This window comes from Nonlabens sp. Asnod3-H03 (genome assembly GCF_045063665.1).
Classification (GTDB): Bacteria; Bacteroidota; Bacteroidia; order Flavobacteriales; family Flavobacteriaceae; genus Nonlabens; species Nonlabens ulvanivorans.
Genome location: NZ_JBEFOD010000006.1, coordinates 60172 through 117842, shown reverse-complemented (window position 1 = coordinate 117842; position 57671 = coordinate 60172). Strand labels below are relative to the sequence as shown.

Annotated in this window: 50 protein-coding genes and 1 tRNA gene (2 of these 51 only partly in view); 9 read left to right on the top strand and 42 right to left on the bottom strand. The window is 35.0% G+C overall.

Translation table 11 applies throughout. The annotated features are described in order from the left end of the window. From ACJJVI_RS00610 to mraZ, 18 genes are all read right to left on the bottom strand, one after another. On the bottom strand, positions 1 to 502 hold the start of the coding sequence (locus ACJJVI_RS00610) for an efflux RND transporter periplasmic adaptor subunit (protein WP_042270713.1). It extends 662 nt beyond the left edge of the window; only the first 502 of its 1164 coding nucleotides appear in the window; its start codon is at positions 500 to 502; its stop codon lies beyond the left edge, outside the window. Between the two features lie 10 nt (positions 503 to 512). Then, positions 513 to 4844 carry a CusA/CzcA family heavy metal efflux RND transporter gene (locus ACJJVI_RS00605; RefSeq protein WP_405349713.1) on the bottom strand — a complete coding sequence of 1444 codons (4332 nt, stop codon included), beginning with the start codon at positions 4842 to 4844 and terminating at the stop codon, positions 513 to 515. A 76-nt stretch (positions 4845 to 4920) separates the two neighbouring features. Next, positions 4921 to 5319 (bottom strand): hypothetical protein, encoded by a 399-nt coding sequence (locus ACJJVI_RS00600; protein ID WP_036580495.1) that lies wholly within the window; start codon positions 5317 to 5319, stop codon positions 4921 to 4923. A 385-nt stretch (positions 5320 to 5704) separates the two neighbouring features. Then, positions 5705 to 5778, bottom strand: a tRNA-Arg gene (locus tag ACJJVI_RS00595). Between the two features lie 9 nt (positions 5779 to 5787). Beyond that, positions 5788 to 6234 (bottom strand): GatB/YqeY domain-containing protein, encoded by a 447-nt coding sequence (locus ACJJVI_RS00590; protein ID WP_405349710.1) that lies wholly within the window; start codon positions 6232 to 6234, stop codon positions 5788 to 5790. Positions 6235 to 6369: 135 nt separating this feature from the next. After that, complete coding sequence (ftsZ, locus tag ACJJVI_RS00585) at positions 6370 to 8373, bottom strand: cell division protein FtsZ (protein WP_405349707.1); 2004 nt, start codon at positions 8371 to 8373, stop codon at positions 6370 to 6372. A 66-nt stretch (positions 8374 to 8439) separates the two neighbouring features. Next, positions 8440 to 9771, bottom strand: a complete 1332-nt coding sequence (ftsA, locus tag ACJJVI_RS00580) for a cell division protein FtsA (RefSeq protein ID WP_042270699.1) — start codon at positions 9769 to 9771, stop codon at positions 8440 to 8442. A 4-nt stretch (positions 9772 to 9775) separates the two neighbouring features. Further along, the gene (locus ACJJVI_RS00575) at positions 9776 to 10489 is read right to left on the bottom strand and encodes a cell division protein FtsQ/DivIB (protein ID WP_036580083.1); all 714 of its coding nucleotides are present in this window, start codon (positions 10487 to 10489) and stop codon (positions 9776 to 9778) included. Then, positions 10479 to 11846: a UDP-N-acetylmuramate--L-alanine ligase gene (gene murC, locus ACJJVI_RS00570; RefSeq protein WP_042270697.1), complete on the bottom strand. Its 1368-nt coding sequence runs from the start codon at positions 11844 to 11846 to the stop codon at positions 10479 to 10481. Before murC ends, ACJJVI_RS00575 begins: the two co-directional genes overlap by 11 nt. Further along, entirely contained in the window at positions 11839 to 12927 is a 1089-nt protein-coding gene (murG, locus tag ACJJVI_RS00565) for an undecaprenyldiphospho-muramoylpentapeptide beta-N-acetylglucosaminyltransferase (RefSeq protein WP_405349703.1), read from the bottom strand. Before murG ends, murC begins: the two co-directional genes overlap by 8 nt. Further along, on the bottom strand, positions 12914 to 14119 hold the full coding sequence (locus ACJJVI_RS00560) for an FtsW/RodA/SpoVE family cell cycle protein (protein WP_036580076.1): 1206 nt from the start codon (positions 14117 to 14119) through the stop codon (positions 12914 to 12916). Before ACJJVI_RS00560 ends, murG begins: the two co-directional genes overlap by 14 nt. Beyond that, complete coding sequence (murD, locus tag ACJJVI_RS00555; RefSeq protein ID WP_405349700.1) at positions 14120 to 15478, bottom strand: UDP-N-acetylmuramoyl-L-alanine--D-glutamate ligase; 1359 nt, start codon at positions 15476 to 15478, stop codon at positions 14120 to 14122. It abuts the gene before it with no gap. Further along, positions 15478 to 16713: a phospho-N-acetylmuramoyl-pentapeptide-transferase gene (gene mraY, locus ACJJVI_RS00550; protein ID WP_036580071.1), complete on the bottom strand. Its 1236-nt coding sequence runs from the start codon at positions 16711 to 16713 to the stop codon at positions 15478 to 15480. The genes murD and mraY overlap by 1 nt, the downstream gene beginning before the upstream one ends. A 10-nt stretch (positions 16714 to 16723) precedes the next feature. After that, positions 16724 to 18190: a UDP-N-acetylmuramoyl-L-alanyl-D-glutamate--2,6-diaminopimelate ligase gene (locus tag ACJJVI_RS00545; RefSeq protein WP_042270688.1), complete on the bottom strand. Its 1467-nt coding sequence runs from the start codon at positions 18188 to 18190 to the stop codon at positions 16724 to 16726. Next, positions 18187 to 20178: a penicillin-binding protein gene (locus ACJJVI_RS00540; RefSeq protein ID WP_405349698.1), complete on the bottom strand. Its 1992-nt coding sequence runs from the start codon at positions 20176 to 20178 to the stop codon at positions 18187 to 18189. The genes ACJJVI_RS00545 and ACJJVI_RS00540 overlap by 4 nt, the downstream gene beginning before the upstream one ends. Then, complete coding sequence (locus ACJJVI_RS00535; RefSeq protein WP_317290104.1) at positions 20165 to 20497, bottom strand: FtsL-like putative cell division protein; 333 nt, start codon at positions 20495 to 20497, stop codon at positions 20165 to 20167. The genes ACJJVI_RS00540 and ACJJVI_RS00535 overlap by 14 nt, the downstream gene beginning before the upstream one ends. Before the next feature lie 2 nt (positions 20498 to 20499). Further along, the gene (rsmH, locus tag ACJJVI_RS00530) at positions 20500 to 21414 is read right to left on the bottom strand and encodes a 16S rRNA (cytosine(1402)-N(4))-methyltransferase RsmH (protein ID WP_042270687.1); all 915 of its coding nucleotides are present in this window, start codon (positions 21412 to 21414) and stop codon (positions 20500 to 20502) included. Continuing rightward, positions 21389 to 21856, bottom strand: coding sequence for a division/cell wall cluster transcriptional repressor MraZ (gene mraZ / locus ACJJVI_RS00525; protein WP_042270685.1), 468 nt, complete (start codon positions 21854 to 21856; stop codon positions 21389 to 21391). The genes rsmH and mraZ overlap by 26 nt, the downstream gene beginning before the upstream one ends. A 297-nt stretch (positions 21857 to 22153) precedes the next feature. On the opposite strand from mraZ, the gene ACJJVI_RS00520 reads away from it, so the two are divergent. Together ACJJVI_RS00520 and yihA are read left to right on the top strand one after the other, a co-directional pair. Beyond that, complete coding sequence (locus ACJJVI_RS00520) at positions 22154 to 22918, top strand: alpha/beta fold hydrolase (RefSeq protein ID WP_036580056.1); 765 nt, start codon at positions 22154 to 22156, stop codon at positions 22916 to 22918. A 112-nt stretch (positions 22919 to 23030) separates the two neighbouring features. After that, positions 23031 to 23636: a ribosome biogenesis GTP-binding protein YihA/YsxC gene (yihA, locus tag ACJJVI_RS00515; RefSeq protein ID WP_042248498.1), complete on the top strand. Its 606-nt coding sequence runs from the start codon at positions 23031 to 23033 to the stop codon at positions 23634 to 23636. Here yihA and ACJJVI_RS00510 read toward each other — a convergent pair. The 3 genes from ACJJVI_RS00510 to gldB all read right to left on the bottom strand — a co-directional run bounded on the left by ACJJVI_RS00510 (position 23633) and on the right by gldB (position 25331). Continuing rightward, positions 23633 to 23881: a DUF3820 family protein gene (locus ACJJVI_RS00510; protein ID WP_036580050.1), complete on the bottom strand. Its 249-nt coding sequence runs from the start codon at positions 23879 to 23881 to the stop codon at positions 23633 to 23635. The genes yihA and ACJJVI_RS00510 overlap by 4 nt on opposite strands. A 125-nt stretch (positions 23882 to 24006) precedes the next feature. Beyond that, positions 24007 to 24345, bottom strand: coding sequence for a gliding motility protein GldC (gene gldC, locus ACJJVI_RS00505; RefSeq protein ID WP_036580048.1), 339 nt, complete (start codon positions 24343 to 24345; stop codon positions 24007 to 24009). Next, a complete protein-coding gene (gene gldB, locus ACJJVI_RS00500; RefSeq protein ID WP_405349692.1) occupies positions 24345 to 25331 on the bottom strand; it encodes a gliding motility lipoprotein GldB in 987 nt (328 codons plus the stop codon). Before gldB ends, gldC begins: the two co-directional genes overlap by 1 nt. 74 nt (positions 25332 to 25405) lie before the next feature. Here gldB and nadE point away from each other — a divergent pair, with 74 nt between their 5' ends. Together nadE and ACJJVI_RS00490 are read left to right on the top strand one after the other, a co-directional pair. Beyond that, the gene (gene nadE / locus ACJJVI_RS00495) at positions 25406 to 26197 is read left to right on the top strand and encodes an NAD(+) synthase (protein ID WP_405349689.1); all 792 of its coding nucleotides are present in this window, start codon (positions 25406 to 25408) and stop codon (positions 26195 to 26197) included. A gap of 97 nt (positions 26198 to 26294) precedes the next feature. Beyond that, complete coding sequence (locus ACJJVI_RS00490) at positions 26295 to 26927, top strand: response regulator (RefSeq protein WP_405349686.1); 633 nt, start codon at positions 26295 to 26297, stop codon at positions 26925 to 26927. On the opposite strand, the gene dnaG is transcribed toward ACJJVI_RS00490, so the two are convergent. From dnaG to ACJJVI_RS00460, 6 genes are all read right to left on the bottom strand, one after another. Beyond that, positions 26924 to 28885, bottom strand: coding sequence for a DNA primase (gene dnaG / locus ACJJVI_RS00485; protein ID WP_405349684.1), 1962 nt, complete (start codon positions 28883 to 28885; stop codon positions 26924 to 26926). The genes ACJJVI_RS00490 and dnaG overlap by 4 nt on opposite strands. Positions 28886 to 29113: 228 nt before the next feature. Further along, positions 29114 to 29884 (bottom strand): hypothetical protein, encoded by a 771-nt coding sequence (locus tag ACJJVI_RS00480; protein ID WP_042295616.1) that lies wholly within the window; start codon positions 29882 to 29884, stop codon positions 29114 to 29116. 126 nt (positions 29885 to 30010) lie between these two features. After that, positions 30011 to 31195, bottom strand: a complete 1185-nt coding sequence (locus ACJJVI_RS00475) for a hypothetical protein (RefSeq protein ID WP_348021399.1) — start codon at positions 31193 to 31195, stop codon at positions 30011 to 30013. Positions 31196 to 31274: 79 nt separating this feature from the next. After that, entirely contained in the window at positions 31275 to 32042 is a 768-nt protein-coding gene (locus ACJJVI_RS00470) for a hypothetical protein (RefSeq protein WP_405349681.1), read from the bottom strand. Then, positions 32032 to 32592 (bottom strand): RNA polymerase sigma factor, encoded by a 561-nt coding sequence (locus ACJJVI_RS00465; RefSeq protein WP_348021397.1) that lies wholly within the window; start codon positions 32590 to 32592, stop codon positions 32032 to 32034. Before ACJJVI_RS00465 ends, ACJJVI_RS00470 begins: the two co-directional genes overlap by 11 nt. 166 nt (positions 32593 to 32758) lie before the next feature. Continuing rightward, positions 32759 to 33346: a fasciclin domain-containing protein gene (locus tag ACJJVI_RS00460; protein WP_042270675.1), complete on the bottom strand. Its 588-nt coding sequence runs from the start codon at positions 33344 to 33346 to the stop codon at positions 32759 to 32761. A 110-nt stretch (positions 33347 to 33456) separates the two neighbouring features. Here ACJJVI_RS00460 and ACJJVI_RS00455 point away from each other — a divergent pair, with 110 nt between their 5' ends. Continuing rightward, on the top strand, positions 33457 to 34020 hold the full coding sequence (locus tag ACJJVI_RS00455) for an RNA polymerase sigma factor (protein WP_042288390.1): 564 nt from the start codon (positions 33457 to 33459) through the stop codon (positions 34018 to 34020). After that, positions 33999 to 34814: an anti-sigma factor gene (locus ACJJVI_RS00450; RefSeq protein WP_042295625.1), complete on the top strand. Its 816-nt coding sequence runs from the start codon at positions 33999 to 34001 to the stop codon at positions 34812 to 34814. The genes ACJJVI_RS00455 and ACJJVI_RS00450 overlap by 22 nt, the downstream gene beginning before the upstream one ends. A gap of 91 nt (positions 34815 to 34905) precedes the next feature. On the opposite strand, the gene era is transcribed toward ACJJVI_RS00450, so the two are convergent. Beyond that, positions 34906 to 35808 carry a GTPase Era gene (gene era / locus ACJJVI_RS00445; RefSeq protein ID WP_317290119.1) on the bottom strand — a complete coding sequence of 301 codons (903 nt, stop codon included), beginning with the start codon at positions 35806 to 35808 and terminating at the stop codon, positions 34906 to 34908. Between the two features lie 18 nt (positions 35809 to 35826). Next, positions 35827 to 36471 (bottom strand): hypothetical protein, encoded by a 645-nt coding sequence (locus ACJJVI_RS00440; protein ID WP_405349677.1) that lies wholly within the window; start codon positions 36469 to 36471, stop codon positions 35827 to 35829. Positions 36472 to 36839: 368 nt separating this feature from the next. Between ACJJVI_RS00440 and ACJJVI_RS00435 the strand changes: the two genes are divergently transcribed. Beyond that, positions 36840 to 37784 carry a mechanosensitive ion channel family protein gene (locus ACJJVI_RS00435; protein ID WP_238566618.1) on the top strand — a complete coding sequence of 315 codons (945 nt, stop codon included), beginning with the start codon at positions 36840 to 36842 and terminating at the stop codon, positions 37782 to 37784. A 37-nt stretch (positions 37785 to 37821) separates the two neighbouring features. Here the strand turns inward: ACJJVI_RS00435 and ACJJVI_RS00430 are convergent, their stop codons facing one another. After that, a complete protein-coding gene (locus ACJJVI_RS00430; protein ID WP_348021392.1) occupies positions 37822 to 38631 on the bottom strand; it encodes a helix-turn-helix domain-containing protein in 810 nt (269 codons plus the stop codon). A gap of 126 nt (positions 38632 to 38757) precedes the next feature. Next, positions 38758 to 39237, bottom strand: coding sequence for a hypothetical protein (locus tag ACJJVI_RS00425; protein ID WP_052403549.1), 480 nt, complete (start codon positions 39235 to 39237; stop codon positions 38758 to 38760). Positions 39238 to 39382: 145 nt separating this feature from the next. Here ACJJVI_RS00425 and ACJJVI_RS00420 point away from each other — a divergent pair, with 145 nt between their 5' ends. Beyond that, positions 39383 to 40357, top strand: coding sequence for a VPGUxxT family thioredoxin-like (seleno)protein, type 2 (locus ACJJVI_RS00420; protein WP_052408390.1), 975 nt, complete (start codon positions 39383 to 39385; stop codon positions 40355 to 40357). Positions 40358 to 40453: 96 nt separating this feature from the next. Here the strand turns inward: ACJJVI_RS00420 and ACJJVI_RS00415 are convergent, their stop codons facing one another. The 9 genes from ACJJVI_RS00415 to ACJJVI_RS00375 form a co-directional block, all read right to left on the bottom strand. Further along, positions 40454 to 40903, bottom strand: a complete 450-nt coding sequence (locus ACJJVI_RS00415) for a hypothetical protein (protein WP_042270666.1) — start codon at positions 40901 to 40903, stop codon at positions 40454 to 40456. A gap of 187 nt (positions 40904 to 41090) precedes the next feature. After that, positions 41091 to 43001: an acetate--CoA ligase gene (gene acs / locus ACJJVI_RS00410; protein ID WP_042248483.1), complete on the bottom strand. Its 1911-nt coding sequence runs from the start codon at positions 42999 to 43001 to the stop codon at positions 41091 to 41093. 25 nt (positions 43002 to 43026) lie between these two features. Beyond that, on the bottom strand, positions 43027 to 44922 hold the full coding sequence (locus ACJJVI_RS00405) for an acetate--CoA ligase (RefSeq protein WP_405349670.1): 1896 nt from the start codon (positions 44920 to 44922) through the stop codon (positions 43027 to 43029). Positions 44923 to 44924: 2 nt separating this feature from the next. Next, positions 44925 to 45290, bottom strand: coding sequence for a response regulator transcription factor (locus tag ACJJVI_RS00400; protein ID WP_036580003.1), 366 nt, complete (start codon positions 45288 to 45290; stop codon positions 44925 to 44927). Positions 45291 to 45294: 4 nt separating this feature from the next. Beyond that, positions 45295 to 47973: an ATP-binding protein gene (locus ACJJVI_RS00395; protein ID WP_405349667.1), complete on the bottom strand. Its 2679-nt coding sequence runs from the start codon at positions 47971 to 47973 to the stop codon at positions 45295 to 45297. A gap of 310 nt (positions 47974 to 48283) precedes the next feature. After that, on the bottom strand, positions 48284 to 50074 hold the full coding sequence (locus tag ACJJVI_RS00390; protein WP_036579996.1) for a sodium:solute symporter family protein: 1791 nt from the start codon (positions 50072 to 50074) through the stop codon (positions 48284 to 48286). A 140-nt stretch (positions 50075 to 50214) separates the two neighbouring features. Beyond that, positions 50215 to 50478, bottom strand: coding sequence for a DUF4212 domain-containing protein (locus ACJJVI_RS00385; protein ID WP_036579994.1), 264 nt, complete (start codon positions 50476 to 50478; stop codon positions 50215 to 50217). A gap of 18 nt (positions 50479 to 50496) precedes the next feature. Then, positions 50497 to 51741 carry a hypothetical protein gene (locus ACJJVI_RS00380; RefSeq protein ID WP_405349664.1) on the bottom strand — a complete coding sequence of 415 codons (1245 nt, stop codon included), beginning with the start codon at positions 51739 to 51741 and terminating at the stop codon, positions 50497 to 50499. Positions 51742 to 51860: 119 nt separating this feature from the next. Further along, complete coding sequence (locus tag ACJJVI_RS00375; protein ID WP_006795955.1) at positions 51861 to 52274, bottom strand: terminase gpP N-terminus-related DNA-binding protein; 414 nt, start codon at positions 52272 to 52274, stop codon at positions 51861 to 51863. Between the two features lie 132 nt (positions 52275 to 52406). Here ACJJVI_RS00375 and ACJJVI_RS00370 point away from each other — a divergent pair, with 132 nt between their 5' ends. After that, positions 52407 to 53228, top strand: coding sequence for a hypothetical protein (locus ACJJVI_RS00370; RefSeq protein WP_397301341.1), 822 nt, complete (start codon positions 52407 to 52409; stop codon positions 53226 to 53228). Here the strand turns inward: ACJJVI_RS00370 and ACJJVI_RS00365 are convergent. Next, the gene (locus ACJJVI_RS00365; protein ID WP_405349661.1) at positions 53225 to 56251 is read right to left on the bottom strand and encodes a CHAT domain-containing protein; all 3027 of its coding nucleotides are present in this window, start codon (positions 56249 to 56251) and stop codon (positions 53225 to 53227) included. The two genes, ACJJVI_RS00370 and ACJJVI_RS00365, sit on opposite strands and share 4 nt — an antisense overlap. 10 nt (positions 56252 to 56261) lie before the next feature. Continuing rightward, positions 56262 to 57671 carry the 3' portion of a T9SS type A sorting domain-containing protein gene (locus ACJJVI_RS00360; protein WP_405349660.1) on the bottom strand. It continues 195 nt past the right edge of the window, so only the last 1410 of its 1605 coding nucleotides appear in the window; its start codon lies off the right edge, out of view; it ends in the stop codon at positions 56262 to 56264.

Below are 57671 nucleotides of genomic sequence, written 5' to 3'. Positions count from 1 at the left end.
TAGCGTTTATAGTTTTATAAGAACTTTCTGCTTTTAAGAAACTTTTTTGAGAGGTAATGTTTTCATCCATCATAGTTTGGTGTCTCTCATACTCCACTCTCAAATAAGTCATTTGCTCCTTAACTTCCAGATACTCTTGCTGGATCTTAACAAAATCTGGATTCTCAATTGACACTAAAACCTGTCCTTTACGCACCTTATCACCTATTAATAACGGAGTTGATTTAATATAACCGCCCATTGTTGCGTTTACGACCGCTCTATTTTCTGGTGGCACATCTATCATTCCGGTTGTTTTTACAGTTATAGGAAAAGGTTGCTGGATCAGTTTTCCCAGTGTCATATTACTATTTTCAAACTGTACTGTAGATACAAATATCCTATCATCATTGCGATGAGTGTCTGACGTTTGACTATCTAAACTTGTAGATTCTTTTTCACCACAACTGGCTAGAACCAGTAATAGAATTAAAAAAGTGTATTTATTTATAATGCGTTGCATGTCTTTAATTTTATAAGGTTAAGTAATTGATTTCTATTACTACATTATTGTATTGATTTAACTGCTCTAGACAATCTAGTTTAATCTCATAGGCTCCTTCTAGGCTTTGTATAAATTGATAAAAATCAATCTCACCATTCTTAAAGCTTCCTTGCGCGGTTTTGAGGATTTCATCAGACAGCGCGGTGCCTTCTTGCTCATAATATAATAGCGCATTATTTAATTGATTTCTTCTTACCATAAGAGCTTCATATCGAGCCTTTAATTGAATATCATATTCATTATACTCTTGAGATGCAATTTGCTGCGCTATACCTGATGCTTTAATTCGTGAGGACTGTCCTCCAAATAGAAGAGGAATTTTTAAACCTACCTGATAACCATATAAACTACTATTCAGTTCAGAATTAGTTCCTTGAAAATAATGAAGACTGATACCTGGTAATAATTGTTTTTTCTCTAATTGCCTTTGTGCATCTAATAAAGAAATTCGGTTGCGATAATAATCCAATTCTACACTAGACTCAACATCGATCCTTTCTAGAGGGATTTTTAGATCTTTTTCTGCAACCAATATAAGAGTATCAGATGACTGCACTAGCTTCTTTAACTCGTTATAACTTAACACAACATCTAGCCTTGACTCTAGATATTTAGTATTGATCTGTTTCTGTTTTGAGGCAGCTGTTATTTTTTCTAAATAATTAGTCTCACCTAGTTCAAAGCGTCTGGTCGCCATACTTGAAAAGTTAGTATATAAACTATCGAGAGTTTTAAGTGCCACCTCTTTTTTTCTAGCGATTTGATACTGATAATAAGCAATGGTTACTTTTCTTTCAATATTCTTTTTATTGATATCTCTTGCACTGGTTACCAATGCTACATTTGCTTCATTCACTTTCTTTTGAGTAAAATAAACCGTCGGAAACTTAAAGTCCTGTTGAATACCCAAAACTCTCAACGGCTTATTATTAATCGCGAGGTTGTTTTGATCAAACTCATAATACAACTGGGTTTTATCAAAACTAAATGCACTATTAACTAGCTCATTAGAATGATCCACTTGTAATTCTTGTGCTTTGATACTGGCATTATTCTCTAACGCCATAGGAATCAAGGTTTCTAAATCTATAGGCTGTTGTTGTGCCTGACCTATTGCCGCGATTGAAAAAATCATTAAGCTAGTCGTTACTATTCCATTACGGCTTGTAGCTGACTTAACTTTAGGCTTATTAAAATAAGCATATAACACTGGTAGTACTATTAGGGTAAGTAAAGTTGCAGTTATCAAACCACCTATAACAACGGTTGCAAGTGGTCGTTGTACCTCAGCACCAGCATTGGTCGATATTGCCATAGGTAAAAAACCTAATGCAGCAGCCATAGCGGTTAACAATACTGCACGTAACCTATCTTTAGTTCCCTGTTTTATAAGATCATTAATATTGTTAAACCGACCTTCTTTTTTCAACTCTTTAAAATGTTCTATTAATACGATACCATTTAACACTGCAATACCAAACAATGCTATAAAACCTACTCCTGCAGATATACTAAAAGGCAAATCTCTTATCCACAATAGTAAAACACCACCTACCGCAGCCAGTGGTATAGCCGAGTAAATAATCAACGCCTCTTTAACCGATTTAAATGCAAAATAAAGAAGTATAAATATTAAAATTAAGGCAATAGGTACTGCTACCAGTAGTCTGGACTTTGCGCTCTGTAAATTTTCAAACTGACCACCATATGTGATGTTATAACCTACTGGTAATTCTACATTATCATCAATTAATTTTTGAATATCACCTACCACAGACTGTAAATCGCGGTTACGTACATTGACACCTACTACAATTCTACGTCTAGTATCATCTCTAGAAATTTTTGCAGCTCCTTTTTGATAGGTTATCTCTGCAAGTTCACTTAAAGGAATCTTACCACCATTAGGCACATCAATGTAAAGATTTTTTAAATCTTCAATATCCTGTCTATTTTTTTTATCTAGCCTGAGGACTAAATCAAATCGTTTCTCACCTTCAAAAACGCTACCAGCCTGGCGACCGGCAAATCCCATAGCAATAATGTCATTTACTTCTTGAATGTTAAGACCATATCGAGCTATTTTTAATCTGTTGAATTTTACATTCATTTCAGGCAATCCAGCTATCTTCTCTACAGACACGTCTGCAGCCCCAGGAACGTTTTCTATTAAGGTTCCTATTTCATTACCTTTTTTAGTTAACACATCCAGGTCGTCGCCAAATATTTTAATGGCAATATCTGCTCTTACACCTGTAATTAACTCATTAAAACGCATCTCAATAGGTTGTGTAAATTCAACTTCCATTCCCGGAATAATGGCTAGCGCTTCTTTGAATTTGTCTGCTAATTCATCTTTTGTAGATGCAGATTTCCATTCACTTTTTGGTTTTAAAACTATAATAACATCGCTTTCTTCCATAGACATAGGGTCTGTAGGAACCTCTGCAGCACCTATACGAGTTACCACTTGTTTCACCTCAGGAAATTCATCCAGTAATATAGATTCTATTTGTGTTGTAATCGCCACCGTATTACTTAATGAAGTACCAGTTTTAAGTACTGGTTGTATAACAAAATCACCTTCATCTAGTGTAGGTACAAATTCACCGCCCATCGTGGCATATAAATAAATAGATAAGGATAATAAAAGAACTGCGATAGATAGGACGATGCGTTTACTTACTAATGCCCATTCAATAACAGGTTCATAAATTTCATGCAACCACTTCATTAATCGCACAGATATATTTTTATCTGATATTGTGGATGGCTTAAGAAAGATGGACGCTACTACTGGCACATATGTAAAACACAAAATCATCGCGCCTATCAATGCAAAACTAAATGTGAGTGCCATCGGTTTAAACATCTTGCCTTCTACACCAGATAAGGAAAGGATAGGTATGAAAACAATCAATATAATGAGCTGCCCAAACACTGCAGAGTTCATCATTTTTGACGCACCATTAATGGTAATTTTATCTTTAATGTGTTGTTGATCCGCTTTCGCGAAAGCGAGAATCTCATCTTTCTTTCTGGTGATCTCAAAAGCAATAAATTCTACAATAATCACTGCTCCATCGATGATAATACCAAAGTCTATCGCTCCTAAACTCATAAGGTTTGCGTCTACCCCAAAAACGTACATAAGAGATAATGCAAATAATAAACACAACGGTATCACCGATGCTACTACAAGGCCTGATCGCCCGCTACCTAGTAATAAAACAACAATAAAAATGACGATTAAACATCCTAATATTAAATTCTCTGAAACGGTAAATGTAGTCTTAGCGATTAATTCACTGCGATCGAGGAAAGCGTTTATATAAACACCTTCAGGCAATGACTTAGATATTAACTCTACTCGTTCTTTAACAGCATCGATGACTTTTTTAGAGTTTGCATCCTTAAGCATCATGACCTGTCCTAGCACTTTCTCGCCTTCACCATTACCTGTAATGGCTCCAAAACGTGGTGCGCTTCCATAATCTACAGTCGCTACATCTTTTATGTAAATGGGGAAATTATCACTGTTCTTAACGACTATATTATTAATATCATCGATAGAGGATATTAATCCTTCTCCTCTTATGAAATAAGCCTGATTTACTTTTTCTATGTAACTACCACCAGAAATACTATTGTTCATTTCTAGGGCTATAAATACTTCTTGCGATGTGATATCCATCGCGTTTAATTTTTCTGTATTAATAGCAACTTCATATTGCTTTAAAAATCCACCCCATGTATTGACCTCTACCACGCCAGGTATACCAGATAATTGCCTTTTTACTATCCAATCCTGTATGGTACGCAGGTCTTGTGCAGTATACTGATCTTTATAACCTGGCTCTACATCAAGTATATATTGATATATCTCACCTAGTCCTGTGGTTATAGGTCCCATTTCAGGTGTTCCAAAACCTTCTGGAATTTTCTCTGTTGCAGATTTTATCTTCTCGGCAATAAGCTGTCTGGGAAGATAGGTTCCCATATCATCATCAAAGACAATAGTAACCACGGATAATCCAAATTTTGAAACCGAGCGAATTTCCTGCACACCAGGTAAATTTGCCATTTCTAATTCTACAGGATATGTAATGAATTGTTCCATATCTCGTGTAGATAGATTACGAGATGTGGTAATTACCTGTACTTGATTATTAGTAACATCTGGTACGGCACCTATGGGAATTTGAGTAAGAGAATATAAACCGAACCCAATGATGAATACAGTAAATAGAAGAATAATGAGTTTATTCTTGATGCTGAAATTGATAATATTTGATAGCATTTTTCATAAATAATAAATGTTATTATCCTCTATAACACAGTTGTGCAAGAGAATGAAATGGAATTAACACGGATATTTATGAAAACTTAGGCGGCTGGAATAGTCCATCACAATGCAATGATGAAGATGGTGCCTGATAAAAGAAATTATGCTTTTTATACTCTAATGGTTCTAATAATTTTAACTCTGACCTTTGAGTATTAAATACAATAGCTGTAATTGAAGTTAATTGAGACTGCTGTTGAAAAGGTAATTCTTCATGTTCCTCTTTTTCTTCTTGATGGTCTTGAGCATGTTCTGCCTTTAATTCTCCATAATGCTTTGCTATAAAGACGATAATATTATCTCCATATTCCTCATTATGAAATTGAGCGTGTTCTATAAATTCATCAATTTGCGAGATATCATTAATTTGTATCCCGAAGCTTTGCATCAGGATAATTATAGAGATAGATATGCTAATTAATTTACTCACAATGGTAAATGTATAAAATTTAATTATATGGTTGTGTAACATTTATAACCATAGGTATAAATTTAATTTATGAACATGTATTTAAATTTAATAATTATGACTTACTATACCTGATTTTACTGGCTAAGATCATTACTTAATTACAGCTTATTATTAATCACAGCATTGTGATCCTGCCCATCATCTCAATCGAACTAATTATATATAATAACATATCGACCCATCACTTAATATAACAATTGCAATGAAAAATGGTATCCCACTTACATTCCAAATTATGTAAAAATTATTTATTTCAATTTTAAAATTACTGAGCTTTATATAAAAAAGGTCAAAAGAAATTTTGAGCTAACTCAATTCCCTTTGACCTTTTTCAATGTATTCGTGACCACGACAGGATTCAAACCTGTGACCGCTGGAGCCGAAATCCAGTGCTCTATTCAGCTGAGCTACGTGGCCCTTTGATGTCTATGTTAACTGGTTCTTTACTATGGTACTAATAGTTCTACCATCTGCCTTACCAGCTAGTTGCTGATTTGCCATACCCATAACCTTACCCATATCTTTCATTCCTGCTGCGCCAGTTTGGGCTATAATATCTTCTACCACTTTTGCGATTTCTTCTTCACTTAATTGTTCTGGTAAAAACTGTTCTAGAACAGCTGCCTGTGCTAGTTCTGGTTCTGAAAGATCTTCTCTATTTTGTTCAGAAAAAATACGTGCACTATCCTTACGTTGCTTAACTAGTTTTTGAACAAGTTTTATCTCATCTTCTTCAGATAAATCGGCAGTATCACCTGATGTTTTGGCAAGTAATAATTCACTTTTTACAGCACGTAATGCGGCAAGAGCTGTTTGATCTTTTGCTTTCATGGCCTCTTTCATAGCGGTCATGATATCTTTTTCTAAACTCATAGTATGTATTCTTTAAGGCCATAAAAATAAGGCTTATAATGACCTTATACAACAAACTCGATTTCAAAACACTTCATAAAAAAGCCCAAATTCTACTTAAGAATTCGGGCCTACTGCTTTTAGGGAAAGCAATTCTTAATCTACATTATCGTGTAAAAATGAGTTGTTGTTTGTCCTCAACTGTATATCATCATTTTCATCTGTAGAAAGTGTAGTTCTAGAGCGATCAGCCTCACTAGGCAATTCATCTAGCTGTACACCATGTCGTTCAAAAGCAGGCTTTTTTTCAATTTCTTCAAGTCTATGTGAATTCTTAAACTTGAAATTGTAAGCATGCATTTTACGCTTACGTTCTTCGGCTCTAAGCACTAACATTTCATTGATAGGTAAGTCTGTAAGATCTACATCGTCAACAGCTATTTCTTTTACCACAGTACTATTTAATGGCTCTGTAGGCGCACTTTTAGTCACAATCTGAATTTCCTCTTCTGCAACTTGTTCAGGCTGCTTATTGACAGGCTTAGCTTGATTCATGGTTTCTTCAATTTCCATGTAATCATCTAGTGAGTATTTAGTTATTCCATCTGTTGTTACTTCAGTTACAGGAATCACGTTAATAGGGTCGTTAACTTCTATGTCTTCTAGATTATGTACAATAGGTTTTTCTGGCTCTATAGTTTCCTTATTAGACATAGGCATATCAAAATCTAAAAAGAATTGATCCTTTTCTTCTTCAATCTCTTCTTCAAGATGAGTCGCTTCAGGTTGTGCTTCTGTTATTACAAATTCTGTTGGTTTTACCTTATCCAGCACTTCTTCATATACCACATTTAGGTTTGAAATAAACTCTGTAGTTGGTATTAAAGTATTCTCTTCTTTAACCGCTGGCATTATTGGCTCAGGTTCTTCTTCACCTAGTGTGTGTATAATTTTCACAGGCTCTGTAGGCTGCGGTGCAACTACAGGTTGTGGTGATTCCGCTTTCGCGAAAGCGTTATCTATATCTCCTGTATCATCAACACTATCATCTAGGTCCATAATAACTTTTCCTGGGGATGCATCGGTCGTTTTCTCTTGTAAAACGGCACTAGCGCGCTGCTCATCTTCTAAGGTGTGAATGATGCGTTTTGCCTCAGTATTTGAGATATCATTTTGCTGTTCTTTATTAAATCCCGTAGCGATTACGGTTACAGAAATAGCGTCTCCCAAAGATTCATCTTCTCCTACACCCATAATGATATTTGCACCACCACCAGCTTCTGTCTGGATTAAATCGTTAATCTCTCCTATTTCATCAATGGTAATTTCTTCTGATCCAGAAACAATAAGTAGCAATACATTCTTTGCACCAGTGATTTTATTATCATTTAACAAAGGAGAATCTAAAGCCTTAATAATCCCTTCTTGGGCACGGTTTGCTCCTGTAGACTGAGCACTTCCCATAATGGCTGTTCCAGAATTTGAAAGAACGGTTTTTGCGTCACGCAAGTCAATGTTTTGCGTGTAGTGATGCGTTATAACCTCTGCAATACCACGTGAGGCAGTAGCAAGTACCTCATCTGCTTTTGAGAAACCTGCTTTAAAACCTAAGTTTCCATAAACTTCTCTAAGCTTATTATTATTAATAATTATTAAGGAGTCCACCTGAGAACGGAATTTTTCTATTCCCAGCTGTGCTTGCTCGTTACGTACTTTACCTTCAAAATTAAATGGTGTGGTTACAATTCCCACAGTAAGAATGCCCATCTCTCGTGATACCTGAGCAATCACTGGCGCAGCACCAGTTCCTGTTCCACCACCCATACCAGCGGTAATAAATACCATTTTAGTATTAGTATCTAACATACCACGCAATTCTTCAATGCTTTCTTGCGCAGCACGCTCACCTACCTCTGGGTTTGCTCCAGCTCCTAGACCTTCTGTTAAGGTTACACCTAATTGTATTTTGTTAGGCACTGGACTATTATCTAGCGCTTGTGAATCTGTATTACAGATGACAAAATCTACTCCTTTTATTCCTTGCTGGAACATGTGTTTAATGGCATTACTACCGCCACCACCGACACCTATTACTTTAATCACATTAGACTTATTTAAAGGTAAGTCAAATGCTATACTGTTAAAATCTTCATTACTCATATCGCTGCTACTTTATGGTTTAAGCTCTCTTTATTCTTTTATTTAATCTTGTTTTCTAATTGATAACTACTCTGCATTATCTAGAAAATCCTTCAATTTTGTGGTCCAATTTTCAAAGAATCCACGTTTTTTACTTTCTTGAACCTCTGGTTCTGGTTGCTCTATTTCATCAACCTCTACTACTGGTTCTTCTTCTACTTCTTCTACCGGTTGCTCTTCTAATTTTGAATTAAGGTAACCATCTTCTAATCCTTTCATCACTAGTCCTACTGCTGTTGCAAAAACAGGACTTGTACTTTCTGCATCGCTATCACCAGCTAGGTGTTCATTAGGGTAGCCTATACGACTAGGCATTCCAGTAACATACTCTGCTAATTGTTTTATATGCTTTAACTGACTACCACCACCAGTTAAAACGACACCTGCAATAAGTTGCTTTTTAGGATCATCATGTCCATAGTTTTTAATTTCTACAAAGACATTTTCCAAAATCTCAATCACTCTAGCATGGATTATCTTACTCAAGTTCTTAAGTGTAATTTCCTTAGGCTCACGACCACGCAATCCTGGAATTGATACAATTTCATTTTCTTTATTCTCTCCAGGCCATGCACTACCGAATTTTGTCTTCAACAATTCTGCCTGCTTTTCTATTATAGAACAACCTGCTTTAATGTCTTCAGTAATGATATTTCCTCCTTGAGGAATAACTGCTGTATGACGTATAATCCCATCCTTAAAAATTGCGAGATCAGTCGTTCCACCACCTATATCGATAAGCGCTACACCTGCCTCTTTTTCTTCTTGACTCAATACAGCGTCTGCACTAGCTAGTGGTTCAAGTGTAATTTTCTTAAGGTCTAGATCTGCGCTTTTCACACATCGATAAATATTCTTAATAGAGGCTACCTGACCGACGACCACGTGAAAATTTGCTTCTAAACGACCACCATACATTCCTACAGGCTCTTTGATCTCTGACTGACCATCGATTTTATATTCCTGTGGCAAAACATGAATAATTTCTTCACCTGGTAACATGACCAGTTTATGCACTTGTCCACATAAGGTATCGATATCTGATTGATCAATAACCTCTTCAGAATTACCTCTAGTGATATAATCACTGTGCTGCAAACTGCGTATATGTTGACCTGCAATACCTACTGTTACTTCTTTAATTTTTATACCGCTTACAGCCTCTGCCTGATCAACAGCTTGTTGAATAGACTGTATGGTCTGTGTGATGTTATTAACAACACCTCTATGTACACCAAGGCTTTTTGATCTTCCTACACCTAGAATTTCAAGTTTGCCGTACTCATTCTTACGACCTATCATGGCCACAATCTTTGTGGTCCCAATGTCCAGTCCTACTGCATATTCTTGTAAATCCATTTCCTTACTTTTTAATACTAACGACCTGATTTTTATACCTCAAGTCGATCGTTTTAACTTGATTTAAGCGATTATCTTTCTTCATTTTTGCAATAAACGCTTTATAGTTCATCGCCTTGTGTTGTAAATCTTCTATTTTACCCAATAAGATGTCATGATCATGAGCTCTTATTTGCATAGTAACTTTTCCTTTTTTATCAAAAGAAATTTGTGTGATGGAAGGCTTTAAAAACGAATCATCATTTATAAAATTGATCAATTCAAAAAGCTTTTCATTAAATGACTCTTTATAACCATAGACCAGCGGAACAAATGCTGTGTGCTCTGTTGATAAAGGCATTATTTTGTTATCGGCATCGAGATACACCTGAGAAGATAACATTAACCTTGCAATAGGAGTGCGCTGTTCTACTAGCACATTAACTTCACCTTCTAAAGAAACGGAAACCTCTGCACCTCTGATCATTGCGTTATCAATCAAACGCAATTCACCTTCATTCAAATCTAATTTTTCTAACGCTATAGATTCCACACTGTCTATATTTTGTATCAACAATTTATTAACGTTTTTTTCAGATATGAATAATGCTTTACTATCTGTAAAAGAAACAGTTACATCTTTAACCGTTCTTTTCTCAAATCGATGACCTGCAAAAGCGTATGCACTGAATATCAACACTATACACAGACCATATTTTAGTATGCTTTTAATGCTCATTATTCAACGGTTTATTTATCAACTTGTTTATCTCTACACCTATATCTCCAGCACCTATCATAACCACCACTCGAGTGTTCATTTCTTCTATAAACTCTGCGATATCTTCTTTTTCAAGAACCGTTATGACCGCAGGCTTTTCCTCTAATTTTTGAATTTTACTACACAACACCTGAGAGGTTATACCTTCTATAGGTAATTCTCTTGCAGGATAGATGTCCAGCAATGCTATTTTATCAAATTGAGCTAGACTAGTAACAAAGTCATTCATGAAATCTTTTGTACGAGAAAATAAATGAGGCTGAAAAATAGCTAGCACTTTCTCGTCAGGATACATTTCCCTTACCGCTTGATGAACAGCATTTATTTCTGTGGGATGATGCGCATAGTCATCAATAAGTACCCTTTCTTCTGTATTTACTCTATAAGTAAACCTGCGCTCCACACCTTGAAAAGTCACTAGAGCATGTTTCAATTTTTCTATGGAAACACCATACTCAACAGCCATTGCAATCGCTAGAAGTGCATTAGATAAATTGTGCTTGCCCGGTAATTGTAAACAAAATCCTTTATGAATATCTTCTTCAATTTGTAAATCAAAATGATAAGCACCACCAGCAATTACGATATTGATTGCTTTAAACTTACCATGAACTAACCCTACCTTTATACCATCTATAGCAACCTGTTCATTTACTAAAAGCGTCTTACCTTCTAACAATGATGCAAAGTCATGAAAGGTTTTTTCAAAGGTGGCAACATCTCCATAGATATCTAAATGGTCTGCATCTATTGCTGTTATACCAGCAATATCTGGAGATAATTGCATGAATGATCGATCAAACTCGTCTGCCTCAACGACCATTACATCTGTTCCTGAACATAGGTAGTTCGTGTTATATTCTTCTAAAATACCACCACAGAAAGCTGTTACTTCAACATCACTTTTATAAAGTAGATGTGCTAGAATCGCACTAGTTGTTGTTTTACCATGTGTTCCAGCAACAGCTAGACAGGTCATCGTTTGTGAAATCTGCCCTAATAATTGAGCACGTTTGAGAATTGGTATTCCGCTTTCGCGAAAGCGTAATAATTCATCCATCGTGGCTGGAATTGCAGGTGTAAATATAACTTGAGCCGTATCAGGATTTTTAAATTCTGCAGGGATGCTATTGAAATCATCATTGTAATGAATATCAATCCCTTCTTCTTCTAATTGTTTTGTGAGCGAAGTAATGACCTTATCATAACCTGCAACTATTTTACCTTGCTCGTTTAAATAACGAGCAAGCGCACTCATCCCGATACCACCTATACCGATGAAATAAACATGTGTGATATGTTGCAAACTAGTCATTAATAATAGATTCTAACTGGTTAACAATATCTATGGTTGCATGAGGTAATGCAAGTTGTTTAATTTGAGATGATAGATTGTTTTGCAACTCAACATCTGAAATCAAACCTTTCCAAATGGTATTAAAATTTTGATCAATTTCTACTTCTCTAACTAATAAACCAGCTCCTTTCTCTACTACAGCAAGAGCATTTTTAGTTTGGTGATCCTCAGCAACGTTAGGTGATGGAATAAAAATCACTGGTTTACCAACAATACATAGTTCTGAAATAGTCCCGGCACCTGCCCTAGAAATGATAAAATCTGCCGCACTGTAAGCTAAATCCATTCTACTTATAAAAGCATGGACTTGCACTGATTCCTTTTCTTTATTCTTATATTGATCATAATAGAACTTACCACACTGCCAAATGATTTGAACATCTTGTGCAATATTTTCTAATTGAGTATCGATGAGTTGATTAATCCTGCGCGCTCCCAAACTACCACCAAGTATTAATAATGTTTTCTTGGAAGTATCAAGCTCAAAATGATTGAGAGCCTCTTCTCTTTTTGAATCGATATCTAGTAAATCTTGACGTACAGGATTACCAGTAAGAACAATCTTTTCTTTAGGGAAGAATCGATCTAGTCCTGTACTGGCAACACAAATTTTCTGTACTTTTTTAGAAAGTAATTTATTTGTAATTCCCGGATAGGAATTCTGCTCTTGGATTAAACTAGGTATTTTTTTCATACTAGCCATTTGTAATAATGGTCCACTAGCATACCCACCAGTACCTATTGCAGCTGTAGGTTTAAATTTATTAATTATACGTCTTGCGTCCCATAGGCTTTTTGTAACTTTTAAAGGGAACGCAAAATTGTCTAAGGTGAACTTACGTTGCAAACCACTAATCCATAAGCCCTTAATTTCATAACCAGCTGCTGGGACTTTTTCCATTTCCATACGATTACTGGCGCCCACAAATAGGATCTCGCAATCTGGCCAGCGACGCTTGCATTCATTTGCAATAGCTATTGCTGGATATATATGACCGCCTGTGCCGCCACCTGATATGATAAATTTATAAGGCTTCACTTAATACATCTAAAGGGTTCAACTCTTCTTCATTTAATTCGTTTTCTTGTTGACGTAGTTTCTGTCTTTTTGAGCTTACACTCAAAACGATACCAACTGCCATACAGGTCATCCATATCGAGGTACCACCGCTACTTATTAGCGGTAAAGTCTGTCCAGTAACTGGAAATAAATTAACAGCAACACCCATATTCATTAATGCCTGAATTACAATAGGCAAGCCTACTCCTATTACAAGTAAACTGCCGAAAATGGTTTCGGCTTTATTTGCGATAACGACGACTCGGAATAGGAAAAATAGATATACTGCAAGTACAACTAGACCACCAAAAAGTCCAAACTCTTCGATAATTATTGCATATATAAAATCACTCGATGATTGCGGTAAAAAATGTTTAGTAGAACTTTTTCCAGGACCAACTCCAAAGGGATAACCATTTGCAATAGCGGTCTTTGCTTTTTCAACTTGATATACAGAATCACTATCTCCATCACCAGCAAAACTAGCAATACGAGATGCCCATGTATCTACACGGTTAGGTAGTAAACCAGGAAAGGCTTTGGCAGTTAACACAAACAACCCTAAACCTACAATTCCTGCTCCGATGATAGCAAGTAAATACTTCCATGGATAACCACCTATAAAGCACAGAATCAGCACCATTAAAAAGATAAGAGCTGTTGTAGAAAAGTTAGATGGTAAGATCCATATCAATGTAAACGCTACTGGAAACCATAGCGGCCAGAGAGATTGCTTAAAGGTCACAACTTTATCCTTAATACCACTCAAGTATTTAGCGACATATGTCATCAAAACTACTGATGCAAGTGTACTGGTCTGAAAACCGACACCTATAACTGGTATACGTATCCATCGACTGGCATTTGCTCCGTCCATAGTTGTCCCTTGTAACGCTGTATAGATAAGCATTAAAATGACAAACGGCAGTAACATCACACTCAAACCTTTAAACCAATTGTATGGTATTTTATGGACAGCATATGCTATACTCAATCCTAGTACTAAATGAACAAAGTGTTTAACGATATACTTTGCCGTATCACCTTCTCCACCGTTTAAGTAAGCAAGATTACTACTAGCACTGTACACAGGTAAAAAAGAGAAAATAGCAAGTGCTAGGACTAATGCCCATAGAAATAAATCACCTGATATGTAATCTTTAATTTTCATTTATAGTGCTCTCACTGCATTTTTAAATTGTCTTCCACGATCTTCATAATTTTCAAATAGATCAAAACTGGCGCAAGCAGGTGATAATAAAACGTTATCTCCAGGACCTGCAAGTTTATATGCGACACGTACTGCATCTTCCATAGAAGATGTTTCAACCATATTATCTACACAACTACCAAATGCCTCAACAATTTTTGAATTATCAGTTCCTAGACAAACTATAGCTTTCACATTTTTATTTACTAATGCATACAACTCACTGTAATCGTTACCTTTATCAACACCACCTACAATCCATACCGTAGGCTTTTCCATACTATCTAATGCATAATAAGTTGCATTCACGTTAGTAGCCTTTGAATCATTGATATATTGCACCTTATTAATTTTCAAAACTTGCTCTAGACGATGCTCAACTCCTTGAAAAGAAGCTAAACTTTGTCTTATGGTTTCTTTACGGATTTGAAGCAATTTTGCGGTAGTGGCTGCTGCCATCGCGTTTGCTGTATTGTGCTGTCCTTTAATGGATAAATTTTGAATAGGCATAGTAAAAAGGTTTGTGTCTAGGTTAATGTTGATATTATGGTTTTGTATGTATGCTCCAAAATCTAGCTGCTTCTGCATGCTGAATGGAACTAATTTCGATTTGGGCTTATGAATTTTGAGAGCTTCTATTATAGCAGGATCGTCAGCATTGTAGATAAGAAAATCATTCTCATCTTGATTCATGGCAATGCGCAATTTACTGGCTACATAATTTTCAAATTTGTAATCGTATCTATCGAGATGATCTGGCGTAATATTTAATAAAACAGCTATTTTAGGTTTAAAGGTTTTTATACCATCTAGCTGAAAGCTACTCACCTCTAGAACTCTATATTCAGCTGGTGCTTCCGCAACTTGAGCAGCATAGCTTTGTCCTATATTCCCACCTACGGAGACGTCAAAATCTGCTATTTGAAGTATATGACCTACTAAACTAGTAACTGTAGTTTTACCATTACTACCGGTTATAGCTATTTCTACCTCATCTGTAAATCTTGAAGCAAATTCAATTTCAGAAATCACAGGAATATTAGCCTCTAGAATTTTTTGAACAATTGTAGCGTTGTCAGGTATACCAGGACTTTTAACTACAACATCTGCATTTAAGATTTGCTCCATATCGTGTCCACCAGTCTCATGTGGGATATGTTGATCTTGTAACGCTTTCGCGAAAGCATCTTTCAAAACACCACCGTCGCTTAAAAAAACATCATGTCCTCGTTGCGTTGCCAGCATAGCAGCACCTACGCCACTCATGCCGCCACCCAATATGACAATACGTTTTTTATTATTTGTTTTCAACCAGCCCATTACCTTACTTTAAGTGTTACAATACTGATTATAGCAAGTAAAATCCCTACAATCCAGAATCTGACAACGATTTTGCTTTCATGAATTCCCTTTTTCTGGTAGTGATGATGTAGAGGTGACATTAGGAATATACGTCTTCCTTCACCGTATTTTTTCTTAGTGTATTTAAACCAACTCACCTGCATCATTACAGATAAATTCTCCATTAAAAAGACTCCACAAAGTATTGGTATTAGTAGCTCCTTTCTCGTTGCAATAGCTAGCACAGCAATAATCCCTCCTATAGTTAAACTACCCGTGTCTCCCATAAACACTTGTGCAGGATAGGTGTTGTACCATAGAAAACCGACTAGAGCACCAGTAAACGCCGTTATAAAGACTACCATCTCACCAGAATTAGGAATATACATGACGTTCAAATAGTCTGAAAAAATAATATTACCCGATATCCAAGCAAAAAGAGCCAATGTTATAACCGCAATAGCACTTGTTCCTGCCGCCAGACCATCGATACCATCTGTCAGATTTGCGCCATTTGAAACAGCAGTTACTATTATTATTACTATAGGAATAAATATTAACCATGCCCATGATGCCAGACTAGGATCAATCCAATCAATTAATGATGTGTATTCAAATTCATTATTTTTAAGAAATGGTATAGTCGTTTTTGTAGACTGTATGGCCTCACCAAAGGCCACTGGTAATTCAGTACGTGCCATTATCTCTTGGGCTACAACAGGATCCGTTACTTCTTCTTTAATTGTAATACCAGGATGAAAGAACATAGTTGCCCCTACAATAGCCCCTAAGCCTACCTGACCTAAGACTTTAAACTTCCCTTTTAATCCGTCTTTATCTTTTTTAAAGACTTTAATATAATCATCAGTGAAACCTATTAACCCCATCCAAATCGTAGTAACAATTAAGAGAACTACATATATATTATCTAATTGTGATAATAAGAAAACAGGTATTAGCGTCGCCATAATTATTATGACGCCACCCATAGTAGGTGTTCCAGCTTTTTCTGACTGACCTTCTAAACCTAAATCTCTAACTGTTTCACCAACCTGTTGACGTTGTAAAAATTTTATGATACGTTTTCCATAAACAGTAGATATCCCTAGTGACAATAAAAAAGCGATGGCTGCTCTGAATGTAATGAAACCAAACAACGACGCACCAGGAAACTGGAACTGCTCTTCTAGGTATTTGAATAAGTAGTATAACATTTATGAATGGTTATTTATTAAGTTGGTTAAGTAGGTCTGCCACAATCATGCGGTCATTAAAATCAGATCGCACACCATTAATTTCTTGATATGTTTCGTGTCCTTTTCCCGCGATAAGAATAATGTCATTAGCTTGTGCCAATTGTACAGCGGTTTTAATAGCATTTCTACGATCGGTTACGGTAAGTGTTTTTTTAAAGTCTATAGGTTCTACACCAGCTTCCATATCTTCTAGGATATTATCTGGATTCTCTGTTCGCGGATTATCACTAGTAAATATGACCTGATCACTTAACGACGCAGCTATATTTGCCATGACAGGTCTTTTAGTTTTATCTCGATCACCGCCACACCCAACAACAGTTATTAATTTTTCATTACGTGTACGGATAGCATTAATCGTCTCTAATACATTCTTTAAAGCATCTGGCGTGTGGGCATAGTCTACAATAGCAGTGATACGTTGTGCGGCAGTTGTAAAATATTGAAATCTTCCAGAAACACCATCTAACTTTGAAATCGCTTCTAAAACCTCAGTAGCCTCTAACCCTAACTCTATAGCACAACCATAAATGGCAAGCACATTATAGGCATTAAATTCACCGATCATTTTAGTCCATAATTCTTGATTATTTACTTTTAATTGTAGGCCACCAAATTGATTCTCTATAATTTGAGCACGATAATCTGTATATGTTTTCAGAGCATAACCTAGCTTACGAGCTTTAGTATTCTGCAACATAAATTCACCGTTCTTGTCATCGCGATTTGTTAATGCAAATGCCTTAGAAGGTAACATATCAAAGAATCGTTTCTTCACATCTCGATACTCTGCAAAGGTGCTGTGATAATCTAGATGATCATGGGTTAAATTTGTAAACATGCCACCTACAAAATATAGACCGGTTACACGTTCTTGATCGATACCATGACTACTCACCTCCATAAAACAATAATCTACACCAGCATCTCGCATTTCGGCAAGATGACTATTTATAGTTATTGGATCTGGAGTAGTATGTTTAGTAGGAATAACTTTACCATTAATTAAAATCTCTACGGTAGAAATTAAACCTGTTTTAAAACCTAGGTTTTTAAATAATTGATATAATAAACTAGTTGTGGTAGTCTTACCGTTAGTTCCAGTAACACCAACTAATTTTAAATCCTTAGAAGGATTACCATAATAATTTGCTCCTATCAGTGCTAGCGCTTTGTGAGCATGATTGACCTGTACATATGTAACATTATCAGATTGGTAATCTGGTAAATCTTCTAATATGACAGCCCTAGCACCACTAGCTACAGCTTTTTCAATAAATTGATGACCGTCTACAGCACTACCTTTAAGAGCTACAAAAACATCTCCTTCTTTAATCTCTCTAGAATCAAAGTGTACTCGTTCTACAGAAATATCTGTAGGACCAATAACCAACTCTAGGCTCACTTTATATAATAAATCTTTTAAATTTCTCATGATAGAGTTAGTGTAATTTGATCATTAGTCTTTACTCGAGTTCCAGGTGCAGCACTTTGTTCTTTAACCTTACCTTTTCCTTTGAGTACTACTTTTGCTCCTAGATTTTCAAGTAATGTCAAAGCATCCATGGCGTCCATACCTTTTAAATTGGGTATTTTATTTGACGTGGATTGAGCTTGTGTATAAAATGCTTCTTGAGACTTTATGATATCATCTGGCGCTATTTCAGGCATAGGCACTTCATCCAGCATAGGATTATTTGCATAAATCTTTTGAGCGATTTTTTTAAACACTGGACCAGCAACGATATTTCCATAGTAACCTTTCGCTGTATTCGGTTTATGTATCACTACTATACAACTATACTTAGGTTCATCTGCAGGAAAATAACCAGCAAAAGAAGCGATATATTCCAGTTTTTTTGTTTTATCTCCGTAACCAGTCTGACAGGTACCTGTTTTACCAGCCATAGAAAAACTTGGGGAATAAAGATTATCTGCTGTACCACGTTTTACAACATTTTCCATCATTACTTTCACCTTGTTTACCGTTTGTTGAGAACAGATAGAAGGGTTTAAAATACTGCGGTCAAACCTTTCAATTAACTGATCTTTAGAGCGTACTTCTCTTATTAAGCGAGGCTTAACCATCACACCATTGTTAGCAATCGCATTATAAAAAGTCAAGGTTTGCAAAGGTGTTAGATGCACTCCATAACCGAAAGCCATCCATGGTAAAGATGTACCGCTCCATTGATTATCCTCGGGATGTGGAATTCTAGGAATACCTTCGCCAGTAATAGATAGATCTAATCTTTTATTTAATCCCATACTATAAAGACGATCAACATATCTAGCGCTTTCATCTTTACCCTTATAATTATCTGTAACCATCTGTACTAAAGCAGTATTAGAAGAAACTTCAAAAGCTCTCGCAACACTTATCTTTCCATAACCGCCGTATTTAGAATCTTTTACATCACGCCCATAATATGAAATTTTCCCTCCTCTTGTATCAAAGACAGTACTTGTATCTACCACCCTATCTTCAAGAGCTGCAACTACACTCATAAGTTTAAATGTAGATCCAGGCTCGTGCGATTCCCATACCGCATAATTGCGCTTTTCAAAATATTTACCACTTTCTCCACGACCTAGATTAGAAAGAGCTTTTATTTCTCCAGTTGCAACTTCCATCACAACTGCAGTACCGTGTTCTGCTTGAAAATACTCTAACTGCTCTAGCAAGGCATGATGAGCAACATCTTGCATGTTCACATCTATAGTAGTGTAAATATCATATCCATCTTGTGGCTCAATCTCATTTGCGCCACTAATAGGTTTCCATTGATTTTGAGAAATTTTTTGTTTTTGGCGCACTCCATTACTACCTCTCAAGTATTGAGAGAAGGCACCTTCTAATCCTACAGGCGCACTACCAGGTTTATCATAACCTACTATACGTTCTGCCATTTTACCTAGAGGATGTTCTCTTACTACACGCTGCTCTACAATGATACCACCTCGATACGGACCTTTTTTAAATAGAGGAAATGATTTAATCTGTATGTAATCACTATAGTTTAAGTTTTTAGTGATTAGCAAATAACGATTACGGTTACTGCGAGCGGTACGTAGTTTTTTAGAAAAATAAGATTTTGGACGGTTTAGCTTTCGCGAAAGCGAGTCACTCAAAGCCCCAATAAACTCATTAAAATCTGCCTCGCTAGGTGCCACTGCATCAAATCTAATATCATATTTTGATATAGAGGTTGCTAGTAATTGCCCATTAGCATCATAGAGATTCCCACGGTTTGCAGGTATAGTATCATTTTTAAAAATTCGCTGTTCTGCCTTCGCACGATATTTATCTCCGTCAATAAATTGAATATTGATAATCTTCACAACAATTCCTAGGGCAATGATTAAAAGCACTGCACCTACAATGTAGATTCTATTCAGTATGCTTTTTTCAGTTGTTGCCATCTGGTGCTGTTGATTTAATAATTATTTTTTGTGGTGGATTTTTTGCCGGTGCAATTCCACGCTTCTTTAATTTATTTGCTATTGTTGATTCCATTTGCAGAAACATCAACTCACGTTGACCATCTACATACTGACTGCGCAATTCATTTTCTTGCTCTGCAAGCTGGCCTATGTAATGCACTTTTTTCTCAAAACTATGCCCAGTGTAGATCATGACTATAGATAGAAATACCGCAAAAATGATAAAGCGCCAATTTTTGAACGCATCATCATTTGTAAGGAAACTACCTTTTAATATGTCATAAACCTTAGACGCCATAACTAATCTTCAATCCGTTGTGCGATGCGTAATTTTGCACTACGTGCACGATTATTTTCTTTAATCTGAGCTGCTGTCGGGACTATTAGCTTACCTACTTTTTTAAAGGGCACACTTGCTCTACCAAAAACATCCTTTTCAGGTTCACCATGAAAAAGACCATTACGCATAAATCGCTTTACAGGACGATCTTCTAAAGAATGATAGGATATCACACTAAGCCTTCCACCTGTTTTTAATATTTCTTTGGACTGCACTAGAAATTCCTCTAACACGTCCATCTCCTGATTCACCTCAATACGTATTGCTTGAAAAACTTGAGCTAGCATTTTATGCTGTATACGCTCTGGAACAAATGGAGCACATATTTCTTTCAATTGAGCTACTGTCTCAATAAGACCTTCATCACGCTTTGCAATGATTGCTCTAGTTAATCTAGGCGCAATACGCAACTCACCATATTCTTTAAAAATTCGATTTAGATCATCTTCATCATAATCATTAACTACTCTAACAGCATCTAGTTCACTTTCTTGATTCATACGCATATCAAGTCTAGCATCAAAACGTGTAGAAAAACCACGATCTGCCTCATCAAACTGATGAGAACTCACTCCCAAATCTGCCAAAATCCCGTCAACCTCTTTCACACCATACATGCGTAAAAAACGCTTCATGAATCGGAAATTTTGATTTATTAAAACAAACCTAGGGTCATCAATCACGTTTTCTAAAGCATCAAGATCTTGATCAAAGGCAAACAACTTACCATCCTCACCTAACCTAGACAAAATTTCACGTGAATGACCACCACCTCCATAAGTCACATCTACGTAAACTCCTGAAGGATGAATAGCAAGTCCGTCAATGGACTCTTCCAGCAATACTGGACTATGATAAGAGTTCTGTTGTGTCATCTCCCATTACTTCTTCTGCGAGATCAGCAAAATCTACAGCAGCCTCATCAATAGCCTGCTCATAACTTTCCTTATCCCATATTTCTATTATATTAATCGCACTCGATACGGTGAGATTTTTAGTAATACAAGCGATGTGTATTAAATCCTTAGGAATTAACAACCTACCATTTGCATCTATTTCTACCGTTTTTACACCAGCAGTAAAACGACGTATGAAGTCGTTATTTTTTTTCTTAAATCGATTGAGCTTATTCATACGCACCATCATTTCATTCCACTCTTTCATGGGATACAACTCTAAGCATGGTTGAAATACGGAACGCTTAAGCACAAAGCCTTCTTGCAAGACTGGCGCTAGCTGTTTTTTCAATGAAACCGGCATCATAAAACGCCCTTTTGCATCGATTTTACACTCGTATGTTCCTATGAAATTGATCAAGCTTAATGAGTTATTATTTCAAATATAAAATTATTACTCCACAATTTACCACTTTTTACCACATTGTTAATAAAACGACGTTATTCTGAATAACTACGGGACTTATGAACAATTCAAATGACAACCTCTTTTTAAGATTTGAGATACTTTAAATATTGCTTTCACATAAATGAACGCTAAAAAACATAAATCGTGTCATGAAGTGGAAAGCCTAAAAATTACCATTATACTCATTTACAATGCATGCATTATATAATGCAAATAAGCTATATTTGCTTACTGTACTAAATACAGTATATGACGCAAGAGCTGATTACCGAAGGAAAATTTGAATACTATGCCACTGGCGAAGGAACACCCATAATCATTTTACATGGTTTAATGGGCGGATTGAGTAATTTTCAAGGCGTGATCGACTATTTCCCTTCTCGTGGATATCAAGTTGTAGTGCCTTCTCTACCGCTATACAGCATGCCTTTACTAAAAACTAGTGTAGGAACATTTGCAAAATACATCAATGAATTTATTGACCACATGGGCTGGAAAGAAGTGATTCTTTTAGGTAATTCTTTAGGTGGCCATATAGGTTTAGTAACTACAAAGTTATTTCCAGATAAGATAAAAGCCTTAGTGATAACAGGTAGCTCTGGCCTTTATGAAAGTGCCATGGGAGAAAGTTACCCTAAACGTGGTAACTATGAGTACATCAAGAAAAAAGCCGAAGGTGTGTTTTATGACCCAGCTGTCGCTACAAAAGAAATTGTCGATGAAGTTTTTGGCGTTGTAAATGATCGTAATAAATTGATCAAAACACTAGCTATTGCAAAAAGCGCTATACGCCACAACATGGCCAAAGACCTTCCTAAAATGCCAACACCTGTTTGTATTATATGGGGAAAACAAGACAGCGTAACGCCTCCAGAGGTCGCTACTGAGTTCCATGAAAAATTACCAGATAGCGAACTTTTCTGGATTGATAAATGTGGTCATGCTGCCATGATGGAGCATCCTGATCAATTTAATGAAATACTAGCTGCTTGGCTAGAAAAAAGAGAGCTGTAAACGATTTATCATCACTATCGTTTTCTGATTTAATTACCCTAAACTTTTACCACTATCTCATTTACCCATTCTTGGTAGTCTAAAAAATTAAGGACTAACTTATCTTTGCCAAATGAAAATAACTAGTTCAGAATTTGTAATTTCAAATCAAGACGTAAAGAGATGTCCCGACAGTAAATTAGCAGAGTATGCTTTTATAGGACGATCTAACGTAGGCAAATCTTCTTTAATCAACATGTTGACCAATAAGAAGAGTCTCGCTAAAACATCAGGACGACCAGGAAAAACACAGTTAATCAATCACTTTTTGATTAACAAAAGTTGGCATCTTGTTGATTTACCAGGCTATGGTTATGCTCGTGTTTCTAAGACTAGTAAGGCAAAATTTCAAAAGTTTATCACTAATTATTTTAAACAAAGGCGTCAGTTAGTATGCGCATTTGTACTAGTTGATGTGCGTCATGAACCGCAGCCTATTGATACAGAATTTATGGAATGGCTAGGTGAGAATGGTATCCCTTTTGGAATTGTTTTTACTAAGGCAGATAAGCTTAAACCTAATGCACTAGAACGCAATGTTGAATTATATAAAAAGCAATTGCTAGATGGCGTCTGGGAAGAGGTCCCACCATACTTTGTGACCAGCTCTAGTAATGGAAATGGTAAAGAAGAATTACTGAACTATATAGGTGAGATTAACGATAACCTAGATAATTAAAAGACTGGTCGATCATTTACCGTCTTGCGACGTATTTCTCTCAAAATATCTTCAATACCGTTAACTTTCATATCATAAACGGTTGTCATGTAACGACCTAACTTACCTTCTGGAAAACCTTTCCGACGGAACCAAACATAATATGACTCTGGCAACTCACTTAAGAATCGCCCTTTATGCTGGCCAAATGGCATTTTATACCATGCCAGCTCTATCAATTGTTTATGATCAAAAAATGGTTCCAAAGTGAGGTGACAAACATTATGTCAGAGACGGATTTTTTTTCACCGCTCTGACTTTACATGATTAATAATTATCCCAGCTACTAAGATCTACTTATACAGCTAACATAATGCAGTAAATAATGGAATTACTTTTTCTTTAACTCTAGCTTTTCTGCAAAGTAGTCACAAAAATCAATCATTGTATCTCTCATCTTATCATCATTAGTCGCTCGATGATAAGAGTCTGCCATTGATACTAAGGTCTGATGAAAAAATACTCTCATCTCGTCAACTGGCATATCTTTAGTCCATAAATCTATACGGAAACTCTCTTTCTCTATAGAATCCCACATAGATACCATCATTGCTTTAGCTTCTGCTCCTGTAACGCCACCATCTGGCGCACTCCATCTAATATGTTCTGGAACACGATTTTCATCTAGTTCAATTCCTATTTTAATCTCTGATCTATGATTTTGAGCCATTATTGTTTTGGTTTATATCCTGATTTATTAAAAATAACATCTGCTGGCAAAGTGAGCATTGCATCTAATGAAGTGTCATTATTCTCCATGTAAGACTTAACAATACGATAGCCTATATACTGACCTACTCCACCTGGAGTATTTTGATCTACTTCTAAGTAAAATTTTGAAAACGGTGCCGGTAATATAAAACGTGATTGTAATTTTGGATTAGTATTATACAACAAGTTTTCATCTACAAAGAAACTCCACATTTGAGATTCGTTATTTACTACAAAGTCAAATTTTTCGGGCGCATAATTAAATATCTGGGCTCCTGTTGATTGCGGCGCAAACAACTCTTGTACATAATGAAGCTTACCGTGATACACCATAGATCCCAGTAATGATCTATCCATGGATGGCTTTACAAATAAATAAGCATAAGCTAGACCTACGTCTGCTGGCAAATGTTCTATTTGCAAACCTTGTTTTTGATAATTACTAATCCCAGCATAAAGCTCGTGGTCATTACCTAGATAGGTATCTATCGCAATCAATAGCTGAGCCTCAGTAGGCGTTACCTTGCGTCTATAATCTACTTGAGATATAACAGTAACTATATCTGGGGTTTCAAATTCTGGAAAATAATATTCTACATGCCTGAAAACATTATCTACTTCATCATGTATTTTTTGATAATCAAATTTGCGATCCATCACCGCATTCTCTAGCACCATTTGAATCGTGTCTGCACCTGTTAACTTTGCAATCCACACACTATCTGCAAAACGTTGAGGAAACAACATTGAATATTCCTGCTTTAAACTACTTAAATCGTCTGGAGTGGCTTGAGCAAACTCTTCATGAAACAATTTGATTTCAGATTGTATGGGTATTGCAGCAATTTCCTGCTCTAACCTCGATGAATCGTTACACGACGAGAGTATGAATAACGCTTTCGCGAAAGCGAGATATTTAAAACCTCTGTAAATCTTATACTTCATAGTCCTATAACGACGCTTTTTTTAATTAATTTTAAGGCTGCAAAAATACAGCTAATCTATATCAATTAAAGACTATGAAAGTAGATAAAGTAACAGATCATATTGTAACATGGCTTAAAGACTATGCCACCAAAGCAGGAGTAAAAGGATATGTTGTAGGTGTAAGCGGCGGAATTGATAGTGCCGTTACCTCAACCCTATGTGCCATGACAGGTCTAGATGTCTTATGTGTTGAGATGCCTATACACCAACATCAAGATCATGTAACCCGAGCTCAAGAACATATTAAACAATTAAAATCGAGGTTTGATAATGTAAACGATGTGCGTAGTGATCTTACACCGGTTTTTGATAGCTTTATAGACAACATGCCAGACATAGAAGATAGCGCACTAGTAGAATTAACTCGTGGAAACACACGTGCGAGATTGAGAATGACGACATTATACTATCATGGTGGCGTTCATGGACTGCTGGTTGCTGGAACTGGAAATAAAGTTGAGGATTTTGGCGTTGGATTTTACACTAAATATGGAGATGGTGGTGTAGACGTAAGTCCTATTGCAGATTTAATGAAAAGCGAAGTGTATAAAATAGGGAAACATGTATTAGTCCCAGACAGCATTATGAAAGCAGCACCTAGTGATGGATTATATGGAGCAGAACGTACTGACGAAGATCAAATAGGCGCTAGTTATGATGAGCTAGAACATATCATGAACGAGATTAGTGACGGAAAAACGGTGAGTGATTTCACCGGCAGAAAGCTAGAAGTGTTTAACCTTTATAGCGTTTTAAACAAAAAGAATCAACACAAAATGAACCCTATACCTGTTTGCATAATCCCTAAAAACCTTATAAAATAGGACATAACAGCCTAATAAGCAAGGAAATACTTACATTATTATCGATTGTAAAGCCTAATTAATCGTTGTATATTTGTACTTACAAATACCCCTAAAAATGAACGTTTTATTAGCAGACCATCACCCTGTATTCCGAAGAGGAATTAAAAGTCTGATGAAGGACAGTAAGCGTTTACGCTTCACTGGCAAGGTAGAAGATGGAGAGATGCTCTTATCAGGCATCAAGGAGCATAAACCAGACTTATTAATCCTAGAAATTGACTTACCTAATTCTAACGGTGCTGGCGCATTGAGAGATATACGCTCTCACTTCCCAGACCTGAAAGTACTTATCGTAAGTTGTCACCCAGAAGAGATATATGCCATAAGTGCCATTAAAGCTGGCGCAAATGGATATATCGCAAAAACTAAATCTTCTAAAGAGATTAAGAAAGCGATCGAAACTGTGATCAGTGGAGAAACATTCTTATCTGATTCTATCAAAGAAGTAATGAACTCAAAAAGTAAAACTGGTAAATCTGTAACTCTACGTTACAAAAAATTATCTGCCAGAGAAATTGAAGTTCTTAATTTACTTTCTAGAGGAAAAAGAAATAAGGAAATATCGCAAATCTTGAGTATCAACGAGAAAACTGTAAGTACTTACAAAACTCGCTTACTTAAAAAACTTAATGTAGATAATATCGCAGACTTGATACATCAGTCTCGAATTCTACAAATCACCTCTTAGACTACACGGTTTAGGCGTCTCCCCAGATATCTACTCAATTTATTATAGTCCCTTACAGTAGATAGTACATCAGTATTATCTACTGCGGGATCTTTAGATATAGTTTCAAATAAAGCTTTTATCTTCTCTTCTATCATTAACCTTCGGAAATTTAAAATGGCATCCATTGTATAAGTGGAAACCGTTTCATCCTTAGACTTTACAAAGATCATTTTACCATCCCATTTATGCAGTTGATATTTATCCTCTTGCATCACTAGATCTGCAACTAGTCTAGCCTCATGCTCATTAAGTGTAGACATAACCTGATTAAGATCTACTTTACCTTGCATAAGCAATAAATCTACTATCTTAGGGTACAAAGTTTTAAAAATGGAGTTGGAAAACTCTATTTCATCGTTTTGAAGGTCGAGATAAACCTTTTCATAAACTGGCATCGTAACTTTAACAGGTTCAACGACTAGCTCACCATCATCGGACTCTTGTAAAAACTCTTCTTTAAAATCTTCTACTTTATCACCGTATAATAATAAGATTTTAATGATAGCGTGCTCAAGTACAGATCGTCTATCCACTTTTACGGCAGCCTCTGCGTTTTCAACTTTCTTTAATGGTTGGGATTGTTGATCACGACGATCTTTCTTGCGTTGCTCCTTTAAACCTGCATTACGATTTTGGGCTAGTGAAGAAAATAATACATCCTCGCCTATGTCTAGTATAGCAGCGCTTTCTCTTACATAAATCTCTCTAGAAATATCATCAGGCACCTTTGCAATACTCTGGACAATATCTCTAATCATCTCTGCTTTTTTGATAGGATCTCCAGCAGCTTCATTTTTAAGTAAATTAGATTTAAAACTTATAAAATCTACCGAGTTTGCTTTTAAGAAGTCTGCAATTTCTGTCTGTGTATGTGCTTTTGCAAAGCTATCTGGATCTTCACCTTCTGGAAAAGTACAAATACGGACATTCATTCCTGCTTCTAGAATTAAATCAATTCCACGTATAGCGGCACGCATTCCTGCGGCATCACCATCATAAAGAACAGTAATATTTTTAGTAAGCCTTTGTATTAATCTGATTTGCTCTTTAGTTAAGGCGGTACCAGAACTAGACACTACGTTTTTAACGCCAGCTTGATGAAGCTGTATCACATCTGTATAACCTTCTACTAGGTAACATAAGTCTTCTTTAGCAATGGATTGCTTTGCCTCATAGATACCATATAGCACCTTAGACTTATCATAGATATCACTTTGTGGCGAGTTAAGATATTTTGCGGCCTTCTTATCATTAGTAAGAATCCTACCACCAAAACCTAATACTCTACCTGACAAACTACGTATAGGAAACATCACTCGACCTTTAAACCGGTCAAATTGTTTTTCTTCCTTAACGATGGTTAAACCAGTTTTATCAAGAAACTCTAATTGATATCCCGCTTTTATAGCAGCATCAGTAAAGGCACTCCACTGATCTGGAGAATATCCTAATTGAAAGTACTTAATCGTTTCATCAGTAAAGCCACGCTCTTTAAAATAGCTGTAGCCTATAGCTTTACCCATTTCGGTTTTGAGCTGTGACTCCATCCATTCTGCAGCAAATTTAGAAACCAAAAACATAGATTCTTTTTGATCTTGTGTTTGCTTTTCTTCATCGGTTTGTTGAGTTTCTATAATCTCAATACCGTATTTATTTGCTAACCATTTAATGGCCTCAGGAAATGTAAAATGCTCATGTTCCATTAAAAATGTCACTGCATTTCCTCCTTTACCAGAACTAAAATCTTTCCAAATTTGCTTTACAGGTGATACCATAAAACTAGGTGAGCGCTCATCAGAGAACGGACTTAAACCTTTAAAGTTTGAACCTGATTTTTTGAGTTGTACAAAGTCACCTATTACCTCTTCAACTCGAGCGGTTTCAAAAACATTATCTACAGTAGTACGTGATATCAATTTATGGAAATTCTAATTTATGGTAACTTTTAACTCTACAGTAAAAATAGCTGACTGCTATTTACTTTGCTTCCGAATCAGAATGTAAAAATAAGAATTAAGCAGCATAAGTAAATGAATCAAACTGACAGTAATTTCTACGAACTCGATATTAGTCTCGCTTTCGCGAAAGCGTATAAAAAAAGCCCTTATCATTATAAGGGCTTACTTCATTGCAATTATTGATTTCTATCTGAATCGAACACCCAAGGTAACGTACTGTTGTTGCACTGGTGAGTCTTTAAAAATATCGTTTAATCCATAAGTCGCAAAAATTTGCGAGTCATTCCATCCCGCATAAACACTTAAGCCGTATTGAAAATTATTTACTTCAAAGTCATTAGTAAGCGTGTTAGTGACGTCACGACCTTCACGCTCATATTTAATTTCTTGAGAAGAAGTTGAAACCAGCCCTATATATCCACCTACACCTACTACAAATGGTTTTGCACCACCATAGCGCTTGATACCGTCTTCATAATCTTTTAAATCACGTCTCCCAAATTCAAGATGTACTGGTGCTAATATACTTACTTGAGTGAATCGTGAGCCATCTAAATCAAATCCGGCATCCTCTAATCTCGTGACATTATTAAATGTACTAAAAATCTTATCATCATTAATCCTTAAACTTTGAATGCGCATAGTAAGTCCATAGTTGAACCTCATAAAATCATCTTCCTTTTTAAGTCTTGTCGAGAATTCCAGTCCAACATCAAATACACCTGATCCCCAAAAACGATAATCATCACCTATACCATTGCCATCTCCTAAGGCCTGATTAAATCCAAAACCGACATACAGCTTTGTATTAGTCATGACCGTTTCTTGATCTCTTCTAGATTCATCAAACAAGTCTAGAAAATCGTAAGGCGCATCTTCCAGCTCATTTTCTTCTTGAGCATAACCTAGATTAAACAAACCGATAACTGTAATAATTAAAAGTAGATTAGTTTTCATAAAACATTTTTATTTAAAGTTAATGTAGTGATAGTAATGCGATTATACATTAACTAATTTTTAACCATAGAAACAGCTCATGTTATTAAACAAGAGCTGTTTCACTGGCTAATTCAAATCTTTATTTTATTGAATCCTAATACCGAATGTCACATATTGAGCGTCTACAGAATCGCTTTTAAATACATTATTGAAATTCATACGACCAAAGAAGGTAAAACTATCTTTACCTACGTAGGCATCAATACCATATAACAATACTTCGTTATCGAAATTATTAATTCGAGTTTCCTTAATCTCACGTCCATCTAAATCATATTTTAATTTTAAACGTGAACTCATATTAAAACCGGCAAATCCACCGATACCAAATTTCCATTTATCATATTCTTGAAAACGTACACGACCATCTTCATATTCTTTACGGTCACTACCACCGAACTCTAAGTGTAGAGGAAATACCAACTGATCCTGACGGAATTTTGCTTTTTTAGTATCAAAACCTATAGCCGCTACTTGAGCTTGATCGCCTTGAGTTATAAACCTATTACCATTAAGCTCTGTACCTTGTGTTTGATACTCTACACCATACATTAACCTTACATGGTTGTTTTTATCAAGTGTCGTTTTCCATTGATATCCTAGAGAGAAATAGTTATTATTAGGGTAACTAAAATCATTGATTCCTAGATTCTCACCATTCATATAATTGTATCCAAAACCTAGGGTAAATCCAGAAGTCGTCTTGATATACTTTTGATTTTGCCTATTATTCTCAATATTAATACTGATTCCCTTTTTAGTAGAAATCTCAAGTGTTGATGAGGCATGGTCCTCTAATCTATAATCATAAAATGCAGAGGTACGGTTAACCTTAATTAAATTAATTTCGGCATCTGTTTTCACTCTATGTTGAGTAATGATCTCTGCAAGATCTTCGGCAAACTTTGCTTTGGATTCATCTGCTTGTTCTTCACTAATTTTATTATCCTCTAAAGATTTATTAACTCGCTCAATCATCGTTTTGAATTGAGTCTTTTTATCTGACACGTAAAGGCTATGACTTTCTTCTAACGCCGCTATTGCAGATTCACTACTCATTATTTTTCTCTCATGAGCGCCAGGAGTTCCATTAACATATTTTATAACTTTACCATCTACTGTATCTATTTGAACAGGATATTTTTCTCGCATTTTTGCAGCTCTAATAGAATCTCTTCTAGTAGGTTTTTTTTCAGTTTCTTGAGCTTGAGTAAATAGTCCTAAAAAAAGAGATAAAATCAAGCTTGCAATAAGTACATGTGTTTTCATAATTTTTAATTTTTAGATATAAGTATGGCTGTCCGTTGTACATAAACAGCTGTTTTAAAGGTTATTAAATTGGTTTTGTTTATTTATTACGATCTACGATTGCAACAGCTTCTGCTCTTAAGAAATTAAGTCCACCTTGTATGCTGTTTTGCAATTTACTTCTATTATCAGATTCGATATCCCATTCTGTTTCTCTCAATAATTTATCGGGATTGATTGTCTTTACAGCCACTTCTGTGACCTCAACTTTACCCATCGCTTTATTAAGTAAAAGTTCCATTTCTTCTTCGGCAGTAAGTTGTTTTTCTATAATATGCTGATTAGACACACTAGCCATTGCTGTATCCTCATTACCCTTTGATAATGCCTTATCTATATTTAAAGATGATGCGGGATTTTGAACATTGATTGCTTGATCTTTTACTTTAGAATTTACAGTCTTAGGTTGCTTGTTATTTTGAGCAATCGATTGATTTTTTATAGCATTATTATTAGAGTCATCATTATTTTGAACCTCAGTATTAACCGTGCTAGCTACATCAATATTTTTATCACGTTCTAATTTAGGCTCAACAATTAGTAAGTCGTCTTTAGCATTATCTGTATTCAAGGGTAAAGTGTTAACTATCTTATCATCGCTATTGATAATCGCCTCATTAGATAGTGATGGATACAATAATAACGCAGCAATAAAAATAGCGGCGATAGCGCTTAACCAATAAATAACCACTGGCTTTTTACTCTTCTTATCATCTTCATCTAATCGAGCAGACAGCACGTCCCAAGAGCCTGCACTAGGCTTTATCTCTCTCTTTTCAAAAGTGTTTTTTATATTATTAAGCTTCATAATGCTTCTTTTTCATCATTTTTAATTCTTCCTGCAGCATCAATCGCGCTTTACGGAACTGTGTTTTTGAGGTACTCTCACTTATTTGAAGTACTTGAGCAATCTCGCCATGTTTAAAACCATCTATTGCATACATTACAAAAACAGTTTTATACCCTACCGGCAATCCATCAATGGCCTGTTGCAGAACATTCATATCAATATCGTCATCTGTATCTTCATCCATACAGGCAGGCTCTTTTTCTTCATCAATACTAGAAGAATATTTAAAAGGGTCTTTCTTGCGTAAATAGTCAATACACTCTCTAACCATTATACGTCTTACCCATCCTTCAAAGCTTCCCTGATGTGAAAAACTATCTAGTTTTGTAAATACTTTAAAAAAACCGTTAAGCATCAATTCTTCTGCCAGTTCCACAGGTGATACATATTGTCTACAAACACTCAGCATTCTAGATGCATGCTTATCATAAAGATGCTTCTGGGCTTTCCTATCGCCAGCAGCAGCTTTTTCAATAAGCTTTTTTTCGTTAGTATAGAGTTGTATCACTTTCACAATTTACAGACTTTCTATTAACATAGACGAGATGTTTTTAAAAAGGTTGTCTAGATTATAAAAAATATTTGATTTTTATTTCGCTTTCGCGGAAGCGCATAAAAAAACCTCTCTTAATCCACATGATTAAAAGAGGTCTTAGAGCAATTTTTAGGGAAAATTACTCTTTTGGAAGCACTACGGTATCAATAGCGTGAATCACACCATTAGTAGCTTCAATATCTGTTACGGTTATTGTAGAACTTCCGCCATTTGCATCTTGCAAAACTACTTTTCCATCTACTAGGCTTGCATAAATAGGCTGACCTTGTACTGTAGTAGCCATAAACCCACCACCATTACTTTCTATATTTGCAATAATTTTTGCCGCTGTCCATTCGCCAGGGATGACATGATATGCAAGGATACTTGCAATCTTATTTTTATTTTCTTCTTTTAATAATGTAGCAATTGTTCCCTTTGGTAGTTTATCAAAAGCACTATTTGTAGGAGCAAAAACGGTAAAAGGCCCATCACCTTGTAAGGTCTCTACTAAATCTGCAGCTTTTACAGCAGCTACTAATGTAGCAAAACGTTTATCTGATGCTGCAACACCTATAATATCGTCAGACATGACTGGTGATGTTGATGGTTGAAGAACAGCTGTATGTGCAAGGCTAGCTGAGGCTAGTTGCTGGTCTGATTGTGCATTTACACTTAATGCTAATCCTAAGAAAAATAGTGCGGTAAAGAGGTTTGTTAATTTCATTTTCAAGTTTTATTTTGTTAATTATTTGAAAGTTTGATGCATCTAAGGGTAATACGCCCGTAACTTTGAAATGGATTTTTAACAAGTACTAAAAAAAAGTTAAAACAACATTGACTCCTATTTTAGAACAACATATCGTTGAATTAATAAAGCAAGGCGACCAGCGTGGCATGAGTTTACTCTATGACAATTATGGACCTGCTTTATATGGATGCGCTTTAAAACTAACTAAGGATAAAGATGCTTCAAGCGACATTTTACAGGATGCTCTTATCAAAATATGGAACAATAGCAGCAGCTATAATCCAGACAAAGCAAAGTTTTTTACTTGGTGTTATGGTATCACTCGCAATACGACTATTGATTATTTAAGAAAAGTTCAAAAAAAACAGAGTAAAGAAATCCAATTAAAGAATCGAGACGTATATCCTATAGAGGACACTATTAATCAAGATGATAAAGAAAGTCTTAAAAGGCAAATTAGTACCTTAGACACAAAATACATCTCGGTATTAGATGCGGTTTTTTATAAAGGAATGACACATATGGAGGCTGCAGACTATTTAGACATTCCTCTAGGAACTTTTAAAACTAGGATGCGTGCCGCTTTAATTGAGTTGCGCTCGATTAATAAAGGAATCACCATCCTATTATGGATTTTATTACTATCATGAAATTAGAGAATCAACATATCGAAGAGTTTTTACAATCTGGATTACTAGATCGCTATGTCATTGGTGACACATCTGATACTGAGAATACTATGGTTGAGGATATGATCAACCAGTATAGTGAGGTTCAACTAGCTTATGATAAGTTACAAGAAGAGCTTTTCTTATATGCAAATACAAATGCGATTACACCACCAAATTACTTAAAAGAACAGATTTTAAATAAAGTAACAACTAGAAAAGAATTAGAACCAGAATATAGTAAACATGAAAACTGGTTAAGTATTGCAGCTGTTATCGTTGCTCTGCTAGCATTATCTGGGCTAGGTTATCTATATCAACAAAACACTGGTCTTAAACAAGAAATTGTAGAAACAACTACTCAATTTGAAAACCTAGAGCGTGATTATGAACTTAATGACACTCAAAAAAGAATATTAGAAATGCGCCTTGCGTTTATAGAAGCTGGTGATACTGAGAAATATTTAATGCGAGGTTATATAGAAGAAGAACCGTTACGTGTTATTGCATATTATAATCAACCAGCTGGTAAAGCTCAAATTGAAATTGCTGCATTACCTGAACTAGAAAACGGACTGGACTATCAATTATGGGCAGATGTAGACGGCGAGATGGTTTCCCTTGCTGTGTTAAACGATTTGAAACCTAAAACGATAAGTGCTGAAATTTTAAAAAAAGCATCAGATTTAAATATCACCATTGAAAAAGCTGGAGGAAGCAAGCACGCAAGTGTTGAAAACCTTGTATCATCGATACCACTAAATACAATACCATAATCTACTATAGATTTTAAAATACTCTTTTCAAAAGTAAAGCCGATGTTGATTGAACAGCATCGGCTTTATGATTTTATATGATTGAAAAGATTTATTTATTCTCTCCTTTATAACCAAAACGTCGCAGCTGTTTCTCATTACTACGCCAGTTTTTATTCACTTTTACATACAACTCTATATGAACTTGCTTACCAAAGAATTTTTGCAAATCCTTACGAGCCTCAGTACCAACACGTTTAATAGCAGCACCTTTATGACCTATTATAATACCTTTTTGAGTCTCGCGCTCTACCATAATCACTGATCGTATTCTTATAATATCTTCATCTTCAAAAAACTCTTCTGTATCAATCTCTACAGAGTATGGAATTTCTTTTTTGTAATGAATTAAGATTTTCTCGCGTATGCTTTCATTTACAAAAAATCGTTCTGGTTTATCCGTTAAAGCATCTTTAGGATAAAAAGCTGGTGAGGCAGGCAATATCTCTACAATACGTGCCATTAATTGTGGGACACCAAAATTCTCTAAAGCACTAATTGCAAAAATCTCTGCATTAGGCAATCTCTCTTTCCAGTGTTCAACAGCCTCTTCTAATTGAGAAGCCTGTCCTTTATCAATCTTATTAATCAATACAATAACAGGAACCTCTGCAAAGGTTAATCGTTTTTCAAACGCTTCATTTTTAAGTTCCTTTTCACCTAGTTCTACCATATACAGAATACAATCTGCATCTTCAAAAGCATTTTTTACAAACTCCATCATACTTTCTTGAAGCTTGTATGCTGGTTTAATAATACCAGGTGTATCACTCAATACCATTTGAAAATCCTCACCATTTACAATACCTAATATACGGTGACGTGTCGTCTGTGCTTTTGAAGTGATAATAGATAAACGCTCACCTACTAGAGCATTCATCAATGTAGATTTTCCAACATTAGGATTCCCTACTATGTTAACAAAACCTGCTTTATGTTCTACTTTCTCTTCCATGTGACAAAGGTAGCCGTTTTAAAATTGTGGCTTTTCAATTAAGGCTTTTAAAAATGTAGATTCGACGTTTTTCACATCATTTTCCATCATCGCAATTTTAGTCTTAGAAGCGATTGCCGGAAATCCCTTAAAATTATATGTTAACCACTCTACATTCTCACCATCACGATTTGTAACATCTTCTATAGAGAAGGCATTTTGAGCCATCTTTTCGGCCTCTGGAAAAAAGAAAAGTTGGTCACTAGCAGTAAGGTTATAATCTTGAATGGCTTTTATAAAGCGCGCTCCATTTTCTGATGGTTGATCACCATTAAACAATAATTGATCTGTGTCTTCATCCATCTTTTCAAAATCACCTGATTCACCTACTTGATCATTAATTAAACCTCTTACATGCTGTAATTCAGTCAGTAATCGTTCTGACTTGGTATGAAACTCATTCATATGGTTATAGGCACTTGCATATACCGCTGGGTTTGCCATGGCGCTATCTGTTATCGTTTTCATTAAAGACTCGATTTCCTTTGATTTATCAAGTGAAGCTGCTTCCACATTAAGTTCTATGGCATCAAATGCCTCAGTAGTTTGCTTATTAAAAAAAATACAAGCCGTTATAGTAAACAGTAATGCTATTGAAAATAGAATGTATAAGTGTTTTTTCATGGTGATTTGGTTGTTTATTCCGCTTTCGCGATAGCGAAATTATACTATTATTCCTTAATTAATTGTCTTACCGTTTTGGAACCTTCCACATCGATAATGGTTAGAAAGTAAATTACTGAAGGAAGTTTTGAAGTATTGATAACGTTGCTGTTTAAAAGTGAACTTACTGGCTGACCTAAAGTACTATTTTATAAATGATTATCTCTTAGCAATAGATACATCTTAATTTAAATGTTAATTTTTAAGGATACTTGAAGTAAATTTTGTTTTTATTAAGGATATCTAGTTAAACCATGTTAAATAAAATATACACACTGTTAAATAGCTTTACTTTTATGGGGAATTAAAATCAACCCAATTAATTATTTATGATATTCCAACAGGAAAATACAAAAGAAGTAGCAGCTGCTGCCGCAGAAGCTGAAGCAAAATCTAATATGACTACCACTGAATTGATATTAGATCAATTAGAATCATGGTATGAAACTCTTATCACCAACTTGCCTAGCATGGCAGTTGCACTTATCGTATTAATAGTAACTTATTTTATATCAAAATGGGTTAGTCGAGGTGTACAAAAACTAGTACAGCATAAAGTTAATCAAGTATCTGTACGTAAACTAATAGGTAAAGTCGCTGCAGCGGTAGTAATTGTAGGTGGTTTGTTTATTGCCTTAAATGTGCTGGATTTAAATGAAACGGTACAAGCCATAATTGCTGGTGCTGGTGTATCAGGTCTGGTTATAGGTCTTGCCTTACAAGGTACTTTATCAAATACTTTAAGCGGTGTACATTTAAGTTTTAGAAAGATGGTAAGCGTTGGCGATTGGGTAGAAACTAATGGCTATGAAGGTGAAATTATCTCTATCGATTTGAACAAATTCATCATGCGTGAGGCTGATAATAATACAGTAATTATACCTAATAAGTTAATCATGGATAATCCCATGAAGAATTATGGACTTACTAAAACCATGCGTGTTATTGTACATTGTGGTGTTGGATATGAGAGTGATTTAGATCACGTAAGAGAAGTAGCTAAACAAGCGATTATCGATAATTTTGATCAAATTAATTCTAAAGACGACGTAGAATTTTATTATAGAGAATTTGGTGATAGTAGCATTAACTTCATGTTGAGGTTCTATTATGATATTGAAAATGGATTACAAAAGTTAATCAATACTAGTGAAGCTATTATTGTTATCAAAAAAGCATTTGACAAAGAAGGAATTAATATACCATTCCCGATAAGAACATTACAGTTTGACAATCAATTGCAAATGCAAAATGTTCCTGAACAACAAAGTTAGAGTAGTTTAGATTTATAGATTGAGAATCCCTAGATCATTAATGATCTAGGGATTTTTTATTGGAATTATCCCAAGCTTTATACAGAAGTATAATTAGCATAATTTCAAAAGCTAATGTTGCTAGAATCCCTAGCGGAAATAGAATGATTAAACAGAAAGACACACCACCAATAATACCTATAATTCCTGCCCATTTTGCAAGTTCTCCCAGTTGTACGCGATGAGTAAAAAATCCTATTGCCAAAAACAGATATATCAATCCATAGAGGAAAAGAGAAGAGTATGATAGCACCATGCCTATTCCTTCATTTTCATCAAGAAAATTAGAATAAAACAAGAAGTCAATAATATAAAATATTGCGAGTAAAGCTATTGCACCATAGGAAGCATTTTTAATTAACGAGCTTTCATTTAATCGACCATAGTGCGCGATAGCTATTAGTAAAACAGTTAAAGTTAAGTATTCAATAATTACACTTGCTGCATAAATAATAGGTGACATAAGCTCAGTATTAAAAGCTTCGTTTATACTTACCAACACATTTAAAGTACCTAATATTAAATAGATGATACCAGCAATCATTCCCCAACCTAGTAAAGACTTATTATAATTAATGGCAGGTAAAACATCAGGTTGTTTTTCTGATTTTTTAAAAACCTCATCAATGGACTTCCCTAATGCTTCAAAAATATTCTTAACCGTGTAACTTCTAGGAGTCACATCTCCATTCTCAATGCGTTGTATAGTGCGTACGTTAATATTGCACAGCTCAACAAGCTCTTCTTGAGTAAGTCCTTTTTCTTTTCTTAATTGTGCAATGTAGTTTCCTAATTCTGGCTGGTTCATAACAAATGGGTTTTAAAATTCATGCAGCAATATTACTGGATATGACAAGCTAGGTCAAAATATTTTAAGCAACTTATACCCGACATTTACACGGCAAAGCCTTGAGTAGCCTATAAAAATGGTAAATCAATCTTTTGATTGTCTAGTTGAATGCATTAACTCTAATTTCCAAACAGAATCTTTTTTAACAGCTACAACACTTTCTAACCAGCTACTTTTAAAACTAAGAGTGTCTAACTTGAACGTACCGTAATTGTGATATGCTAGCCATAATTTATCACCGTTACGTTTTGCCGCAATTCTTTCAAAATTATTGATGCGGTCAAATTGGAGCTCTCTTTTCTTAGCACTTTTACACCAATTTGCAATGGTGTCATTATTCCATACCTCACCGTGTTCTAACAGCAAAAAATCATCTGTTTGATACTTAGTTATTGCTGCCTCATCATAATCTGACCAGACTTCATCAAATAAGTTTTGAACCACTTCCTCTACAGCAATCGTGGCTTCTTCATCAGTTTCTTGAAGTTTTTCGGCTGTTGCGGTCGAGCAAGCATACACGATTACTATTAAGAAGAATAATGTCAGTAGTTTAATAATTTTCATAAGAATAGATTTGAGTTAAAGTTAACACGCATTTACAAAAACGTAAACAAAAAAAAACATAAGTGTTTAAAAATCACAATATTGTTATTTAATCGTGACATCTTTAATACGGATTAACTCTAATTTTAATCCAAACAAAAAGGTTATGAAAAATACGGTAAACACTATTATAGCTATAAGCTTAGCACTATACTCAATAGCTACAAGCGCACAAAGAACAGACCCAAAAAATCAAGATAAAGAATTAGGTGCTATAAGCTGGTATAGAGATTATTCAACCGCGTTACAATTATCTAAAGAATACAATAAACCAGTTCTTATTTTATTTCAAGAAGTTCCAGGATGCGCTACTTGTCGTAATTATGGTCACGATGTATTGAGTAACCCATTGATGACTGAGGCTATTCAAAATGAATTTATTCCATTAGCTATTTTTAATAATAAAGGCGGAAAGGATAAAGATGTATTAAAAATCTATAAAGAACCTGCATGGAATAATCCCGTGGTACGCATTGTAGATTATGATGGTGTAGATATCGTAGATCGCGTGGGAAATGATTACAGTGCCCAAGGATTATATAGTGCAATGGAAAATGCTTTAAAAGTTTGCAAAAAAGAGATTCCACAGTACATGAAAATTTTAGCAAAAGAACTTTATGGCTATATCAATTCTAGGAACAAAGAAACCTACTACAGCATGTACTGTTTCTGGAGTGGCGAGAAGCTATTAGGTACACAACCTGGTATATTGAATACCGAGGCAGGATTTATGAATGGTTATGAAGTAGTAAAAGTAACCTATGACAACACTGCGGTAAACATTAATGATTTAAACAGTTATGCAAGTAGTCAAGAAATGCGTCCTATTAAAAAGGATCAATCTTACAGAATCAGTTCTAAAGATGAAGATTATTATTTAAAACATAGTAACTACCAGTATTTACCTTTATCTCCTCTACAGCGCACATTGATAAATAGTGCTTTAGGAAATAGAAATGATGCACAACAATATTTAAGTCCACAACAAAGGAAATGGTATGCAGAATCTCGTAAAACTGATAAAACTCTGTATTTATCACCCTTTGGACAAGCTTGGAAAGAAAGGACGTACCGTTCTTAATTTAAGTATACTAAAGACTTCCTTAAAAAATGAATACGAAAACACCTAACAACGTCGTCAATTTGTTAGGTGTTTTTCATATTTATATGAATGTAATTACAGCACATCTGGTAAAGCCTCAATTCTACCATAAAATGTGGTAGGTCTTACAGCTTCATAAAGATTAGTATAAGAAACATCTGATTCAATAATATCTTTTAATGATGGCATTTGAGCACTGAGCTTAGTTACAAATTCTGTTGAATCACTACTTTGATTTGCCGTTCTTCTAATCAGTTTTAAGTACTCTACTTCCGTTAGTGCTAGACGATATTCATCACTCGTAAATACTAAGCTATCTTGACCATTTCTAGCGGCACGCAGTGCTTTCCTAAATTTAAATCGATCACTGTTACTTATTTCACTATTTAGCAGTATAAAATCATTTAACTCTACTTTTGCTGATCCTAAATAAATTTCATCTAATTGATCTTGAAAAACTTGTGCATTACTATGAATGGATAAAAAAAACACTAATGCTGTTGTTATTTTTATAAATGTTTTCATGACTATGTATATTACTTATTATTATAGTGCAAATTTAAAACCAACAGATAGTAAAACACGTGAACATCTTTCATCTAAAATGATATATTATTCCCCAAAAAAAACCACGTAAACAAATTTTGAATTTATTTACGTGGTGTTTATTTGGTACGCTTTCGCGAAAGCGAAATACAATTTATTTACAGCACTAAATAAGCGCTTTTTCTATAATATCTTCAACAACTTCGGGATTAAGAAGAGTACTTATATCACCTAGATTAGAGGTGTCATTACATGCAATCTTTCTTAAAATACGGCGCATAATTTTACCGCTGCGAGTTTTTGGCAGACCTTGAGTAAATTGAATTTTATCCAGTTTTGCGATAGCTCCTATACGATCTGCGATCAATTGATTGATTTCTTTACGCAGATTATCATGATCTCTTCCTTCTCCTGTTTCTTTCAAAGTAATATAACCATACAAAGCATTTCCTTTAATATCGTGTGGAAAACCTACAATGGCACTTTCTGCCACTGCAGGATGCTCATTTATCGCATCTTCTATAGGTGCTGTTCCCAAATTATGACCGCTAATAATGATTACATCGTCTACACGACCTGTAATTCTATAATATCCTACAGCATCTCTTAATGCGCCATCTCCAGTAAAGTACATGTTTTCAAAACTATTGAAATAGGTGTTTTTATATCTTTCATGGTCGCCATAAATAGAACGCGCCATGGATGGCCATGGATATTTAATGGTTAATCTTCCTTCTACCTGATTTCCCTTTATTTCTTTACCTTTTTCATCCATTAGTGCTAGTTGAATACCTGGTAATGGTAAGGTGGCATATGTAGGTATGGTAGGTGTAGAGTATGGTATAGGTGAGATCATGATTCCGCCAGTTTCTGTTTGAAACCACGTGTCTGCTATAGGGCTATTTTTCTTCCCGACATTATCATTATACCAGTGCCACGCTTCTTCATTAATAGGTTCGCCAACGGTACCTAAAACTTTAAGAGAGCTCAAATCATGATTTTCTACAAAGCTTATATTTTCTTTAGCGAGCGCTCTAATTGCAGTAGGCGCAGTATAGAATTGTGTGACCTTGTGTTTTTCTACTATTTCCCAGAATCTACCATAGTCAGGATATGACGGCACGCCTTCAAACATGACAGATGTGGCACCATTTGCTAAAGGTCCATAAACAATATAACTATGGCCAGTGATCCAACCTATATCTGCAGTACACCAGTAGATGTCATTTTCTCGATATTGAAATACATTTTTAAAGGTATATGCTGTATAAACCATGTAACCTGCCGTGGTATGCACCATTCCCTTAGGCTTACCTGTTGATCCTGAAGTATATAAAATGAATAATGGGTCTTCGGCATCCATAACTGTAGCCTTACAGGTAGGACTTGCTTCATCTAACAAAGGTTGTAACCATATGTCACGTCCTTCTTTCATCACTACGTCACTATTGATTCTATTTACAACAAATGATTTTTTAATACCTGGACAGCTCTCTAAAGCTTCATCAACAATACTTTTAAGATCAATAGTTTTTTTACCACGATAGCTACCATCACTACATATAATAGTTTCACAATCACAATCATTAATACGTGTCGCTAGCGCTGTAGAACTGAATCCAGCAAATACTACTGAGTGTATGGCACCTATTCTTGCACAAGCTAATATAGCGACCGCTAGTTCTGGTATCATAGGTAAATAAACACAAACACGATCGCCTTTATTAATCCCTTGAGACTTTAAAACATTTGCAAATCTAGAAACACGTTCATGCAACTCTCGGTAAGTTATGTGCTGTGATTCTTCATCTGGATTATTAGGCTCGAATATAATAGCGGTTTTATCTGCTCTAGTAGCTAAGTGTCTATCCAGACAATTCTCTGTAATATTAAGTTTTGCACCTTCAAACCACTTCACTTCTGGTTTTGAAAAATCCCAGCTTAAGACCTTATCCCATTTCTTACGCCACAGGAAATGTTCTTCGGCTATTTCTTCCCAGAAATTCTCTGGATTACGTACTGATTTTCTATAAACTTGCCAGTATTCTTCGAGGTGTTTTATGTGATAATTACTCATAATTATAAATTAATGGGTTAGTTTTTTATTGAAATTTTCCGATTCTGTGCGACTTATAAATATCTTGAATCTCGCTTATGATTTGAATGTCATTTAGTGTTGACGGCACTTTAAAATCATCTACGTCTGCTATGTTGCGCAACAATTTGCGCATAATTTTACCACTGCGTGTTTTAGGTAATCGATTAACAACTAAAACATTTCTAAGAGAAGCAACAGCGCCTATCTCTTCTCGTACATTTAAAACAATTTGATTTTGTATTTGATCTAATTGATTTGAGGTTTTGCTTTTCAACACGATTAAACCTAGCGGCTGCTGTCCTTTTAAATCACAATGAATACCAAAAACAGCACACTCTGCGACATCGGTATGATTAGAGACGACTTCTTCCATCTCGGCAGTAGAAAGTCGGTGACCTGCAACATTGATAATATCATCCACACGACCTGTTACAAACACATAACCATCCGAATCTTTATAGCCACCATCGCCAGAAAAATAAAAGTCAGGGAATCTTTCTAAATATCCTTTTTTAAATCGCTCTGTATTGCCCCAGATATTCTTTAACGTACCTGGTGGCAAAGGAAGTTTTATAGCGATATAACCTTCTTCGTCAGGTTTTGTTTCAAGGCCGTTTTCATTTAAAATCTGGATATCATATCCACAAACTGGTTTTCCTGCGCTACCTACTTTACTTTCTAATAACTCTACGCCTACCATATTGGCTAGCATAGGCCAGCCACTTTCAGTCTGCCACCAGTGGTCTATTACTGGTATACCAAGGTGTTTTTTAGTCCATAATAGCGTCGCAGCATCACAACGTTCTCCAGCTAGAAATTGATATTTTAAAGATGAGAGATCATACTTTTTAATATATTCTCCATCAGGATCTTCTTTTTTAATTGCTCTTATAGCAGTAGGAGCCGTGAACATGACACTGACATTGTGCTCACTAATCACACGCCAAAACGTACTCGCATCTGGCGTCTTTATAGGTTTACCTTCAAATAATATTGTCGTATTGCGATTGATCAGTGGTCCGTAAACAATGTAACTGTGCCCTACTACCCAACCTACATCACTTGCTGCCCAGTAAGTTTCACCTTCATCAACACCATATATTTTTTTCATAGAAAACTTAAGAGCTGTTGCATAACCACCAGTATCTCTTATAATCCCTTTAGGTGTTCCTGTAGTACCTGATGTATATAATATATATGAAGGATGTGTAGATGGTAATTCAACAGCTGCTGTTATTTTAGAATCGGCAACTAATTGCTGATAATCCACATCATAAGGTTTTTGATCCATTACCGCCGCCTCTTCTCTTTTAAACAGGATTACTTTCTCTGGTTTAAAATCTGCTTTTTCAATCGCTATATCCACAAACGGTTTATATGGAATGACGCGGTTTATTTCTATACCATGTGAAGCTGTAATAATAGCTTTGGGTTTACAATCATTAATACGTATCGCTAATTCATGAGGTGCAAAACCACCAAAAACAACTGAGTGAATAACACCTAATCTAGCACATGCTAACATTGCAAACACTGCTTGTGGTATCATGGGCATGTAGAGCAAACAAGTATCTCCCTTTTCAAGACCTAGTGATTTTAATCCACCTGCAAGTCTAGATACCTCATCATATAATTGATTGAATGTAAATGATTCCTTTTTGTGGGTTACTGGGCTATCATATACAACAGCAAGTTGCTCGCCATATCCATCATTGATATGCTTATCGATACACAAGTAACTCAAATTTGTAGTTCCATCATTAAACCACTGGTAATAATCATTTGAGTCTTTAGATAAAATTTCTTGAGGCTTCTTGAACCACTCAATTTCGTTACTCTGAGTTTCCCAAAATAATTCAGGCGATTTTAAACTTTGTTTATAGAGGCTATCGTAATTCATAACTATGCACGTATTAAATGATCAACTGCTGTAATTAATTTTTTAACAGAAAAAGGCTTCGTGAAATACTCGTCAGCACCTAGCTTAAGACCTTTTTCTATATCTGCAGCTTTACTTTTTGCAGATAAGAATATGACTTTCGCTTTCGCGAAAGCGGGATTATTTTTTATCATCCCAATGGTCTCATAACCATCTACCTGTGGCATCATGACGTCTAGAATAACTAAATCAGGAATCTCTCTTTCCATAATAACCAGCGCCTCACTTCCATCACGAGCGATGAAAACTGAATATCCTTGCTTCTTAAATGCATATTCTAGAGACATCACGATATTAGGTTCATCATCAACAATTAAAATCTTCTTCATATTCCTAATTTTTAAATTCTACTATAAATCGAGCACCATCAATAAAATCAGGATCGACCCTAATACTACCATGATGACTTTCTATAATGTGACGGCTTATTGCTAATCCCATACCACTTCCCATGGGCTTTTTTACATTTTGGTTATTGGACTGATAAAATTTATCAAAAATGAACTCCATATCCTCTTGAGGTATGCCTTTTCCATTATCTTCAAAAATCATTAATACAGTTGTATCTGTTAATTGAGTCTTCACTTTTATAACTCCATCTTTACTTGAAACAAATTTTATACTGTTAGAAAGGAGATTAGTGAATACTTGCAGAATACGATCCTCATCATAATAAAGATTTATGGATTCTATTTCATTAACATCAATCTTAACTTGTTTTTTAAGAGCTAATTGATAAACACCATCTACAGCTTTATGGAGAGTATCTTTTAATGAGTGTTGTTTTTTATCCATCACTTCTCGTCCATTAGATAGTTTTTCAAGATCTAAAATATTTGTAATTAATGCTGCCAGACGATCAGAATCATTAACGATGTTATCTAGAAATTTTTTCTTTAATTCGACAGGCATATCATCATCGTCAAATAAAATTTCACTTGCTGCTCTAATGGACGCTGTAGGCGTTTTTAACTCATGAGCTACAGTATCTAAAAACTCATCTTTCTGTCTATCTTTTTCAACAAGTGCTTGATTTGCATTTTTAAGTCTATCGCTTAAACGTTTTAAATCATGTGATTGCTGTTGCAATTGCTTATTAATAGTAATGGTTTTCTTATTTTCTTCTAAAATTTTAAGTACTTCGGGTAGTGAAACTGGTTGCTCTTTAACAACACTACTAATCATTAATTTTGCACTTGCAGCTCCTATAGAACCGGTCAGTAATTTTTCTGAAAAATTAACGAGTCTAGCATCTGCCTTTTCTTCTTGTGGATCAATATCATATTTGCGATAAAATAAATTTAATGCTCTCGTAGTACGTTTTTCTCCTAGAAATCTGATTAATGCTTTTCTGATCTCAGACACATAGGCTTCACCTCTCCAGACGAAAGCATTTTCTTGCAACTCTCCATAGCTCGATGCATTAACAACCAGTTCTGCATAATTGCGCTCTCTATAATCACCTTTTTGTAATACAGAAAAAACCAAATAGAACATCACATTAAACACCATAGACCAGAAAAATGCATGAGTTACTGGTGGCATAAAGTCAACACCAAATAGCTCATATGGTTTTAAAAGTGCAATACCTCCTGGACCGTTTGTTATAAGAGAGCTACCTTCTACAAATACCTCTGTTATAAACGGCAACACTAATGTGTAAAAAGTAACTAAAGAACCTACAATTATACCTGTCTTTGCAGCAATAGCACTTCCTCGATTCCAAAACAATCCTATAAAAAAGGCAGGTGCTAATTGCGCAATAATTACAAAAGCAATCAAGCCTATACTAAACAATGATAATTCAATATTGAAATTTACATAAAAGAAATAGGCACCTATGATTAGTATAAAAATAGAAGCTCTACGTACATTTTTTATACGCTGTGCATTACGTTTAGGATTACTATCATTAAGTGCTTTTATAAAGCCATAAGGAATAATTAAATTATTACTAATCATTGTACTTAATGCTAATGCACTAACGACAACCATTGAGATGACCGAAGAAAGACCACCTAAAAAAACCATAAGTCCTAAGAACTTATGACCATGTGCTAACGGTAAATAAAGCGTGTAATAATCTGGATTTAATTCACCGGATAATAATAGTTTTCCTGCCCATGCTATAAAAATCACAAAGACATTAAACAATAATAAATAAAGCGGAAAAACCCAACTGGCTTTTTTTAAATGATTGACAGATGTATTTTCTACAACACTTACTTGAAATTGACGTGGTAATAAGAAAATTGCAAAAAAGGATAGTGCAATCATAAAGTACCAATTAATACTAGCTTCTATGTTTGAAAATGTCGCTAACTTTTCAAATCCATCTAATGCTGATATTTGGTTATATATATCTGTGGTCCCATCAAACAAGTAGAATGTGACATAAACACCTATAATTAAAAAGAACACTAATTTTAAAACACTTTCTACAGCTACCGTAAAAATTAAACCACTGCGTCTGCGAGAAGCATCTGTTGTTTGTGTACCAAAAAGAGCCACAAAAACCGCTAATAATACAGCGATATAAAAAGTACTATCTGTAAATACGGAAACACTTTTTGAGCTACCTGAAAGAATATCAAATGTTTCAGAAACAGCTTTTAGTTGCAAGGCTATATATGGAAATACAGCAATCACGCAAATAATAGTTACAAGCGCACCGATGGACCTTTTATTACCATATCGCAATGAAATAAAGTCTGCAATACTTGCTACTTGATATTGTTTAGAAATAACCACAATTCTTTTCAAAACGAGAATCCATAAAGGCAGAGCTATAATAGGTCCTAAATAAGTAGTCAAGAAACTAACACCACTAGTGGCTGCGATACCTACACTACCATAATAAGTCCATGCACTGCAGTATACAGCAAGTGACAAGGCATAAACCCATGGATTATGAACCCATTTAGATTTTGACCTGCGATCTGCCCAGATACCTATCGCAAATAGAAGTGATAAATACCCAACAATAACTAATATAATCACATAACTAGCCATACTTTTTAAGAACTGTAAATGTTATTATCACACTCAATAACCACACAAAAAAAATGTAAGCATACAACAAAGGAATCCCTAGTATATCAGTATCATTATTAAAAATGAAAATGACAGGCAGGTTTAAGAAAATAACCAATCCTATCGATAGAATTACAAGTTTTTGTTGATGGCGTTTTTTCATAGTATCGTTTACAAGTAAACTCTTAAGGTAATATTTTTTAGGTTAAAATGAGATGGACTTTTTCTATTACTAACTCTAAATAATATCAGGCAGTACCTTAGGGATGGCACTGCCTGATATTTTAGATTAATGTCCAGTTGCTTCTCCTGCTCCACTAGGTATACGTATGTTTTCAACAATATCTTGCACATCTTGTGGTGGTGGTGATGTAAAATGACAAACCACCAGACTCACTACAAAATTGATTAACATCGCTACACTACCGAAACCTTCTGGAGATATACCAAACCACCACTCGTCTTTACCGGGTAGTACTTCATCAAACCAACCCAACTTGTATTTCATCATATAGATTAACATCGTTAAGATACCTATTACCATTCCTGCAATTGCTCCTTCTTTATTCATACGCTTGTAAAAAATTCCAAGTATTATTGCTGGGAAAAAGGATGCTGCCGCAAGACCAAAGGCCAATGCAACTACTGCTGCCACAAACCCAGGCGGATTAATACCAAAGTAACCTGCAACACATACGGCTCCTACTGCACTTAAACGCGCGGCGATCAATTCTCCTTTTTCTGATATGTTAGGATTCACTACCTTCTTAATTAAATCATGCGATACAGACGATGAAATCACCAGTAATAATCCAGCAGCAGTAGACAGCGCCGCTGCTAGTGCACCAGCAGCAACCAACGCAATCACCCATCCTGGCAGATTAGCTATTTCAGGATTTGCCAGCACCATGATATCTCTATCTACATACAACTCATTTGCAGAAGTCATACTCGCATTTGTTGTAGCTCTGTTGCCTAAGGCTGTACGTACTTTTTCATTAAACATAGGCTTGGATTTATTACCTTCAAATGCATTACCTGGACTATATTGAACGATCCCATCACCATTTTTATCGGCCCAAGCGATTAGCCCTAAATCTTCATAATTTTTTAACCAATCTGGTTGATCTGCATATGACTTACCTACAACACTATCAATCATATTTGTTTTTGCAAATACTGATACGGCTGGTGCCATTGTATATAAAATAGCGATTAGTAGTAATGCCCATCCAGCACTTTTACGAGCATCTTTAACTCTTTTAACGGTAAAGAAACGTACAATAACATGCGGCAATCCGGCCGTTCCTACCATTAATGCTAATGTAATAGCAAACACATCCATCATCGATTTAGAACCATCGGTATAAGCGGCAAACCCTAGTTCAGTACTCAATCCGTCTAGTTTATCTAGTAAATAAGTTCCAGACCCATCAGCTAGGGTACTTCCCATACCTAATTGTGGTATAGGGTTTCCGGTCATTTGAATTGATATGAAAATTGCAGGGACCGTAAAAGCAAATATTAAGACGCAATATTGCGCCACTTGCGTATAAGTGATTCCTTTCATACCGCCTAAAACAGCATAAAATAAAACGATAATCATTCCTATGATAACACCTGTATTGATCTCTACTTCTAAAAATCGCGAGAAAACCAGCCCTACACCACGCATCTGTCCAGCGACATAAGTAAATGAAACTAGCAACGCACAAAACACAGCTACAAGCCTTGCTGTTTTGGAGTAATATCGATCACCTATAAAATCTGGTACTGTAAATTTTCCAAATTTTCTAAGATAAGGCGCTAGCAATAACGCCAACAAAACGTATCCACCTGTCCATCCCATGAGATAAACTGACCCATCATATCCCGCAAAAGCAATAATACCTGCCATAGATATAAACGATGCTGCACTCATCCAGTCTGCTGCAGTAGCCATACCATTTGCAAGTGGTGATACTCCACCACCAGCAACATAAAATTCTTTAGTAGAACCTGCGCGACTCCATATCGCAATCCCTATATAAAGGGTAAAGGTTAGTCCTACAAGTATATAAGTCCACATTTGAACATCCATAATATTAATATTTTGAGTTGTTAGTTGTTGTGTAAGATCTAGATGATTTTATTATTACGCTTTCGCGAAAGCGTAATGTTCCCAATCCAGCACCTACTACAACAGTATATTTTTTAGATTTACTTTAATTCTACTTTTGACTATTCTTCATCATAACCATACTTTTTATCAAGCTTATTCATGATGCGCACGTAAACAAAGATGAGAATGACAAAAACATATATAGAACCTTGTTGTGCAAACCAGAAACCTAGCTTAAAACCGCCTAAACGTATGGTGTCTAACGCATCTTTAAATAGGATACCTGCTCCATAAGAAACGATAAACCAAATGAGTAATAGAATGGATAGATATTTTATGTTTTCTTTCCAGTATGCAATTGCGTTTGCTTTTTTATCTGACATAATTGATTGATTTTAAGATTATAGATATATCATTGCTTGTAGGGTAAGTGTGCCTACAGCATCCAGATTTCCATATTTTTGATTAGAGTACTCGAGTGAAATTTTAGAATTATGACCGCTTAGATAAAGATTACCGCCTATACCATATCGCGTGGCATTATCATCAATGGCATCTATACTGCGAGATGACAATGACAGGTATGGTTGTATTTTAAGATTTGTGTTTTCACTAGGTAATACATATCCCACATGACCATATAACATGGAGCCTGTTTCATAAGTTTGTCCTAAAGTAAAATTAGTACCGTAGTCATTATTCTGATAAGTAGCATATGCTGTTATCGCAGCACCTTTATCACCTACTGGCGCATCATAAAATGCGTCCACCGCAAAAATCGCAACGTCTTCACCTTGAAAATCATTATTATCATCTAGACTTACACTACCATTAGGGTGATAGAAAAAACCAGCTCCAATATTGAAAACTTCCTTACCACCTAAGTAAGAACCGACTTTATAAGGCAAAAAGTTACTTTCTTGATCTAAGAAATGATAGTCAAAATAACCAGCATAATTCTTACCAGCATCTTTACTTCCTAGTATCTCACGACCATTATAAGTAGCGTCATCAACTGCTGGGATTCCATTAACATCAAGACCGTTTGTTAAAGCCTCATTAATCGCAACTCGATATTGCAACCTATCAAACTTACCTTTAAAATAAACTCCCATATGTCGAGCAAACTGATCGCTTAAGCCTATGGTAGCCCAGCTCTGACGATTATTATCTAGCGTCAGCATGTTGAGTGTACTTTGATTATTTAATCTTGAAATACCATTCCAATAATGTAAACCACCACCTACCGCGTGATCGTTACTAAGTGACCATTGTCCCCATACGTCATGAAAAAACAATTGAGAACTATCACTTTTCCCAACTGGATTGAGATTATTTGCGTTCTGACTATTAAGACCAAAATGCGTCAATATTAAAAACTTGTCAGATACCTGTGCATACATTAATACACGAGCACGGCGCATTGAAAAGTTTAAATCACTTTCCTCGTTGCCAAAACTATTTAAAGACTCATTATCGGAATGTTGAGCCCAGAATTGCGCCCAAGAAATAATGCGGAAATATTTAGATCCATCCTCATTAAGCTTCACCTTCATTCCGCCTGTATACTCACTCGAACCTTGAGCAAATCCAACAGCTACTGCAAGAAGAAAAAATGAGAGAAAAAAAGCGTATCTATTTTTCATAAGATATTGTTTTTAAGATTAGTATAAACCATTAGAATTCAATTCTAACCGCACTGCTAACCTCATCAAAATCTTATGTTAATAAAAATTTAATATAGCTATCTGTTAAGTACTATAGTTTAATCTCTAAATCGTTCCCATTGTATAAGCATGAACTTATCACCTAGCTCAGTAACGACAGCGCCTGCACCTTTAATATTGAGTGGATTAGAGAAATACTCACCTAACTCTACAGCATTTAAAATCTTATAAGTAGGATGATATTTTGTATTGCTAGGTCTTTTAATATTATACTTTTTTACCCAATTCAATATACTTACGTGAGATATCCCAAGAATACGTTCTATCTCTCTATATGTCAATCCCTCAAGGTAAAGTTGCAAGGCCTTATTAACGTAGTAATCATCTATCTTTTTACCTATTTTATCTACTGTAAAGAAATAGTTACAATCCTTACATTTATAGCGTTGACGGTTATTAATAATTCCGCTTTTGATATGATTTTCAGACGAACAAGCAGGGCAAACTCTCATAACCTATATTAATTTAGCATAAATATATCAATTTAGCATTAATTTATCTATTCTACTATGATTGTTTTTTATAGTAGCCTTTATAGTTCTCATTTTATTAGTGTTACTTTTGCGTTTTGCACAACAATAAGTATGAAATACTACATATTTACCTTTCTAGTAATTACTATTTTTAATCAGTCATTTTCACAAGTAGAACCGGTTAATACATCAGGTCGCAAAGGAGATTTTTACATTTATTGGGGTTGGAACTTATCTGCCTATAGTAAATCAGATATTACATTTACAGGCGACAACTATGACTTTACTCTTGAAGATGTAGTGGCTTATGATCGTCAATCAGATTTTGATCCTAAAAAATATCTAAATCCTGGTAGTATAACCATACCTCAATACAATTTTAGAATAGGATATTTTATAAACGACAAGTATAATATCTCTATAGGAGCAGATCATATGAAATATGTTATGCTAAGAGATCAAACCGTGCGTATTAATGGTCGCATAGACGATACCTCTACCCTATATAACGGCGTTTATAATAATGAGGAGATATCGCTAGATCGCTCGTTTTTACAGTTTGAACATACTGATGGGCTTAACTATGTTAATATAGGATTGCGTCGCATGGACCATTTGTGGGATTATAAATTCTTTAGCCTTCAAGCGGTCACTGGTCTTGAAGGAGGAATCATTATTCCTAAAACAAATACTAAATTATTGGGCCGCCAGCGTTATGATGAGTTTCACGTATCAGGATATGGCTTAAGTGCTGTGCTAGGTATTAATTTTGAGTTTTTTGAGCACTTCTTTGTTCAAACAGAATTAAAAGGTGGTTATATCAACATGAATGATATCAGAACTACTGCTGACACTTCAGATTCTGCAAGTCAGAGTTTTCTATTCCGTCAGGTAAATATGGTATTTGGAGCTCGTTTTAAACTGTGGGATTAGGGTTTCCTCACGACTTTCAGACCTTTATTAATACGCTTTCGCGAAAGCGAGATTAGTACAAACACCATCACAATTATTAAACCTATGGCTAGATAATAATACCATGGTGTGGGAAAAATAATAGGACTGGTGTCGCCAGTAATTATAAATCCTGCCCAATAATAAGGATGCTTTAAATCTTCCTCTATCTGGTTTCTTAGATAATCTTGTTTAGCTTTTTTAAGCGCTACATCTTTACGATCTCCGTCTTTAAGGTGAGTATAAAAGCTTTTCATAATAATAGAGGTCTCTCGATCTGGAACACGCCATAAACTAGTTAAGGTTGCGCGAGCACCAGCATATTGAAATGCACGAGATAGACTCAAGGTACCTTCTATAGGATCTACTTTACCATAAGCAGTATTACATGCACTTAGTGTTATCAATTGTGAATCTAAAGACAGGTTATACACCTCTCTAAGTTTTAAATAGTCATCATCCGTTTCTCCTTGAAAAAGTAGTTTTCCTTCATTATCATTTTCAGGATTTACCACAGCATGCATAGCTAGGTGATGCATGTTATAATCAGGAGCCTCTTTTAAAAAATTTTGTTTAGTTGCATTTGCGGCCTCCATATTTCTTGAATTAAATATTTTATTGATATAGGAAGTCTCTTCTTTTGCATAGGGCAATTCAAATTTACCGGACCTGACAAGAGTTTCTGCTGTGTGATTACGTTTTTCGTTATAATCAGGTCTAAAAACAATTGCTTTAAGAGTTTGATTTTCATTGTGTTTACTAACAGTGTTTATGGATGTAATATAACTTCCTACTTGTTCAGGACTAACTAGGTACTCCACTGGCAATGGATTTAATGTAATATCAGGGATTATTTTTATAAAGTTTTTGCCATTTGTTTTAGAAACAACTTTTTTAGATAAAATATTTCGTTTTTTAAAATTGAAATCTGAATTCTTGCTATGTTTTAATATGTTTTCATAGTCTTTTTTTGAAGCCACGTAGGATATATCAATATTATTTTTGGTAAGAATGAAAGCGTAGATATCTTTTTCATCACTATCTAGTTTTATGATAGCATCACTTTGATCCATGTTTTTTAAAAAGCTATCCATATCTAAATTGGTATTTTGTATCATATGGAAGCTTGGTGCTTTGACACTTATAGAATCAACTAAATTTTTCAATTCTCTTTGGTGCAATGCGTATTGAGATTCCCAAAAATCATTGTCACTATCTAGTGTTTTATTATTTAATCTTTCTAAGTCAATTTGAATTTGATTTTTTAAATACTCTAAAGTCTTTCCTAAATGGGAAATGTCGTGTTTTTTTAAAAGATCGTTAATACTTAGTTTTTTATGAAGCAAAGGCTGTTGTAGTTCTTGAATACTCAATAAAACCATTTTTAAATGATTTTTAGTCAGTTTATTGTTTGTGTATGCTAATCGTAATAGGTTTTCTTTTATTTCATTTTGAACTTCAATATCTTGATCACTAGGTTGATTACCTATATAACTTTTTAGTATAGCAGATGCTAAAAAATACAAAGGCAATACCTCAATCATGTGTTCAGGATTTTGTTCATTATAACGCTTAATGGTATTTGCTATTTTAAGACAGTCAGTAACGTTTTGAGGTATACCGTTCACTTTAGAATAAGCATCGCGGCTAGTATTTATGTCGTAGCCATTGATATTGTAAGATTTAAACAAATCTTTTAAAATTCTAACAGCTGTCTCTTTTGTGCCATAATTCAAAGCATATCGTATTTCATAACCTAACAGAATTCTATCTTGACTTATTTGAGATATTTTTTCATTGTACATAAAAAATTGATCTAAATAGAATCTAAGTTTTTCTGGATCTTCTTGCTTCTCATAATAAATGAGCAGTTTATTAATACTAAATAGTGGATGAGTTTGTTGATCAGTTTCTGCATCATCCACCAGTTTAATGGCTTTTTCGTACCATGCAACGGCTTCTTTACCATCTCCAAATTTACGGTACGCATATCTTGAAGTTATCTCACTTAAAATACCCAGACATTTATTTTCTATATAATGTTTCTTCTCTATCTCCTTAAAATTACTGTTTTTTTGAACCAAATTATTGTGAAATACAGCTTGACTATACATACTGTCTATTTCTTTTTCATCTAATTTTTGCTTAGATCTAAATTTTCTAAGGCAGTAAACTAGATTTGCGTAATTATCTACTGGATGGTAAAAGTCTTTAAAATGATTATTATAGAAGATGGCTTTATCCTGTTGATTATTAATAAAATAATATTCCGATAGTTTAAATGCTAGGTTTGACAAATAATAGTTAATTTCAAAATCGTAGTATGGATTTTTTGGAGTTGATGAGTTATTTTTATAATTAGATACAGACTCCATTTGACTAAGAAAAAAAGGCTCAGCTTCCGTAATCCATTTTTCAATAGCAGCAAAATCGCCTAGTTCTTGATATATCGAGTATTCAGAACTCATTGCATTAAGCAAATACTGTAAATATTCTATACTTTGTTTATTTACTTCAGGAAAAGACTCTAGTTGCTTGCTTGCTAGATCTTTTTGCGGCCTTACGCCTTCGTAAAGAGCTTTTCTCAAAAGACTATTATCCAAAGAATATCGAGAAATAAAATGATAGTCAGAAAGAAGCTTTAAAGTATCCGTTTGTGAATATGACTGTTGTAATAAAATAACTTTTTCTAATTGATTAAGAGACTCATCCATCTTTAGATTTAATCCTTTGAATTGAGCGTCATATCGGTAAAGTTTAATTAAGAAAGCCGTGTCATGTTTTTTAATAGAATTAGTGATTGCTAATGCACTATCTAATTTTTGACGTATCTGTTTATTTGAATATTTTATAAAGTCAATAGTAGTTTCTTTATAAAGTTTTTTAGCTTTTTCGAGCTCCTGAGAGACTTGGCTTTTTGGCAATTCTTTTTCCACCTCTTTATTCTCACAACTACAAATTAGTGTGATGATAAAGATGCTTATTATGAGTTGACTAAATTTCATTAATGAATCACTATTCCTTTATAAATTTAATAACTTCTTTTCTTTCAGGCATTTCTATTTCTATAAAATATAAACCTTTAGAAAAATCAGTTATAGAAATGGATTGATCACTGCTATGATTTTTCTTTTTAAAAACCTGTTTTCCTATGGCATCATAAATAGATAATGAAAAAACATGATTAAGACCCGTGATATAAATTTCATTTAAGGCAGGATTGGGATATACATTTACAGCTGTTAATTCCTGTTCAGTCTCATTAAAGGTGGCTGTCCCATAAAACTGACCATAGATTTCAAATTCGCCGTTTACCATCATGCTTTGAGTAGATGTGTCTTCGGCTTTGTAAACCGTAAGTAAAGCACCATCTCCGTTACTGACTATTCTAGGTTGCGTTGCGCTTCCTGCAGCAGCCACAGGCGCTTCAGATACTCTAAGTAAATTTGCACCTACCGTTCCAGTAGAAGATACGGAACGCATGAATATTTCTCTTTCATTTCTATCACTAAAGAATGGGTTAGCTTGAAAAACAACATAAAACATATTGTCTGATGGCAACCATTCAACATGAGGAGCCACTGCATCTAATCTGGTATCGCTGCCACCTACTTGACTTATTTCAAATTCAGGCACTAGTAGGTTCATTGTAGCATCGTAAATCACTCCAAAAACGTCATATTCTCCTTGAGTAGAATTATCTGCTTCATAAACAAATAGATAAGAATTGTCTATATTACTATGAGCTGCTCTAACCGATTTGTTAGCAAAACCTGAATTACCTATTGCACCTCTATTACTCAATCGTACGGTATTACCTATGACACCTGTTTGACTTACTATTGTTGCATAGGCCTCTTCTTCATTTGTTATAGGAGAAGCGACATAGGTAACAACATAATCATTAGAAAGCGGATTAAATATAATGTCTGGAATTGATCCATTAGTTTGCGCACCAGCAGTGGTTGAATTAGTGATATCAAAAGCATTCCCTAATAATACACCTGTATTAGAGATTCTCTGACCCGTAATTTCTATTCGAGCAGGCGTTGTGCTGGTCGATAAAATCCTAGAAATAAATATGGCCAAATATTCATTCAAATTTGGATTATAAGCTATTGCTGGAGACCTACCATCTTCATTTGCAGCCGTAAAACTTATTCTAAAATCGGTAGTATTTATCGTCCCGTCTTGGTTAACGATTACTCCATAAGCTTCAGTTTTATTACTATTAAAATCACCTTGATATACAACCAAATAGTTATTATCTGTAGTATTAAAAGTTATTCTAGGATGAAGATTACGGCGCTGATTATTTCCTAAGTTTAATGATGATATTAATATGTCGTTACCTAGAATATTACCATTGAGATCTGTAAAACGACCTATTATTTGATTATTGTTATTTACAACTCCATTTTGATC

Coding starts and splice junctions, on each gene's coding strand:
- ACJJVI_RS00545 (WP_042270688.1), bottom strand. CDS start 18,190: ATGAGAAATTTAAAAGATTTATTATATAAAGTGAGCCTAGAGTTGGTT.
- ACJJVI_RS00470 (WP_405349681.1), bottom strand. CDS start 32,042: ATGAAGCTTAATAATATAAAAAACACTTTTGAAAAGAGAGAGATAAAG.
- ACJJVI_RS00400 (WP_036580003.1), bottom strand. CDS start 45,290: ATGAAGAAGATTTTAATTGTTGATGATGAACCTAATATCGTGATGTCT.
- ACJJVI_RS00365 (WP_405349661.1), bottom strand. CDS start 56,251: ATGAAATTTAGTCAACTCATAATAAGCATCTTTATCATCACACTAATT.
- ACJJVI_RS00450 (WP_042295625.1), top strand. CDS start 33,999: ATGGATTTTATTACTATCATGAAATTAGAGAATCAACATATCGAAGAG.
- ACJJVI_RS00415 (WP_042270666.1), bottom strand. CDS start 40,903: ATGAAAACATTTATAAAAATAACAACAGCATTAGTGTTTTTTTTATCC.
- mraY (WP_036580071.1), bottom strand. CDS start 16,713: ATGTTATACTACTTATTCAAATACCTAGAAGAGCAGTTCCAGTTTCCT.
- ACJJVI_RS00440 (WP_405349677.1), bottom strand. CDS start 36,471: ATGAAAAAACACTTATACATTCTATTTTCAATAGCATTACTGTTTACT.
- ACJJVI_RS00475 (WP_348021399.1), bottom strand. CDS start 31,195: ATGAAAACACATGTACTTATTGCAAGCTTGATTTTATCTCTTTTTTTA.
- ACJJVI_RS00460 (WP_042270675.1), bottom strand. CDS start 33,346: ATGAAATTAACAAACCTCTTTACCGCACTATTTTTCTTAGGATTAGCA.
- ftsZ (WP_405349707.1), bottom strand. CDS start 8,373: ATGAGTAATGAAGATTTTAACAGTATAGCATTTGACTTACCTTTAAAT.
- ACJJVI_RS00380 (WP_405349664.1), bottom strand. CDS start 51,741: ATGAAAAATAGATACGCTTTTTTTCTCTCATTTTTTCTTCTTGCAGTA.
- ACJJVI_RS00490 (WP_405349686.1), top strand. CDS start 26,295: ATGAACGTTTTATTAGCAGACCATCACCCTGTATTCCGAAGAGGAATT.
- era (WP_317290119.1), bottom strand. CDS start 35,808: ATGGAAGAGAAAGTAGAACATAAAGCAGGTTTTGTTAACATAGTAGGG.
- ACJJVI_RS00575 (WP_036580083.1), bottom strand. CDS start 10,489: ATGAGCATTAAAAGCATACTAAAATATGGTCTGTGTATAGTGTTGATA.
- murD (WP_405349700.1), bottom strand. CDS start 15,478: ATGGGCTGGTTGAAAACAAATAATAAAAAACGTATTGTCATATTGGGT.
- acs (WP_042248483.1), bottom strand. CDS start 43,001: ATGAGTAATTATCACATAAAACACCTCGAAGAATACTGGCAAGTTTAT.
- murC (WP_042270697.1), bottom strand. CDS start 11,846: ATGACTAGTTTGCAACATATCACACATGTTTATTTCATCGGTATAGGT.
- ACJJVI_RS00435 (WP_238566618.1), top strand. CDS start 36,840: ATGATATTCCAACAGGAAAATACAAAAGAAGTAGCAGCTGCTGCCGCA.
- ftsA (WP_042270699.1), bottom strand. CDS start 9,771: ATGGATTTACAAGAATATGCAGTAGGACTGGACATTGGGACCACAAAG.
- rsmH (WP_042270687.1), bottom strand. CDS start 21,414: ATGACACAACAGAACTCTTATCATAGTCCAGTATTGCTGGAAGAGTCC.
- ACJJVI_RS00535 (WP_317290104.1), bottom strand. CDS start 20,497: ATGGCGTCTAAGGTTTATGACATATTAAAAGGTAGTTTCCTTACAAAT.
- ACJJVI_RS00375 (WP_006795955.1), bottom strand. CDS start 52,274: ATGAGAGTTTGCCCTGCTTGTTCGTCTGAAAATCATATCAAAAGCGGA.
- ACJJVI_RS00590 (WP_405349710.1), bottom strand. CDS start 6,234: ATGAGTTTAGAAAAAGATATCATGACCGCTATGAAAGAGGCCATGAAA.
- ACJJVI_RS00370 (WP_397301341.1), top strand. CDS start 52,407: ATGAAATACTACATATTTACCTTTCTAGTAATTACTATTTTTAATCAG.
- ACJJVI_RS00540 (WP_405349698.1), bottom strand. CDS start 20,178: ATGGCAACAACTGAAAAAAGCATACTGAATAGAATCTACATTGTAGGT.
- gldC (WP_036580048.1), bottom strand. CDS start 24,345: ATGGCTCAAAATCATAGATCAGAGATTAAAATAGGAATTGAACTAGAT.
- ACJJVI_RS00425 (WP_052403549.1), bottom strand. CDS start 39,237: ATGAAAATTATTAAACTACTGACATTATTCTTCTTAATAGTAATCGTG.
- ACJJVI_RS00605 (WP_405349713.1), bottom strand. CDS start 4,844: ATGCTATCAAATATTATCAATTTCAGCATCAAGAATAAACTCATTATT.
- ACJJVI_RS00480 (WP_042295616.1), bottom strand. CDS start 29,884: ATGAAAACTAATCTACTTTTAATTATTACAGTTATCGGTTTGTTTAAT.
- ACJJVI_RS00430 (WP_348021392.1), bottom strand. CDS start 38,631: ATGAACCAGCCAGAATTAGGAAACTACATTGCACAATTAAGAAAAGAA.
- yihA (WP_042248498.1), top strand. CDS start 23,031: ATGAAAATAACTAGTTCAGAATTTGTAATTTCAAATCAAGACGTAAAG.
- gldB (WP_405349692.1), bottom strand. CDS start 25,331: ATGAAGTATAAGATTTACAGAGGTTTTAAATATCTCGCTTTCGCGAAA.
- ACJJVI_RS00395 (WP_405349667.1), bottom strand. CDS start 47,973: ATGGCTAGTTATGTGATTATATTAGTTATTGTTGGGTATTTATCACTT.
- ACJJVI_RS00405 (WP_405349670.1), bottom strand. CDS start 44,922: ATGAATTACGATAGCCTCTATAAACAAAGTTTAAAATCGCCTGAATTA.
- ACJJVI_RS00560 (WP_036580076.1), bottom strand. CDS start 14,119: ATGAAAATTAAAGATTACATATCAGGTGATTTATTTCTATGGGCATTA.
- ACJJVI_RS00420 (WP_052408390.1), top strand. CDS start 39,383: ATGAAAAATACGGTAAACACTATTATAGCTATAAGCTTAGCACTATAC.
- ACJJVI_RS00385 (WP_036579994.1), bottom strand. CDS start 50,478: ATGTCAGATAAAAAAGCAAACGCAATTGCATACTGGAAAGAAAACATA.
- nadE (WP_405349689.1), top strand. CDS start 25,406: ATGAAAGTAGATAAAGTAACAGATCATATTGTAACATGGCTTAAAGAC.
- ACJJVI_RS00390 (WP_036579996.1), bottom strand. CDS start 50,074: ATGGATGTTCAAATGTGGACTTATATACTTGTAGGACTAACCTTTACC.
- ACJJVI_RS00520 (WP_036580056.1), top strand. CDS start 22,154: ATGACGCAAGAGCTGATTACCGAAGGAAAATTTGAATACTATGCCACT.